The organism is Brevibacillus sp. WF146 (assembly GCF_001673705.2).
GTDB lineage: Bacteria > Bacillota > Bacilli > Brevibacillales > Brevibacillaceae > Brevibacillus > Brevibacillus thermoruber.
Genome location: NZ_CP109943.1, coordinates 2782028 through 2838822, shown reverse-complemented (window position 1 = coordinate 2838822; position 56795 = coordinate 2782028). Strand labels below are relative to the sequence as shown.

The 56795-nt window shown below is 56.3% G+C and carries 58 protein-coding genes and 1 riboswitch (2 of these 59 running past the window's edge); of the genes, 43 read left to right on the top strand and 15 right to left on the bottom strand.

Translation table 11 applies throughout. The features are described from left to right. The 6 genes in view from A6764_RS14110 to ltaE are tightly spaced (each overlapping or abutting the next) and all read left to right on the top strand, a layout consistent with a single transcriptional unit that may run on beyond the window. A protein-coding gene (locus A6764_RS14110; RefSeq protein ID WP_176703205.1) for a non-ribosomal peptide synthetase crosses the window boundary here: on the top strand, positions 1-164 show its 3' portion. The gene continues 3814 nt to the left of window position 1, outside the view; only the last 164 of its 3978 coding nucleotides appear in the window; its start codon lies off the left edge, out of view; it ends in the stop codon at positions 162-164. Continuing rightward, entirely contained in the window at positions 149-1654 is a 1506-nt protein-coding gene (locus tag A6764_RS14105) for an argininosuccinate lyase (protein ID WP_065066190.1), read from the top strand. The genes A6764_RS14110 and A6764_RS14105 overlap by 16 nt, the downstream gene beginning before the upstream one ends. Beyond that, positions 1651-2541: a GHMP family kinase ATP-binding protein gene (locus A6764_RS14100; protein ID WP_029099393.1), complete on the top strand. Its 891-nt coding sequence runs from the start codon at positions 1651-1653 to the stop codon at positions 2539-2541. The genes A6764_RS14105 and A6764_RS14100 overlap by 4 nt, the downstream gene beginning before the upstream one ends. After that, positions 2541-3596: a cysteine synthase family protein gene (locus tag A6764_RS14095; RefSeq protein ID WP_044900219.1), complete on the top strand. Its 1056-nt coding sequence runs from the start codon at positions 2541-2543 to the stop codon at positions 3594-3596. Before A6764_RS14100 ends, A6764_RS14095 begins: the two co-directional genes overlap by 1 nt. Beyond that, positions 3571-4827 carry an ATP-grasp domain-containing protein gene (locus A6764_RS14090; RefSeq protein ID WP_029099395.1) on the top strand — a complete coding sequence of 419 codons (1257 nt, stop codon included), beginning with the start codon at positions 3571-3573 and terminating at the stop codon, positions 4825-4827. Before A6764_RS14095 ends, A6764_RS14090 begins: the two co-directional genes overlap by 26 nt. Next, positions 4808-5854 carry a low-specificity L-threonine aldolase gene (gene ltaE / locus A6764_RS14085; RefSeq protein WP_029099752.1) on the top strand — a complete coding sequence of 349 codons (1047 nt, stop codon included), beginning with the start codon at positions 4808-4810 and terminating at the stop codon, positions 5852-5854. The genes A6764_RS14090 and ltaE overlap by 20 nt, the downstream gene beginning before the upstream one ends. Here ltaE and A6764_RS14080 read toward each other — a convergent pair. Further along, entirely contained in the window at positions 5802-6848 is a 1047-nt protein-coding gene (locus tag A6764_RS14080; RefSeq protein WP_065066191.1) for a helix-turn-helix transcriptional regulator, read from the bottom strand. The genes ltaE and A6764_RS14080 overlap by 53 nt on opposite strands. A 256-nt stretch (positions 6849-7104) precedes the next feature. Here A6764_RS14080 and A6764_RS14075 point away from each other — a divergent pair, with 256 nt between their 5' ends. The 12 genes from A6764_RS14075 (at position 7105) to fosX (ending at position 18202) form a co-directional block, all read left to right on the top strand. Further along, positions 7105-7752: a response regulator transcription factor gene (locus tag A6764_RS14075; RefSeq protein WP_029099397.1), complete on the top strand. Its 648-nt coding sequence runs from the start codon at positions 7105-7107 to the stop codon at positions 7750-7752. Positions 7753-7894: 142 nt separating this feature from the next. After that, positions 7895-8536, top strand: a complete 642-nt coding sequence (locus tag A6764_RS14070; protein WP_065066192.1) for a GNAT family N-acetyltransferase — start codon at positions 7895-7897, stop codon at positions 8534-8536. Next, complete coding sequence (locus A6764_RS14065) at positions 8526-9278, top strand: SDR family NAD(P)-dependent oxidoreductase (protein ID WP_029099399.1); 753 nt, start codon at positions 8526-8528, stop codon at positions 9276-9278. The genes A6764_RS14070 and A6764_RS14065 overlap by 11 nt, the downstream gene beginning before the upstream one ends. Positions 9279-9297: 19 nt before the next feature. Continuing rightward, entirely contained in the window at positions 9298-10233 is a 936-nt protein-coding gene (locus tag A6764_RS14060) for an ACP S-malonyltransferase (RefSeq protein WP_029099400.1), read from the top strand. Positions 10234-10245: 12 nt separating this feature from the next. After that, complete coding sequence (locus tag A6764_RS14055) at positions 10246-11157, top strand: hypothetical protein (protein ID WP_029099401.1); 912 nt, start codon at positions 10246-10248, stop codon at positions 11155-11157. A gap of 10 nt (positions 11158-11167) precedes the next feature. Then, positions 11168-12622, top strand: a complete 1455-nt coding sequence (locus A6764_RS14050) for a class I adenylate-forming enzyme family protein (RefSeq protein WP_029099402.1) — start codon at positions 11168-11170, stop codon at positions 12620-12622. After that, on the top strand, positions 12604-13830 hold the full coding sequence (locus A6764_RS14045) for an aldehyde dehydrogenase family protein (protein WP_051188211.1): 1227 nt from the start codon (positions 12604-12606) through the stop codon (positions 13828-13830). Before A6764_RS14050 ends, A6764_RS14045 begins: the two co-directional genes overlap by 19 nt. Then, the gene (locus tag A6764_RS14040) at positions 13827-15509 is read left to right on the top strand and encodes a thiamine pyrophosphate-binding protein (protein ID WP_065066193.1); all 1683 of its coding nucleotides are present in this window, start codon (positions 13827-13829) and stop codon (positions 15507-15509) included. The genes A6764_RS14045 and A6764_RS14040 overlap by 4 nt, the downstream gene beginning before the upstream one ends. After that, the gene (locus A6764_RS14035; RefSeq protein WP_029099405.1) at positions 15510-16547 is read left to right on the top strand and encodes a 3-oxoacyl-ACP synthase III family protein; all 1038 of its coding nucleotides are present in this window, start codon (positions 15510-15512) and stop codon (positions 16545-16547) included. A 13-nt stretch (positions 16548-16560) separates the two neighbouring features. Continuing rightward, entirely contained in the window at positions 16561-16821 is a 261-nt protein-coding gene (locus A6764_RS14030; RefSeq protein ID WP_029099406.1) for an acyl carrier protein, read from the top strand. Between the two features lie 128 nt (positions 16822-16949). After that, positions 16950-17723 carry a 4'-phosphopantetheinyl transferase family protein gene (locus A6764_RS14025; RefSeq protein ID WP_065066194.1) on the top strand — a complete coding sequence of 258 codons (774 nt, stop codon included), beginning with the start codon at positions 16950-16952 and terminating at the stop codon, positions 17721-17723. Positions 17724-17785: 62 nt separating this feature from the next. After that, a complete protein-coding gene (gene fosX / locus A6764_RS14020; protein ID WP_065066197.1) occupies positions 17786-18202 on the top strand; it encodes a FosX/FosE/FosI family fosfomycin resistance hydrolase in 417 nt (138 codons plus the stop codon). Between the two features lie 89 nt (positions 18203-18291). On the opposite strand, the gene cax is transcribed toward fosX, so the two are convergent. Then, the gene (gene cax, locus A6764_RS14015) at positions 18292-19335 is read right to left on the bottom strand and encodes a calcium/proton exchanger (protein ID WP_065066195.1); all 1044 of its coding nucleotides are present in this window, start codon (positions 19333-19335) and stop codon (positions 18292-18294) included. Between the two features lie 170 nt (positions 19336-19505). On the opposite strand from cax, the gene A6764_RS14010 reads away from it, so the two are divergent. Then, positions 19506-19763: a hypothetical protein gene (locus A6764_RS14010; RefSeq protein ID WP_044900230.1), complete on the top strand. Its 258-nt coding sequence runs from the start codon at positions 19506-19508 to the stop codon at positions 19761-19763. A 60-nt stretch (positions 19764-19823) separates the two neighbouring features. On the opposite strand, the gene sleB is transcribed toward A6764_RS14010, so the two are convergent. After that, positions 19824-20579: a spore cortex-lytic enzyme gene (sleB, locus tag A6764_RS14005; protein ID WP_044900231.1), complete on the bottom strand. Its 756-nt coding sequence runs from the start codon at positions 20577-20579 to the stop codon at positions 19824-19826. 125 nt (positions 20580-20704) lie between these two features. Here sleB and A6764_RS14000 point away from each other — a divergent pair, with 125 nt between their 5' ends. Both A6764_RS14000 and A6764_RS13995 read left to right on the top strand, forming a co-directional pair. After that, complete coding sequence (locus A6764_RS14000; protein ID WP_264622261.1) at positions 20705-22360, top strand: thiamine pyrophosphate-binding protein; 1656 nt, start codon at positions 20705-20707, stop codon at positions 22358-22360. 52 nt (positions 22361-22412) lie between these two features. Continuing rightward, on the top strand, positions 22413-22745 hold the full coding sequence (locus tag A6764_RS13995; protein WP_029099413.1) for an Asp23/Gls24 family envelope stress response protein: 333 nt from the start codon (positions 22413-22415) through the stop codon (positions 22743-22745). A gap of 58 nt (positions 22746-22803) precedes the next feature. Here A6764_RS13995 and ftsW read toward each other — a convergent pair whose 3' ends face one another. Further along, the gene (ftsW, locus tag A6764_RS13990; protein ID WP_035297993.1) at positions 22804-23973 is read right to left on the bottom strand and encodes a putative lipid II flippase FtsW; all 1170 of its coding nucleotides are present in this window, start codon (positions 23971-23973) and stop codon (positions 22804-22806) included. Between the two features lie 84 nt (positions 23974-24057). Further along, entirely contained in the window at positions 24058-24402 is a 345-nt protein-coding gene (locus A6764_RS13985; RefSeq protein ID WP_029099415.1) for a YugN family protein, read from the bottom strand. A 191-nt stretch (positions 24403-24593) separates the two neighbouring features. Between A6764_RS13985 and A6764_RS22430 the strand changes: the two genes are divergently transcribed. The 5 genes from A6764_RS22430 (at position 24594) to A6764_RS13965 (ending at position 28334) form a co-directional block, all read left to right on the top strand. Then, the gene (locus A6764_RS22430; protein WP_171565708.1) at positions 24594-24674 is read left to right on the top strand and encodes a putative holin-like toxin; all 81 of its coding nucleotides are present in this window, start codon (positions 24594-24596) and stop codon (positions 24672-24674) included. Positions 24675-24992: 318 nt separating this feature from the next. Further along, positions 24993-25436: a CBS domain-containing protein gene (locus A6764_RS13980; RefSeq protein ID WP_029099416.1), complete on the top strand. Its 444-nt coding sequence runs from the start codon at positions 24993-24995 to the stop codon at positions 25434-25436. 290 nt (positions 25437-25726) lie between these two features. Beyond that, positions 25727-26776, top strand: a complete 1050-nt coding sequence (locus A6764_RS13975; RefSeq protein WP_044900235.1) for a methyltransferase domain-containing protein — start codon at positions 25727-25729, stop codon at positions 26774-26776. Positions 26777-27110: 334 nt separating this feature from the next. Then, positions 27111-27830: a thermonuclease family protein gene (locus A6764_RS13970; protein ID WP_065066198.1), complete on the top strand. Its 720-nt coding sequence runs from the start codon at positions 27111-27113 to the stop codon at positions 27828-27830. An 84-nt stretch (positions 27831-27914) separates the two neighbouring features. Then, positions 27915-28334 carry a hypothetical protein gene (locus tag A6764_RS13965; RefSeq protein ID WP_029099419.1) on the top strand — a complete coding sequence of 140 codons (420 nt, stop codon included), beginning with the start codon at positions 27915-27917 and terminating at the stop codon, positions 28332-28334. 164 nt (positions 28335-28498) lie between these two features. Here the strand turns inward: A6764_RS13965 and A6764_RS13960 are convergent, their stop codons facing one another. After that, a complete protein-coding gene (locus A6764_RS13960; RefSeq protein ID WP_065066199.1) occupies positions 28499-28927 on the bottom strand; it encodes a protease complex subunit PrcB family protein in 429 nt (142 codons plus the stop codon). Between the two features lie 72 nt (positions 28928-28999). Between A6764_RS13960 and A6764_RS13955 the strand changes: the two genes are divergently transcribed. Continuing rightward, positions 29000-30895: a hypothetical protein gene (locus A6764_RS13955; RefSeq protein ID WP_264622260.1), complete on the top strand. Its 1896-nt coding sequence runs from the start codon at positions 29000-29002 to the stop codon at positions 30893-30895. A 59-nt stretch (positions 30896-30954) separates the two neighbouring features. Beyond that, entirely contained in the window at positions 30955-31410 is a 456-nt protein-coding gene (locus tag A6764_RS13950; RefSeq protein ID WP_029099422.1) for a YlbF/YmcA family competence regulator, read from the top strand. Here A6764_RS13950 and A6764_RS13945 read toward each other — a convergent pair. After that, complete coding sequence (locus A6764_RS13945; RefSeq protein ID WP_029099423.1) at positions 31405-31728, bottom strand: hypothetical protein; 324 nt, start codon at positions 31726-31728, stop codon at positions 31405-31407. The genes A6764_RS13950 and A6764_RS13945 overlap by 6 nt on opposite strands. A 103-nt stretch (positions 31729-31831) precedes the next feature. On the opposite strand from A6764_RS13945, the gene A6764_RS13940 reads away from it, so the two are divergent. Further along, a complete protein-coding gene (locus A6764_RS13940) occupies positions 31832-32188 on the top strand; it encodes a YlbG family protein (RefSeq protein WP_029099424.1) in 357 nt (118 codons plus the stop codon). A 132-nt stretch (positions 32189-32320) separates the two neighbouring features. Then, a complete protein-coding gene (locus A6764_RS13935) occupies positions 32321-33085 on the top strand; it encodes a LamB/YcsF family protein (protein ID WP_029099425.1) in 765 nt (254 codons plus the stop codon). A 103-nt stretch (positions 33086-33188) separates the two neighbouring features. Here the strand turns inward: A6764_RS13935 and A6764_RS13930 are convergent, their stop codons facing one another. From A6764_RS13930 to modA, 3 genes are read right to left on the bottom strand one after another with little or no spacing between them, the layout of a single operon-like run. Next, positions 33189-33887 (bottom strand): ATP-binding cassette domain-containing protein, encoded by a 699-nt coding sequence (locus tag A6764_RS13930; RefSeq protein WP_065066205.1) that lies wholly within the window; start codon positions 33885-33887, stop codon positions 33189-33191. Positions 33888-33902: 15 nt separating this feature from the next. Continuing rightward, positions 33903-34589 (bottom strand): molybdate ABC transporter permease subunit, encoded by a 687-nt coding sequence (gene modB, locus A6764_RS13925; protein ID WP_065066200.1) that lies wholly within the window; start codon positions 34587-34589, stop codon positions 33903-33905. A 24-nt stretch (positions 34590-34613) separates the two neighbouring features. After that, entirely contained in the window at positions 34614-35423 is an 810-nt protein-coding gene (gene modA / locus A6764_RS13920) for a molybdate ABC transporter substrate-binding protein (protein ID WP_065066201.1), read from the bottom strand. 150 nt (positions 35424-35573) lie between these two features. On the opposite strand from modA, the gene A6764_RS13915 reads away from it, so the two are divergent. The 5 genes from A6764_RS13915 (at position 35574) to A6764_RS13895 (ending at position 39644) form a co-directional block, all read left to right on the top strand. Then, complete coding sequence (locus tag A6764_RS13915) at positions 35574-36539, top strand: substrate-binding domain-containing protein (RefSeq protein WP_065066202.1); 966 nt, start codon at positions 35574-35576, stop codon at positions 36537-36539. Between the two features lie 193 nt (positions 36540-36732). Continuing rightward, entirely contained in the window at positions 36733-38562 is a 1830-nt protein-coding gene (locus tag A6764_RS13910; RefSeq protein WP_065066203.1) for a stalk domain-containing protein, read from the top strand. Between the two features lie 47 nt (positions 38563-38609). Next, positions 38610-39137 (top strand): shikimate kinase, encoded by a 528-nt coding sequence (locus A6764_RS13905; RefSeq protein ID WP_065066204.1) that lies wholly within the window; start codon positions 38610-38612, stop codon positions 39135-39137. 67 nt (positions 39138-39204) lie between these two features. Beyond that, positions 39205-39366, top strand: a complete 162-nt coding sequence (locus A6764_RS13900; protein WP_081904226.1) for a YqzE family protein — start codon at positions 39205-39207, stop codon at positions 39364-39366. 23 nt (positions 39367-39389) lie between these two features. Then, positions 39390-39644, top strand: a complete 255-nt coding sequence (locus A6764_RS13895) for a YkuS family protein (RefSeq protein ID WP_029099432.1) — start codon at positions 39390-39392, stop codon at positions 39642-39644. Positions 39645-39733: 89 nt separating this feature from the next. Here A6764_RS13895 and A6764_RS13890 read toward each other — a convergent pair whose 3' ends face one another. The 3 genes from A6764_RS13890 to A6764_RS13880 all read right to left on the bottom strand — a co-directional run bounded on the left by A6764_RS13890 (position 39734) and on the right by A6764_RS13880 (position 43641). Then, on the bottom strand, positions 39734-40606 hold the full coding sequence (locus A6764_RS13890; protein ID WP_264622259.1) for a hypothetical protein: 873 nt from the start codon (positions 40604-40606) through the stop codon (positions 39734-39736). 110 nt (positions 40607-40716) lie between these two features. After that, entirely contained in the window at positions 40717-41859 is a 1143-nt protein-coding gene (locus A6764_RS13885) for a YqhG family protein (protein WP_065066206.1), read from the bottom strand. 78 nt (positions 41860-41937) lie between these two features. Beyond that, positions 41938-43641 (bottom strand): DEAD/DEAH box helicase, encoded by a 1704-nt coding sequence (locus A6764_RS13880; protein WP_264622258.1) that lies wholly within the window; start codon positions 43639-43641, stop codon positions 41938-41940. 217 nt (positions 43642-43858) lie between these two features. Next, positions 43859-43952: riboswitch (glycine riboswitch) on the top strand. A 348-nt stretch (positions 43953-44300) separates the two neighbouring features. Between A6764_RS13880 and gcvT the strand changes: the two genes are divergently transcribed. The 6 genes from gcvT (at position 44301) to A6764_RS13850 (ending at position 51671) form a co-directional block, all read left to right on the top strand. Then, positions 44301-45404, top strand: coding sequence for a glycine cleavage system aminomethyltransferase GcvT (gcvT, locus tag A6764_RS13875; protein WP_065066208.1), 1104 nt, complete (start codon positions 44301-44303; stop codon positions 45402-45404). Between the two features lie 40 nt (positions 45405-45444). Then, positions 45445-46797, top strand: coding sequence for an aminomethyl-transferring glycine dehydrogenase subunit GcvPA (gene gcvPA / locus A6764_RS13870; RefSeq protein WP_065066209.1), 1353 nt, complete (start codon positions 45445-45447; stop codon positions 46795-46797). Then, positions 46790-48262, top strand: coding sequence for an aminomethyl-transferring glycine dehydrogenase subunit GcvPB (gcvPB, locus tag A6764_RS13865; RefSeq protein ID WP_065066210.1), 1473 nt, complete (start codon positions 46790-46792; stop codon positions 48260-48262). Before gcvPA ends, gcvPB begins: the two co-directional genes overlap by 8 nt. A gap of 331 nt (positions 48263-48593) precedes the next feature. Further along, positions 48594-49493, top strand: a complete 900-nt coding sequence (locus A6764_RS13860) for a class I SAM-dependent methyltransferase (RefSeq protein ID WP_065066211.1) — start codon at positions 48594-48596, stop codon at positions 49491-49493. Positions 49494-49688: 195 nt separating this feature from the next. After that, a complete protein-coding gene (locus tag A6764_RS13855) occupies positions 49689-50759 on the top strand; it encodes an undecaprenyldiphospho-muramoylpentapeptide beta-N-acetylglucosaminyltransferase (RefSeq protein ID WP_065066212.1) in 1071 nt (356 codons plus the stop codon). 81 nt (positions 50760-50840) lie between these two features. Then, positions 50841-51671 carry a lipoate--protein ligase family protein gene (locus tag A6764_RS13850; RefSeq protein WP_065066213.1) on the top strand — a complete coding sequence of 277 codons (831 nt, stop codon included), beginning with the start codon at positions 50841-50843 and terminating at the stop codon, positions 51669-51671. 200 nt (positions 51672-51871) lie between these two features. Here the strand turns inward: A6764_RS13850 and A6764_RS13845 are convergent, their stop codons facing one another. Together A6764_RS13845 and dat are read right to left on the bottom strand one after the other, a co-directional pair. Beyond that, positions 51872-52102 (bottom strand): hypothetical protein, encoded by a 231-nt coding sequence (locus A6764_RS13845; protein ID WP_029099441.1) that lies wholly within the window; start codon positions 52100-52102, stop codon positions 51872-51874. 424 nt (positions 52103-52526) lie between these two features. Further along, positions 52527-53378 carry a D-amino-acid transaminase gene (gene dat, locus A6764_RS13840; RefSeq protein WP_065066214.1) on the bottom strand — a complete coding sequence of 284 codons (852 nt, stop codon included), beginning with the start codon at positions 53376-53378 and terminating at the stop codon, positions 52527-52529. A 297-nt stretch (positions 53379-53675) separates the two neighbouring features. Here dat and A6764_RS13835 point away from each other — a divergent pair, with 297 nt between their 5' ends. Together A6764_RS13835 and A6764_RS13830 are read left to right on the top strand one after the other, a co-directional pair. Next, a complete protein-coding gene (locus A6764_RS13835) occupies positions 53676-54998 on the top strand; it encodes a M28 family peptidase (RefSeq protein WP_264622257.1) in 1323 nt (440 codons plus the stop codon). Positions 54999-55369: 371 nt separating this feature from the next. Next, positions 55370-56795, top strand: the 5' portion of a protein-coding gene (locus A6764_RS13830) for a PAS domain-containing sensor histidine kinase (RefSeq protein ID WP_065066216.1). The gene runs 575 nt beyond the window's last position; 1426 of the gene's 2001 nt are visible here — the first part of the coding sequence; it begins with the start codon at positions 55370-55372; the stop codon falls past the right edge of the window.

Below are 56795 nucleotides of genomic sequence, written 5' to 3'. Positions count from 1 at the left end.
TGGTTGACATCGAGAAGTGGAAAAAAAGAACGACGGGAAGGGTCTACACCTATTCCTTGAGAGGACACCACAACAATTTGATGGCATCTCCGCAGGTGGAACATGTAGGGAAAACAATCTCGGAAATTTTGAAATTGGAGCTGAGCTTATGCAAGCACGGTTGACCGGACGTGTGAAAAATTCGCCGCATGACACCTATACTACGGCAGTGCTTAATCCCCAGTTTGAATATGAATTGCACCACTATTTCGACCATTACATTCAGATTGAAGCGGCTCTTTTGCGCTCGTACGAAACGGCAATGATTTTGACGAAAGAAGAGGTGCGTTCGCTTTTGAAAGCCATCCAGGGCATTACGAAAGAAACGCTGCTTCAATCATCAAAAGAAAATATGACGGACATGGCTTTCACGCTGGAGCGGTCGATTGAAAATCGGTTGGAACAACCTGTTGTCAAATGGCATATCGACCGGAGCCGCAACGATTTTCAAGCATGCGCGCAGCTCATGTATGCAAGGGAGCAGTGGGTCGCGCTGATCGAAAAAGTTCAGATGCTGCGGGATGTCATTTTGGATCGAGCAAACATGTACCATACGGTCATCATGCCGGGGTACACGCATTTTCAATCCGCGCAAATCATCAGTGTTTCCTTCTATCTGACAGCGATCAGCAAACACCTTCTGGAGACAGAAAAAAGGATGATTGCCGCATTGGAAGCGATGAACACATATTGTCCGCTTGGCTCCGGGGCGATGTCCGGACAGGAATATCCCGTGGACAACCTGCAATTGGCAAGGTCTTTGGGATTTACATCGTACATTGGCCATGCCCTGAGCGGGGTTGCTTCGCGGGACTGGCTGTTGGACATCGGGAGCTGCCTGGCTTTTTTTGCGAACAACATGAGCCGCTTCCTGACCGACCTGATGAACTGGGGGAGCAGCGAGTACCAATTTATTGACTTTCCCGACGAGCTGGCCGGCATTTCATCCTCGATGCCCCAAAAGAGAAATTTTCCGATTTTGGAAAGGGCCAGGGGAAAAACCGCCCATCTGCTCACATACTATGTCGATTTTTTGCTCGGCCAAAGAAACACGGCCTACAGCAATCTGGTGGAGGTTTCCAAGGAGTCGAGCAAAAACCTTCTCTCCCTGTTCCAGGAAATGCAAGTGCTGCTTGATTTACTCATGCTCGTATTTGAAAACATCCAGTTTCAAAGCGAAAAGATGAAGCAATGCTGCACAAAGGATTACTATGGGGGGTTTTCGCTGGCAAACCGGATCACGGAAAAAAGCGGAATACCGTATCGGCAGGCGCAGGTGATAGCCGGACAGTTTATCACCCAGTCGATCCAAGCCGGACAATCTCCACAGCATGTTTCTGTGGAAGTCTTGCAGGAGATTTGCCGTGAGCACGGCTTTGTCAATCGAATCACGCAGCAAGAGCTGCAATCGCTCTTTGGCTTACATGCTGCCTTAACCATGAAGCGATCGGCAGGATCTACAAACCCGGACGCAGTGAAGGACATGATTGTCTTGCAAACGCAAGAGGCCGCCCAATGCAAACAGGTATTCAGCAGAATTGCCACTGATCTGAAGCAGCAGCGGGAAGAGTTGGCCAGATGGATGACGTCTGAAGGTAAGGAGTATGACCGATGAGACTGAAAGTGGGGAAAGGGGAAGCTCATGGCACCTTTGGAGAGCTGCTGCAAGGTGTTTTGCCGAGCGGCCAGGACTTTTTGGTAACGTTTCCTGTCGAGAAGTACTCGACGTGCAAATATGTATGCTCAGCTCAGGATCAAGAGTTAAGCGTATATCCTGCGTGGAAGCGGAAGTCGCTTCATTTTGCCAAGAGAATCCTTGAGTATTACGGCTTGCCCGTCAAAGGCACATTGTATTTGGAAAGTCAGCTTCAGCAAGGAAAGGGGCTGGCGAGTTCGACGGCAGATATGATGGCGACTGTAAAAGCCATTGAATCCTGCCATGACATTGACATTCCTACCCAGGTGATCGAGGACATCCTTCGCGATATTGAGCCATCCGACGGGATTATGTACCCTGGCATCGTCTCTTATTACCACAAAGAAGTGAGATTGAGAGAACGGATAGGGGAGTGCCCTCCGTTTACCGTGATCGCCCTGGATGAGGGCGGCGAAGTAAATACGGTCGATTTCAATTGCCTGCCCAAGCCTTTCACAGAAGAAGACAGGCAAGAATATGCCGTGCTGCTTGAGAGGATAACCGCTGCCATACGTGCCCAGGATGCGGGGGGAATAGGAGCGGTCGCTACGAGAAGCGCGGAATTGAACCAGAAGCTGCATCCAAAGAAGACGTTTGCTCAGGTAAACAGAATTTGTCGGTCAATTGAAGGGGCGGGGATAGTTACGGCTCATAGCGGGACATTTATTGGCATCCTCCTTTCTGAAAATGACAGTGCCTATTATGAAAAAGTAAAAGAAGGGCTGTCTTTGTTGAAACAGTTGGGCTGCCCGACAGAAATATTCCAATCAATGTCCACTATGGAAAGAAAGAAGGTTTTGGTGTGATGGAGAAAAGCCTGATCGACCTGATTGGAAAGACGCCGCTAATCCGGCTGCGGCTGGATGGCAATAGTAAAGCTCCTGTATACGCAAAGCTGGAACTGTTGAATCCCTATGGCATGAAAGACAGGGTAGCCAAGGAAATGATTATGGCTGCCAAGAGAACCGGCGAGCTCCAGGATCATGCGCCGATCGTGGAAAGCTCGTCGGGAACGCTGGCCTTGGGCATTGCCATGATTGGCACATACCTGGGGCATGAAGTCCACATTGTCACCGACCCGCGCATTGATGAATTAACGCTAGGAAAACTCAGGGCGTTGGGGGCGCAGGTGCATATTGTGGAGAAAATGGAAGCGGATGGGGGCTGGCAAAAAGCAAGGCTGAATTATTTGCATGGTTTGCTGGACAAATATCCCCATGCATATTGGCCAAAGCAGTACGAGAATCCACAAAATCCGCTGGCCTATCGGCAGTTGGCGGATGACTTGGTACAAGAGCTGGGGCGCGTCGATTATCTCGTCGGTTCAGTAGGGAGTGGAGGCTCTCTATGCGGAACAGCCAAAGCATTGCGGGAAAGAAATCCCGATTTGACCGTCATCGCTGTCGATGCCGTAGGCAGCGTTATCTTCTACCAAACAGACAATCCCAAACGATTGCAAAGCGGCCTGGGCAACAGCTTGCGCTCGCCCAATGTTGATTTCTCTGTCATCGATGAAGTTCACTGGTTGAATGACGAAGAAGCTTTCACATGGACGCGGGAGCTCGCCGTTCAGGAAAAAATCTTTGCGGGGAACAGTTCAGGCAGCGTGTACGCCGTATCAAGGTGGCTGAGCAGCCAGGTATCGGAACAGTCCGTGATTGCCTGCATCTTCCCGGACAGAGGGGATCGCTATCTTCACTCGATTTACAGCGATGATTTTTTCAACGCCCACCAATTGAAAAAGGAGAGCTTGCGTGTTTCGCCTGCTCGCATTGAAGAATTAAAGGATGTCTCCGAATGGACGTACTTTCACTTTAACAAGGGGAAATTTGGACATGAAGCGAAAACTGCTGTTTATTGAGTCAAATACAACCGGAACAGGCATGCTTGCCTTGAAGCGAACAAAGGAACTGGGATATGATCCGGTGCTGTTGACCAGTGAACCGAACCGCTATGAGGGCTTGCGCGACCAAAGCTGCGAGATCGTCGTGTGCGATACAAACGATCCGGAAAAACTGGCAGAAACGATTCCGCTTCATTTTAAACGGGAGGACATCGCGGGCATAACGACGACCAGCGAATATTACATTTATACAGTCGCGCTTCTAGCCAAGCGATTTGGATGGCGCGGCAACCCGCCCATTGCGATGAAAACGTGCAGGAACAAGGCGGCTGTCCGCGCCTTGCTGCGGGACCTTCCTGAGCTTTACCAGCCCTGGTTTTTTACTGTCGACCATGTACAGCAGTTGGAGGAAATCAAGCAGCATATCAAATTCCCGTGCATAGTCAAGCCAGTCGATGACAGTGGGTCCAACCAGGTCGTAAAATGCCTTTCCTTTACGGAGCTGCACGGGCAGGTGAAGGAGATATTGGCGGTGAAACGAAATGTCCGCCAACAACCGACCGCTCAAATCGCTTTGATCGAAGAGTACGTGGAGGGACCGGAGTACAGTGTCGAGGTTTTTTCATATGAGGGGCGACACTCCATCATCGGCATAACGGATAAGAGCATCGGGGGAGAGCCCTATTGTATCGAAACTGGCCATGTTTTCCCGTCCCTGGCTTCAAATCGAATCAAAACGGTCGTGGAAACGGGAGTGCTGTCCATGCTGAAAAAGCTGGATTGGCGCTTCGGGCCGTGCCATCTGGAAATCAAAATCGTAGACGAAAAGCTATTCCTTGTAGAGTGCAATGGACGATTGGCCGGGGGGATGATTCCCGAACTGATTCGGCATGCGACCGGTATGGATGTGTTAAAGGAACAACTCAAAGCTGCGGTTGGCTTGTCCCCTGAGCTTGGCAGCCAGCCTCTACAATATGCAGGGATTCGCTTTCTGATCCCAAAAGAAGCGGGAGAAATTCAGGAGGTGACCGGCATCGAACAGCTTCGGCAACTGCCGGGTGTGAAGGAAGTCGTATGCAGGGCAGAGCCGGGAAAGCTGGTGCAAAGAGTCGTAAATGCGTACGGACGACTGGGCTACATCATTGCGGCTGCAGCAGATGGAAAAGAGCTGCATCAGCTGTTGAGTCAAATGGACAATGTGGAAGTAAAGATGAAGGAGCGTGTGTCTGTTGCTGAATTTTCTGAGTGACACGGTTACCCTGCCGACGCAGGAAATGATGGATGCCATTCAACATGCCATGCTGGGAGACGACGTGTATGGGCAGGATCAAACTGTGAATGAACTGGAGCGATTGGCCGCCAACATGCTGGGGATGGAAGCGGCCTGCTTTATGCCGAGCGGTACAATGGCAAACTTGGCTTCCATAATGGCCCATTGTCCTCGCGGCTCCAAGGTGCTGGTTGGCAATGAATCAGACATCTATATTTACGAAGCCGGCGGCGCCTCCGTTTGCGGCGGGATTGTATACGAGCCGATACCTACTCAGGCGGATGGACGACTATTGCTGCACGATCTTGCAAAGGCGTTTCCGTTTGATGAAGAGGATCCTCAGTTTGCTTTGCCCTCTTTAATTTGTCTGGAAAATACCCACAATCGTTGCGGCGGAAAAGTTTTGCCGATCGCTTATTTGCAAGAGGTAAAGGAATTTGCGGCGGAACGCAATGTTCCTGTCCACATGGATGGTGCCCGTATTTTTAATGCGGCAGTTGCCCTCGATCTGGACGTAAGAGAAATCGCTCGATATGCCGATTCGGTTCAATTTTGTTTGTCAAAAGGATTGTCTGCCCCAATTGGTTCGATTGCAGCAGGAACTCAGTCTCATATAAACAAAGTGAGAAAAATAAGAAAGATGTTGGGCGGAGGAATGAGGCAAGCAGGGATTGCTGCGGCGCCTGGTATTATAGCGTTACATACAATGGTTGCAAGGTTGGATCAGGATCACAGGCATGCAAAACAATTGGCCGATGGATTGGCAAGGATCAACGGAATCGAATTGGATGTCCAGCAGGTGCAAACAAACATCGTCATCTTTCGAGTAACTGATCCTCGTTATTCTTGGGATTCATTTTTGCAAACGGCAAAGTCTCGTGGCGTGATTTTTTCAGAGATGGGCTATGGAAGGATTAGAGCGGTTGTTCATAGACATATAACGACTGATGATATTAATAGAGCGGTTCAAGTAGTGGAAGAGATGATGAAGAAAGGCCCATTTTAGCATACTGACTTTCGGTATGCTCTATTTTTTGTCCCTGTTTCTTTACTGAGTGCAGGTCCGAAATGCGTTTGCACAAATCTTGGGTCTTTTGCAAAATGATGTGGCCTTGTTCGGTTTCTCCAAGCTTGAAATGGATTTCGGCAAGGGTTTTTGCCGCTTGGACGTACAATTGCTCGCGAAGTTCAAATTTGAAGATGGAAACGGCATGCTCCAGATACTCTCTGGCATACTCCAGATTGCCCGCATTGCTATACACAATGCCCAGCATATGGTAGATCTCTCCTGCCGAGTAGTGCAAGTGATGCGAATATAAGTAGAGAAGCAATCGATAGCCCAGCTCCAGGCAGAGATCATATCGTTTTTGGTGGTAGTGCATGTACGCCAGGTTGTAGCCTAATCTGGGGAAAAGGGTCTTGTCTTCTACGAAGGGTAGACTTTCCAATGCACTCATGCTATCTGTCAACAGGCGGTATGCCTCAACCTTTTGATCCATCTCGATCAGAAGCAGCGCAAGTGAATTGGCAACATTGATGTCCAGTTCATTGACAATTTTGCCGCTTGAAATCAGCTTGCGAAACGTTTGCTCTGCTTTTCGCGGATGGCGGTCAATCCGGTAATACAGGATGCCTTTTTGCCATTCAATAAATTTCAAGAAGCTGCTGTCCCGAAAGCTTTTGTTCCTTTTAACAAATGTGATTGCTTCTTCGATGAGGTATTGCAGCGTGGTATAATCGTGGAAATAAAGACTTTCTCTACATAATCTATGAATTTTCGCAACAAAATGGATGAGCGTTTCGTTTTCATAGGTAAGCAAGTAATCGACCGGAATCTTCAATTTCAGACAGATGCTTTGCAAAATGTCCAAACGCGGTATATGGTTCCCCTTCTCAATCCGAAACAATGTGGATTCGTCACAAATGTCTTCGGCAACATACTTTCTGGAATAGCCCCGTTTCTCTCGAAAATACTGGATTTTATCCCCTATCGTTTTCATAGGTTGACTCCCTTTTTAATGCTTACATGTAAAAAAATGCATGTTTGCATATACATTTTAACAGAATTCTTCCGTATATTTGAAGTAGAAATTTGAAAAGGTGGGATAAAAAATATGAAAAGTAAAAAGATGGCATACATGTTTCTTCAAAAATCGCAGCGGTTTCCTCGCGTCCCGGTTGCCGAAATGGACAGCAAATTAAAGGATTTTTCTTCCGTCCCGTTCATGCGTACATGCAAGTAGAGGTGAACATAGAATGGGTGTACGCAACATCTTAATCGTTGACGAGAGAGAAGGGAAGCAATCATTTTATTCGAATTTGCTGTCTGTAAAAAGGTACGCCTGTCATTTTTTGAACAACCAGGATTTACTCTCGGATCCCGTTTTTATGAAAAAGTTCGATCTTGTCATATTAAGTCTCACGAAGGATACTCTCTCGCTCCACATACAAAACAAGCATCCTCGAACGATCATCCTGCTGAGCACTAAATATAAGCATTACGCAAAATTTGTCCAAGGTGCCCAGGCCATCCTTATGAAGGAATGCCCCACCGAACTCAAAATCGCCATCAATGTTGTGGAAAGAGGAAGCTGCTACTTCTCCAGCGAGTTCATGGATACGCTTTTTTCTGGCTGGAGGGCAGAGAAGACCGCAGACGATTTCGACATGGAGTTCCATTTGCCGGAAACATTGACAGAAATGGAGCTTCGCGTGGCTGAGGAACTGGCGAATGACAGAACCAATCAACAAATAGCGGATACCCTCTACCTCAGCAAGCGAACAGTGGAGTACCATATCGCCGCGTGCATGCAAAAATTGGGGGTAAAAAGCAGGGTTGGACTGGCTGTGAAGATGACAAAAGTAAATATGTTCAGGCAGATGCTGAACAAGCGAATACTTTGACAGGTCTTGCAAGTGGCAGACCGACGATGAACAGCTCTATCAGGAAAAATGGTAGAGCTGTATATACTTTGCGGGAAATACGGGGGCATCGCTGTCGCAGCTTGCTTATGATGAAGATACATCTCTTATGCGGAGGGAAACAATGAGAGGTAATTTTGTCAGATTGCAGGCGCTCGAAGAAGAAGATTACAAGCTCTTCTCCCAATGGGTATGTCCATCCAAAGTAAGTGCTTTGGCAAGAGGGAGACAAGACTTTGCGACCGAGGATGAAATCAGAAAAGATATTGTAAACGGAAGCACCCGCTATGCCACAGTGGTAACTCATGACGGGAAAAAAATCGGATTTGTATCGTGGGAAACATTGAAATACGAAGGCAGCTACATGCTTGGCGGCGTGATTGGAGATCCCGAATTGTGGGATATGGGCTATGGCGCCGAAGCTTCTCTATTGCTCATGGACTACCTGTTCCATTTTAAAAATGCCCATAAAATTCAATTTATTAACGGTTTGCACAATATGCGGTCGGTTCGCTTTCTTATCAAGAATAAAGTGACGATCGAAGGAATCCTTCGCGATCATTTCTTCCTGGATGGCGAGTATCATGACGCAGTCATTTCTTCCATTTTGCGGGATGAATACTACGGCTACAGCGAACCGGAAGATATGATCCCGAAAAGCGAGAAGCAGAAGATTCAGGAGGAATTGTACGAGTATCTCCAAGGTTATTGGAAAGAAGAGTGTTTTCCAAAACTGTTGAAACAAGGTGAGAAAATTGGAAGATAAGCAAAAGGTAGTACTGGTAACAGGCGCTTCCAAGAGTCTTGGCAAAGCGATCGCAAGTCATTTCGCCGGTTCCGGAGACCGGGTCATTCTGGGATACAGAAGCTCGTTGGAAGAAGTCACACATGCGGTTGAGGAGATTAAAGCGAAAACCGGCAACGAGGCGGTTTCATTCGTGAAACTCGACGTGATCGACAGGCAGCAGGTGCAGGATGCCGTTTCAGAGATCATTGGACAATTCGGAAAAATAGACGTTCTCGTAAACAACGCGGGAGTCAGCTACGGAGGAGCGCTGATTCCGAGCAATCCTCTCGAAAAATGGGAGGAAATCGTCCAGATCAATGTCATGGGTACCATCAACTGCATCCACGCCGTTTCTTTTCACATGCTGCTGGAACAAAAGGGGGCAATCGTCAATATCGCTTCGGTAGCCGGCTTGATAGGGGTGGATCGTTTAAGCGCGTATAGTGCGAGTAAAGCAGGGGTTGTCGGGCTGACTCGTTCATTGGGGAAAGAATACGCCCCGTACAACGTGAGAGTGAATGCGGTTGCTCCCGGTTATACGGAAGATACTGGCATGGTTGAGCGCATTCCTGAGGAACAGATGAACGAATTCAAGAAGCGAATCGCCATGGGAAGGTTGGGAACAACCAGGGAAATAGCAGAGGCGGTTTCCTTTCTTGCATCGGACAAGGCCAGCTATATAACGGGGCAAACGCTTGTCGTCGATGGAGGTTATATGTAGAAAAGGAGCGTGAGAATCAATGAAAACGGCACTGATCTTTCCGCCTTTGGTGACATTGAAGCAGGGGAGCTTTTTGGACCTTTACGAGAGCTTTCCCAGTGTGCAGGCCAAGTTTGCAGAGGCCAGCGAAATTTTGGGCGTGGATCTTGCTGGCAAATTCTTTTTTGAAAGTGAAGCCATGACGAATACCGGTGTAATTGCCAGGCCCAGTATCGTCACAATCAGCACGGCACTGTTTGAATTGCTGAGGGAGGAGATCGGGCAGCCGGCGTTTTTCCTCGGTCCAAGCCTGGGACAAGTAACGGCTATTCATTGCGCAGGGGGATTATCCTTCCCGGAAACGCTTCGCTTGCTGAAAAAGTTGTGTGAAATGGAGGAAGAGGAGTTTCCTGACAAGCGATACGGCGTCTACTTCTTCTACAACATTGATATCGCTGTTCTTGAGCGTTTCATCCAGGAGCTTGCAGCGGAGGGCAGAGTTGTCGAGCCCTGTGTGACGGTAAACGCCACGCAAATGATCGTGAACGGTGATCGGGAGAGTCTGGAGCTGCTTACCAAAATGGTAAGTGCTTACGGCGGTCTGGGTGTCACGATCCCCTATGGCCCTCCTGGACATTGCTCGCTGCTTCACAACGTCAGGAGGCGTTTGGAACAAGAGGTGCTTCCATCTTTCACCTTCCGTTCTCCCAACGTGCCCTTGCTCAGCAACGTGAACGCTGAGGAAATTACCGACGCGGCTGGCTTGAAAACCGAACTGATCGAGCAATATACCAACAGCGTATGCTGGTATAAATGCCTGCAGCAATTGTGGAGGAAAGGTGTGGAAAAAGTAATCATGCTCGGTCCCGGAAACTTTATTCACAAGTCTTTGGGATTCACGGATATACCTTTTGCCGTGCAGAAGCTGCTGGACAGTCATGATATAGAAGCAGTTCTGGCAGCGAAGCAGAAGTAAGGAGGCCCGTACATGATTGGATTGGTATTGCCTGGTTTAGCTCCTTCAAGCTATGAAGAAGTAAAGGATTTTATCGAAACAAATCCCTATGCGAAAAAGCGTTTTCAAGAAGCAAGCGACATCATTGGGTACTCCTTGGCCGAGGCGTTTCGAGAGGCGAAAGAAGAACAGCACGAAGTGTTTGAATCCGCCTTTTTGGCGAACTCAATTGCATTGCTCGATTATTTTTACGACCGGTACGGTTTGCAGCCACACTATTCGATCGGAGCAAGCTTTGGCGGAATGTCCGTTGCTGTTCAGTCAGCCGGCTTAACCTTTGCGGAGTCCATGTGGCTGACGCACGAAAGTGCGAAACACGCAAGAGGCTACTTCCAGCGAATGGATGGAGAATACCACACTCATTTTATTTTCAATTTGTCCCTTGAGGAGACGGAGGAATTAATCAAAAGCTTCAACAGCAAGGGAATGGAGCTGGAGTTGGTGGGGCATCTGGAAAAAGTCGTTTGCCTATGTGCCGAGAAAAGCGTTGTTCAATCCTTAAAGGAAGTCATCAATCAAAGAAGCAAATGCTTTTCGTTACATACGATGAAACAGCCTATTCACAGCCGTTTGCTGACGGACTTAAAGCATCAGCTTCGGGACAAATACTATAGCCAGGTTGTCTTTAAGCCACTTCAATCCCCGATTATTTCCGATGTTGACGGTCACATTTACAAAGATCCCGAGGAGCTGAAACAAATGCTTCTGGATGGCTACGACCATCCCGTCAGATGGGATCTTGTAAGCAAATCCATGAAGCAAAAGCAGATCGAAACCGCATATGTGGTTGGTCCGCGGAATTTATTTACGCAACTGTTGAAATACGAATTTAAAACTGTTGGAATATCGCCTGACACAGTCATGCATCAGGTGGGTATTTCATGAGGTGTATTCCATGGCTCACGTAGTAAAGTCGGATGAAACAAGCTACTCGAAGGAAAGGTTTCTGGGGGATATTCAAAGCTGTGTCGCCCAATTGAAGGGCAGTCAAATCACTGAAGAGGACAGGGTTATCGTCACAGTCGAGAACTCCTATGAATTTTTGATCGCCTTTTTCGCCCTGGTTGAAATAGGCTGTTCCATTGCTTTGGTTGATTGTATGGCGGATGCGCGGGAAATCAATGAAATTGCCCTGGATTCTGAGAGTCGATTATGCATTTCTGACCGTCCTTTGCTGCTGTCCGATCCGATCAGGACGTTACTGGTTTCGGAAATCGTGAGAGACGGGGGGAGGAATTCAGCCAGGGAACTGTCATTTTCAGCGTGGTCATCTAGAGAAGATGCCCTCATTCTTTATACGTCGGGTTCGACCGGTAAGCCTAAGGGGATTGTGAAGTCCGGCCATTCTTTTCTCTCCAACCTGGAGGAAAGCATGGAAATCATGCAATACAAAAGCGAGGATGTGCTGTTGCCCCTCATCCCGTTTACACATTTTTACGGATTGTCGATCGTTTTCATCTGGTGGCTTACGGGGTGCGACATGGTTTTATGCAATTACAAGAACATCCGCACCATTCTGAAAGCAGTTACGGAAAAAGGGGCCACCGTTGTAGACGGCATTCCTTCTACCTATTATATGTTGACCCAAATGTGCAAAAAGCGGGAAAAGGTGTGCGTAAAAGTAAGGGACTCCGCGGTCCGCATGTGGTGTGTGGGCGGAGCACCGTTATCCAAGGAATTGGCCGAAAGCTTTTACGACTTGATAAAACAGCCGTTGTTGGACGGGTATGGCTTGTCCGAAGTCGGCAATGTCGCTCTAAACACGGGGGATTTTCGGGAAGGCTGCGGAAAACCGCTTCCCAGTGTGAAGCTCAAAGTGGTGGACAATCAGGGTAATGAGCTTCCAGCCGGAGAAACAGGCGAAATCTATGTCAGCAGTCCGGGTGTCATGAAAGGGTACCTTCATTTGACTGAAAAGACTGAAGAAGTGCTGGCCGATGGGTGGTTCAAAACCAATGACTTGGGGTATCTGGATGAACACGGAAATCTGCATGTTCTGGGGAGAAAGGGAAACGAAATTGTCCGCAAAGGCTATGTCATCTACCCGGCGCATATCGAGAACAGGCTGGAGAATGAATTGAAGCTCCGGGTGAGAGTCGTATCTCTTCAGGATGAGAAAAAGGGCGCATATATGATCCTTTTCGTTGAAACCAGGCAAACATTTACGCAGCCGATCGAGCAAGCGATCAATGAGGCGCTTGGGTCTATTTTAAAGCCGGACAAAATATTGTTTTTGCCCACTTTTCCTTATCGTCCTAATGGAAAGGTTGATTTTGTGGCATTGCAAAATCAGGCGGTTCACTGGAAGAACGCGAGAGAGGAGGAAGGGAAGTGCATGGTACAACAGTAGACCTGGAGCTGTCTATCCCGTTAAGCCAGCGCAGAGAAGCGATAACCCGCTGCATTCACTTCATCGAGACAAATCCGGAAATGCTCAGAGAGATCTTGACGGAAATCTCGACATACCAGACGGCGGAACTGGAGATTCAAGCATCATTGCGGGCTTTGAAAAATGCCTTCAACGAGGTGCACAACAATCGGCCTCCCCTCGTCAATCGAATGTCCGTGTTTATGCCTTCAAATGTCATTCTGTATTCGTACGTCTTGTATCTGCTGATTCCCTCGCTGTATATCAATCATATTGAATTTCGCAGTTCTACTTCGGTGCTTCCTCAAGTAAGGAAACTTCACCATTTGCTGCAAAGCATACACCAGCTGCCGCTGAGCTTATTGGAACTCTCCCATAAAGAATTCATGAAAGCGTCCGTCTTGCGTGCAGATGTTGTCGTTTTTACCGGTACGTATCAAAATGCGGAAAGCATCAAGTTCCAATTGGCAAAAACACAATTGTTTATCTTTTTTGGACAGGGAATCAATCCGTTTATCATATCCGAAACGGCTGATTTGGAAAAAGCGGTTCACGATCTCATCCAGGCCCGTTTATACAACACGGGACAAGACTGCATGGGACCGGATGTCGTTTATGTTTCAGAAACCATGAAGGATTCGTTTCTGTCTTTGTTGACAGCAAAGCTGGATGCGCTTAAATACGGCAGCAATGCAGACAAGGATTCCGCATACGGTCCCATACACTATACCGGAACGCTGGAAATGGTAGGCCAGCATCTCACCCAATACAGCGAGAAGATTGTGTACGGCGGGAGGATTGATTACCGGGATAAAGTCATTCAGCCGACAGTTCTCTTGAGCACCCTTGCAGATAAGGTAAAAATTGTCGAGTTTTTTTCACCTGTGTTTAATGTAGTCATCTACAGCAAAGAAGAAGATTTAAAACGGATCGTAACTCAGGAGTATTTTGTGGAAAGAGCACTGGGAGCGACCTTCTACGGCAGGTCAGACAGTCCGATCATTGAGATTCTCCGAAAAAAACATACCGTTTCCGTCAATGAAACACTGTTTGATATTGAAAATGGCAACTCTCCCTTCGGCGGCTATGGTCCCATGGCCAACTATGTGTCCTATCGCGGGGAATTGATCATCAAACCCATTTTGATTTCGCAAATCTTACATGAGTATTGGCAACGAGGTGACCAATGAACCAAATCAGTGTATACGAAGCAATCGCGCAGGGACTGCGAGCGTATGGAGTGGAGTTGGTGTTTGGGCTTCCCAATGACGAGCTTCATATTATGAATGCCATCGAGGATTGCGGAATTGAATTTTTGGTTGCCAAGGATCAGCGGAATGCCGTGTTTATGGCGACAGGCTACGCATTAGCCTCGCAAAAAACGGGCGTTTGCATCGTGGGAAAAGGCCCTGCCGTTTCCAACGTGATCACAGGCTTGTTGGAGGCAAACTCCCAAAGCTGCCCGCTGTTGATCATCTCATCAGGCACTTCAACGCGCTCATATGGAAATCAAAAAGCTTTTCAAGAAGCGGACCAAATGGCGTTCGTTTCCCCGCTGGTGAAATGGAGTCATCGCTTGGAGAACAAAGAGGCGATTGGATGGGTTTTGCGAAAAGCGGTATTTATGGCTGCACAAGGAACACCCGGTCCGGTTTACGTCGAAATTCCCGAAGATATTGGCAGCGAGCTGCTTGATGAGGCAAAGCTGAATTTTTTTCCTCTCTCTGTCTCCAGACCGTTGCCAGAACCGTCTGGTATTAGGCTTGCATGTGAAAAGATCATGCTTGCCAAAAAGCCGGTGTTATTGTTGGGCGGAGGATGCAAACGGATCAAAACACGCGGCGTCCTGGAAGCACTCGCCGAACGATTGGGAGCTCTTGTTCTTGTCACGGCTTCAGGCAGAGGCAGTTTTGATGAAGAACATCCACTGTTTTGCGGGCTGGCGGGGCTGTATCTGCACCGGCGTGTCAAAACGCTGTTACACGAGGCGGACCTTGTGATTGCCATGGGCAGCAAGCTGGAGGAAACAGCTGTGTTTGGATGGGAAGAGCAGCTCCAAGCGATGGACATCATTCAAGTGAATCTAAACGAAGAGCATTTTCATCTGGACTATAGCAGCATATACATGGTTGGCGATGTGGAAGCGGTCGCAAATGAGCTCCTCGCACATGTTCGGAAGCAGTCTGCAAACCGTGAATGGCAAATGGGGATAGAGCGCTGCAGGCGAGAGATGTTTTCGGAAAAAGCGGAAAGGCAGCGCGATTCCTCCCGGTTGAGAGTCGCGGATATTCTCGATGAACTGCAAGCACGCCTTCCTCCGAACAGCATCTACGTGCATGAAAACGGCTTGCAGGACATGTGGTCGTATTTCTTTCCGTACCTCGGGCTTGGCAAAGAGCAGAATGCCTTTGTCCCTAGCGAACAGACAAGCCTGGGCTTTGGGGCATGTGCCGCCATCGGGGTAGCCAAAGCCAAGCCGCGGCAGCCTGTCGTTGCATTCGTTGGAGATGGCGCATTTAATCTGTTCCGCAGCGATCTGCCAACAGCGTTAACCTATCGGATTCCGATCATCTATGTGGTATTGAAAAACGGCGGGTACGGCTGGCTTGAATTCCAACATATCAATACGGGACGACAGGGGAAACCCCGATTTTTAAACCAGACCGTGCAGACGATGGACAGCCTTCATCCGAATTTGACGGTAATGCGGCTGCAAAAACGTGAAGAGATCACACATGTTGTCGAGCAAGCTCTGAACGAGTATGAGAAAAAGCAAATCGTCGTGATAGAAGCGGTTGTGTCGATTGATGACGTACCGGATCCCATAAAAAGACTACAGGGGGATTTTCCCGCAAAGGAGCTGGTGTAAATGAAAACAGGAACGTTAACGAAGCCATCCACGGTCAACCAAAGTGGGCTGTCCACTTCGTTTAGCATTCAAGGTTCAGGCTTTTACGTACCAGAAGACATTGTGACAAACGAGATGCTCACCCGAACCTTGGACACGACTGACGAATGGATTCAGGAAAAAACCGGGATTCGCGAGCGCAGGTATTTGCAAAACGATATGGCCACATCTGATATGTGCGTACACGCCAGCTTGGATGCCATATGTGATGCAGGCATTGCGATGGAGGATCTCGATGCGATTGTCCTGTGTACCACGACCCCGGATCAACAGGTTCCTTCTACCGCTCTGATCGTCAAAGAGAAATTAGGTGCGAAAAACGCGATTCCCTTCGATTTAACGCAGGCAGCTTGTGCAGGAGGCATTTACTCCATCCTCTTTGCGTCTCATCTTTTGCAGAATCAGTTCATCAACAATGTGCTGGTTATCGGGGCAGAAGTCCTGTCGCGATACATCGATCCGGCAGACCGGATTACCAAGACGTTTTTTGGGGATGCTGCCGGAGCGATCCTCCTTCAAAAAACAGGCGAAGGCAGCGGATTGCTGGCATGGGATCTGGACTCTTCTTTAAACATGGCAGTCACCTTGCACGGCGGAGGTACTGCACGGATGCCAGAGGGAGCAGACTTGTTTACCAGCCATTTTATCAGGATGAACGGAAGAGAGGTCTGGAAGACGGCCACCCGAAACTTGCCCATCTCTATTCAAAATGCCGTGCAAAAGGCTGGATTGCAAGTATCGGATATCGATCACTTTATCCTGCATCAAGCCAATCTGAATATCATTAAGAAAACGATGCGGGCATTGGACGTGCCGATGGAGAAAACGACCGTAACCATTCAGGAGTATGGAAATACAGGGGCTGCTTCCCTTTTTTCCGCTCTGCATAAATCTTTGGAAGAAAAAGCGATTAAACCGGGGGATTATCTGGTGATATCCGCCATTGGCGCCGGATTTTTATGGGGTTCACTATGTGTAAAATATACAAAAAACCAGTAAAGGAGAATGACTTATGATCAAACAAAAGGTAAGAGAGAAGTTTCTGGAAGCGTATAAATTGAACGTTTCTTGGGAAGATGTGAACGATGATCAGGTATTGTTTGGTCCCGACTCGCCGTATGGCCTTGATTCCATGGACGTTTTGATGTTCATCAATCTGATCAAAAAGGAGTTTGATCTGGACATCGGTGCTGTCAATACAGACACGTTTAAAACGATAAACAGCATTGTGGCGTTTATTGAAAAGCAAAAGGGCATGCAGTTGTCGAAATGATGGCAGAAAGAAGGGGGACCTCCCCCTTTTTTTCATGAATGGTAATAGCTGCCCGGTCAAGCAGGCAAAGCCGTTTCAGATGGAGAACGTTTCTACATGCAAACTATCGTGGAGGAAGTAGGGAATCAATGGGAAAGAAGGTTGAAATCTATTGGCTTCATGTCGATGAAGAGGTACAGCCTGCGGAGCTGAATAGCTGTTTGGAAGTACTGGATCAAGAAGAAAAAGCGGTGTATGAGAGATATCGTGTCGATTTCAAAAAAGTGGAGTTTTTGCTGGGACGGATGTTGCTCAAGCGGATGATCGGACAAAAACTGGGAGTCCTCCCGCAAGAAGTCAGGTTTATCAAGAATGAGTACGGAAAGCTGTTCGTAGACAGCCGCAATGTGGCGGGTAGTATAAAGCGACCGTTGTTTTTTAATTTATCCCATTCCGATCGGATGTTGGTATGCGCCATTTCCGAGATCGAGAAGACGGGAATCGACGTTGAAGCGGCCAAGAAGGATTGCTGTTTTGAAGTAATGCGGAGTGTTTTCCTGCCAAAGGAAATAGCCTATGTGGAGCAGCAAGGTACACCTTCCATGAAGCGAGAAGCATTTTATCAGCTTTGGACGAGAAAGGAAGCAGTGATGAAGGCGCTTGGGAAAGGCTTCTCGCTGCCGCCTCTGTCTTTTTCAGTGCCGCTTGCCCGGGGCAGAGTCGACGAACAGTCGTTTTCCTATTATACATTTGCACCCATGGAAGGGTATATGGTTTCAGCAGTGGTAGAAAGAGAGGAAGAATCGGAAATCCTCTATGCAGTCGAAAGGGTCGCGTTTACAGAATTAAAAGCAAGCATTTTGATGCATATACGACAAACCCCCTCTGAGCTGCGGCAGCGAGGGATAGAGCGTGTCAAATAAAAAATGATTTGTGAAGAAAGGAAAAACTTCGTCAATTTTCGTGTTAAAAAAGAATGATGAACATGATTGAAAATGTAAGCCATATTACATTTGTGGTAAAAGATGTAGAGAAAACAACAGCATTGTATAAAGAATTGTTTGATGCTCAAGAAGTCTATTACAGCGGAGACAAGACACACTCGTTATCACGAGAACGATTTTTCATTATCGGTGGACAGTGGATCGCTGTCATGGAAAATAAAGAAATCGTTAACCGAACCTATCATCATGTGGCGTTCAAAATCAAAGAAGAAGACATTGACTACTATGTCGATAAAATCAAAGCGTTACACCTGGAAATGAAACCTCCTCGCCCAAGGATCAAGGGAGAAGGATCCTCCATCTATTTCTATGATTACGATAACAACCTGTTTGAATTGCACACCGGTACATTGGAGGAACGATTATCCGCTTACAGGGAAGTCGATCACCATGAATAAAAAAAGCTCGGCAAAAAACCGAGCTTTTTCTTTTACATGCCCTCTAGTTTGTCTGCAATCTGAGACTGCCGAATCGGGCAGTCTTTTTCTCAGACGAAGAAGAAGGCGGTGCCGAGGATCACGTAGACGGTCAGGAGGAGAACGCCTTCGTACCAGTTGGTGGCGCCGTCTTTGGTGATCGAAATGGTGATAAAGGTGGCGACGCCGATCGCGGCCAGCTCAAACGGCGTAAACACGATGTCCATGGGCTGCCCCAACAGCAGGCTGATAAGCACCAGCGTCGGCGCCACAAAGAGGGCGATCTGCAGGCTGGAGCCGATGGCGATCTCCACTGCCGCGCCGATCCGCCCCTTTATGGCCAGAAGCAGGGCAGCACTGTGCTCGGCGGCGTTTCCGATGATGGCGATGACGAACGCACCGACAAACAGCTCCGACCACCCCAGCGAATGGGAGACCTGTTCGACGCTGTGGACCAGCCATTCGGAGACGATGGCGACGAAGACCGTGGACAGGGCGAGCATCAGGATGGAGACGCCTTTGGACCACACCGCTTCGCTCTCGTGCGGCTCGATGTCGGACAGGAATTCCCGGTGGGTCACCATGGAGAAGATCAGCCACAGCACATAGGCAAGGATCAGGACCACGGCGATCACAATGCTGAGCTTGCCGATCTCTGCAGGCGGGAGCTGCTGCATGAACACGGCGGGAATGAACAGGGCGACGATCGCCAGCATCATCAGCGAGCCGTTGTGGCCGGCCAGCTTGCTGTTGAACGTCTGTTCCTTGAATTTCAATCCGCCCAACAGCACGCTCAGCCCCAGCACCAGCAGCATGTTCCCGATAATGGCGCCGGTGATGGAGGCCTTGACCATGTCAAACAGCCCTTCCTTGACCAGGAAAAAGGCGATGATCAGCTCGGCTGCGTTGCCGAACGTGGCGTTGAGAAAACCGCCGATGCGGTCGCCGGCGTAATGGGCGACGCTCTCCGTCGATTTCCCCAGCCAGGCGGCAAGAAAAATGATGGCCAACGAGGCGGTCGCAAAGCGTAAAATCTCGTTGTCCGTAAAGTAGTGGGCGTACGCTGCCAACAGGAAGCTGCCCCCGACGAGGGAAAAGAACAGTCGCAGATTCATACGTTCACCTCAAAACAGATTTTACATTATGTACCACCATGATGTCGCGTACTCTAGTTTACCCGAATCGGATGCTCCAGTCACGAGAAAATCGAACCAGACGGGACGGGTATAGCCTGGCCTCATTGGCGGAAACTAACGGGTGAATCATCGTCTGAGGAGGTATCAGCATGGCAAAACCGTATCTGTGTCCCACATGCAAGTCGAACCGGATGAGGTTCACAGTCATTGAACAAACGCCCCGCTACTTTCGGCTCGACCCGCAGTCCGGCGACGTTGTGGCGGAGCTGTCGCCCGACGAACTGGACGTGTTTCACCAGCCGTACAAGGGGGAGCGCTTCCTGGTCCAATGCGGCGTGTGCGGCACGACGGAACAGGAGGAACGCTTTGTCAAAATGGCGGAGCACATGCAGGGACAGCGGCCGTAATGGACGGCGGGCAGACAGACAAACAGGCACGGAATATGACCGTGCCTGTTTTGCTTCCGGTTACCGGCAGAAAATATGTTTGCCGATTTTCTTGATCTGCGGCCGACTCCAGATCCAGGCGGACGTGGCCGTGTCCGGGTTGAAGTAATAGATGGCGCCCCCGGAAGGGTCCCAGCCTTTCAACGCATCCTGAACAGCCTTTCTCGCCGTTTCGTTCGGCGTCAGCCAGATCTGGCCGTCCGCCACAGCCGTAAAGGCGCGCGGTTCAAAAATGACGCCGGCCGGCGTGTTGGGAAAGGACGGGTGACGCGTGCGATTCAGGATGACGGCCGCCACCGCCACCTGTCCGACGTACGGTTCGCCGCGGGCCTCGCCGTAGACGGCGTTGGCCATCAGACGGATGTCGTTCTCCGAGATGCCGTGGGCGTGGTAGGTGGGCGCTTTCGGCTTGGACGGTGCCTTGGCCGTCTGGGGCACACCCAGTTCTTCCGCGGTGGGACGCCAGTTTTTCGTCGCGTTGTACAATTTCAGCTTTGTCTTGGGCCCCAGCACCCCGTCTACTTTCAGGCCAAATTCGTACTGGAAGTTGCGCAGGGCCCAATACGTACGCCAACTGAACACCCCGTCCACTTTGCCGGTGTAAAACCCCAGGAATTTCAGCCGTCCCTGCATCTCACGAACGTCCTTGCCCTGAGTCCCTACTTTGACGATCTGATTGCTAAACGCGTCGGAGCGCTTCGGAGAGACGAGCGCTGCCGAGGTGATGAGCAGCGCGATTGCCAGCACGGCCACCAGCCATTTGACAGGCTGTTTCATGATTCATCCTCCTTTTGATTCGCCTGATCCTGCCTACTAGGCTCTCCAATTTGGGACAGGTTTGGATAGTAAAATGATGGAAAAAGCGGCATACTACGTTCAGACGCGAAAGGGGAGGATACAGGATGCAAGTCGCTCAATACATCACCGAACAACTGGCCGCGTGGGGCGTCACCCGGATTTACGGCGTCGCCGGCGACGCGATTCTGCCCTGGCTGGACGCGCTGGGCAAGCAGCGGCAGATCCGCTATGTGGCCTGCCGCCACGAATCGGCCGCCGCCTTGATGGCGTCCGCGGAAGCAAAACTGACGGGGAAACCGGCTGTCTGCACGGCCACCAGCGGGCCGGGCACCATTCAGCTCTTGAACGGTTTGGCGGATGCCCAGACGGATCGGGCTCCGGTCGTGGCCATTACCGGACAGGTGGAGACGTACCGGCTGGGGGGAGAGTACAAGCAGTACGTGCCCCAGGAAGACGTGATCCGCCCAATCAGCCGGTACACGACGACGGTCGCCCATCCCGAAGCGATCGGCGCGGTGCTGCAGCGAGCGTTCGTCACGGCCGCGTCGCAGCAGGGCGTCGCCCATCTGGCGGTGTGCAAGGATGTCTTTTCCCGCACGACCGGCTGCCCGCTGATCCCCGCGCTGCCGCGGCAGGCGTCCGGCCTGCGGGCGGACAGAGGAGATGTGGAGCAGGCGGCCGAGTGGATGGGCCGCGCGAAAAAGCCGCTCATGCTGCTGGGGGTTGGCGCGCGCGGCGTCGCGGACGCGTGCCGGCGGCTGGCGGAGCAGGCGGGAGCGGGCGTGCTGGTCTCGCTGGGGGCCAAAGGCGTCGTAGAGGAATCCCATCCGCTGATGCTGGGCGGTCTGGGCGAAGGAGGGAGCAGAGCCGGACTGGACGCGCTGGCCGCAGCCGACCTGCTGGTGATTCTCGGTGCGAGCTGGTTCCCGCAGGCGTTTATCCCGGCCGGCGTGCCGGTCGTGCAGGTAGACCGGCTGCCGGAGGCGATCCACTTCCATCCCGACCTGTTTTCGGTGACGGCCAATCTGGAAGAGGTCCTGCCGCTCTGGATGCGCCGGCTGGAGAACAAGCGTCCCGACCCCGACTGGCTGGCCCGGGTGGAGCGGTGGCACGCCGCCTTTTGGCAGGAGACCGAACAGGCCGTCGCCGCCGGGCCCGACCAGCCGGTCACGCCGGAGGCGCTCATGCATGCGCTGTCCCGGGCCGTGGACGACGATGCCGTCATCACCCTGGACACCGGCGAACACACCATCTGGTTCAACCGCGCGTTTCGCGCCGTCCGTCAGCGTCCGCTTTTTTCCGGCAAGTGGCGGACAATGGGGTACGGCCTTCCCGCGGCGATTGCGGCCAAACTGAACCAGCCGGAGCGGCAGGTGGTCTGCGTGACGGGAGACGGCGGCCTGCAGATGTGCCTGTCCGAACTGATGACGGCCGTGGAGCAGAAGACAGCGTTTCCGCTGATTGTCGTCAACAACGGAACGCTGGGGCTGGAGGAATGGAAGATGACGCAAGCCGGCCTCGTCCCGTTCGGCACCCGCCTGCAAAACCCCGACTTCGTCCAGTGGGCCAGGGCCTGCGGCGTACCGGCACGATCCGTTCGGAGCAGGGGCGAACTGGCGTCCGCGCTGACCGAGGCGTGCGCGTCCGACCGTCTGACGCTTCTCGACGTGCACTGCACGCTTCCGACACTGACCGAGCGAAAACGAGAAATCCCCTTTCAAGCCCAAGCTTCCTCTGTTTATAATGAAAGAAAAATCTGAAAACCGAGCGCGGCCGCAGCCCTGGTGACGGAGAGAGGAAGGAGGGGGCGCCATGGAAGAAAGGCGCGGCGAAATCCGCGTGGCGGATCAAGTGGTGGCGGTGATTGCCGGAACGGCGGCTGGGGAGGTATCCGGCATCTCCGTGCACTCCGGCGGGCTGTACCAGGACCTGGCGAAACGAATCAGCGGCGGCACAAAAGGCATTACCGTGTCGCTTGCGGACGGAAGCATCCGGATCGAGATACGGGTGTCGGTCAAATACGGACTGCCGATCCATCACGTCTGCCGCCAGCTCCAGGAAAAAGTGAAGGAGATCGTCGAATCGCTGACCGGTTTGTTCGTGGAGGCCGTCCATGTCCACGTCGACGCGATCGATCTCACGTAAAAAACGACCTGTCGGCACACAGGTCGTTTTTCCATTGGTTCGCCGTTTCCCTGAAGCATCAGGCTGAGTACGGCTGCTTTTGCAGTTGTTCGGCAATTTTTTGCCGGCTTACCTCCCGCGAGACGCTGAGCAGGATGCCCGTCGACACCAGGCTGACCAGGAGCGACGAGCCGCCGTAGCTGATGAACGGCAGGGTGACACCGGTCAGCGGAATCAGCCCGATGACGCCGCCGATGTTGATCAACGCCTGCAGCCCGATCATGCTGACGATGCCAATCCCGACCAGGCTGGCAAAGGTGTCTTTGACCCGCAGGCAGATGTGAAGACCGCGCAGGAGGAACAGCAGGTAGACCAAGAGAAAGAGGGTGGCGCCGATAAAGCCCAGCTCTTCGGTGATGATCGCGAAGATAAAATCGGTATGGGCTTCCGGCAGGTACAGGTATTTCTGGATGCTTTTCCCAAATCCGGTACCGGAGAACCCGCCGTGCGCGATGGCAATCCATGACTGGATGACTTGCAGGCCGCTGCCGCGAGGATCCTGCCACGGGTCCAAAAAGGAGGTGATCCGCTCCCAGGCGTGTTCCTTCGCGAGGATGTAGCTGATCAGGGCCAGCGACGTCACCGGAAATCCGATCAAAAACAGTTGGCCGATCCGTGCTCCGCCGCTGATCATGATGATGACGGCCGTCCCCAGCACGATCGCGGCCGACCCCAGGTCCGGCTGGGCCATGATCAGGACGAAAAACACCCCGGTCACCACGAGAGGCGGCATCAAGCCCGTTTTCAACCGGCGAATGCCCTCTCCCTTTTTGGTGACGATCGCCGCCAGGTAGAGGATCAGACCCAGCTTGGCAAACTCCACCGGCTGAATCGTGGAGGAACCGATTCTGAACCAGGAACGGGCCCCGTTGTTGTAGTAGCCGATCCCGGGGATCAATACCAGCAGGAGGGCGAACAGGCTGACCAGCGCAATCAAGAGAAAGTTGCGCTTGTAAAAGGAAAAGGGGATGTTCATGGCGATGAGCATGCCAATGGTACCCACCACCAGCCACAGTGCCTGCCTTTTGACAAAGTACAGCTCGTCTCCATTGCAATACGTGCAGCCTTTTCCCATGAAGCTGGTCAGGGCGAAGATGGAGCTGGCGCTCAAGACCATCGTGATGCCGAATCCAACCAGCAGGGCGGTCAAAAGCAGCAGCAGGAAATCGGGGACGCCCCGTGTCTTCATAACGAAAACCCCCCTTGACGTGAAACAGAGAGGGGGTGCCTCTCTGTAGTCGTGTGCGCTCTTTTCAATTGGGCAGGAGCCGCATCAATAGGCGGACAGCTTCTCGTTCAGGACCTGCAGTTTCCGTTTGGCCGTCTGCACGACGGAATCCGGAATCGGGGAATCGTAATCCAGGCCGTGCGGGAACAGGTGCTTGCCCATGTACGGTTCTTCCAGCTTCAGCACGGCATGAGGATCTTCCAGTTTGCCTTCGGTCACGTTGGCTTCGATGCGCAGGTAATACACGTTGCCTTTATCGAGGATTTTGTAATCGTATGTAGCGTGGCGGTAATCCCAGGCGCCGCGGTTAAATCCGAGATCTTTCATGTAATGATCCAGATCGGTGAGCATGACTTCCTTGCCGCCGATTCCCGTATCCTTGATAACCATCGATTTTCCTCCTACAATTGGTAAGTTGTTCACTCCCTTATGATAGTCTGTTTTTGGATACAGCGCAATGGATAAGTCGTGCCTCAAGAATGATGACCCTGTTCCCATTATATGGTATAATCGGGTAACACAATAGGTGGGCTCCTCAAGGGTGGTCGGTTCATCCCCGATATCGGAAAGGGGGTGATACCATGACAGTATTCGAAGCACTAAGTCTAATGTTGGCGTTTGGGACTTTAGTCTTAATGCTGTCGTCTAGTAAAAAGAAGTAGACCTCCCTTGAGCTGAACAGCCAGGGGGTCTACACCCAGGAATGCAGAGCCGCCCCCCTTTTGGGGAACGTCTATTGTACTTTCGACCGTAGGGTGTTGCCCCACCCGGCGGTCTTTTTTTGCGCCCGTCCACGGCAAAAAGCCTGGGGGGCCGAACGTGAGATTGATGCCGTCTTTTGACAGCATCATGTTTCCATCTTATCACAATTCACTGGGTCATCTCCAGATGGAAATCACTCCGCTTGTCCCATTTTGTGCATGAAACGGAAGAGGGCCGGACACACTACAAACGTTACCAGCGACAAGGAGGAGAAGAAGATGGCAAAAGTGGAAAACCGCACGCTGCGCGAAATCATGACGAAAGACGTGGCGACTGTTACGCTTAAAGATAACGTCTACGAAGTGGCATGCAAAATGCGCGACTGGAATGTCGGCGTCATCCCCGTAGTGGATGAAAAGCAGGATGTGATCGGCGTCATCACCGACCGCGACATCGTCATTCGCGGGTTGGCCGAGAAGCGGGAAGGATCGGCTGCCGTGGAACAGGTGATGACCCGCGACATCATCCTGGGCCGGCCGGATATGACGGTGGACGAAGCGGCCAAAATCATGGCCCAGCATCAGATTCGCCGTCTGCCGGTGGTGGAGAACGGCAAGCTGGTGGGGATTGTTGCGCTGGGTGACATGGCGGTCCGCCAGGCGCACCACGATGAAGCCAGCGAAGCGCTGTACGAAATCTCCGAACAGGCGCCCCGCCACTGAGCGGCTGCCGGCGGATCGCGCAGCACGTCGCAGGGCACATGATACACCGCCATGTAACGGCGGCAGGAGGACGTTTGTCCTGGGAACGGAAAGGCTGTCGGCGAGCGACCGGCAGCCTTTCCTTTTTATATGGATAGGCGGGAGCAGCCGTCCCGCTCGCCCGGCACGGTCCAATAACACTGCGGTCCTTTCCGCGGTCCTTTACCCGTCGCGGGACAGGGGCTGTACATTCACGCAGCGTCAAGGTTTACAATGGGGAGAGAATCGGAAAAAGGGGAGAACAGCGGCACATGCATATCAAGGAGATGGCCCGCCGCCTGCAAATCACGCCGCGGGCGATCCGTTTTTACGAAGAAAAGGGACTGGTCACGCCGAAAAAGGCGGACGGTTCCGGATACCGGCAGTTTACGGAGGAGGACGTGTGGCGCCTGCAAACCGTCATCACCCTGCGCGAGGTGGGCATGTCCATCGAAGACATCCGCCAACTGCTGCGGCAGTTGGACGAAGGGGAGGGCGGCCTCCTGCACTACCTGGAGCTGCAGCTTTCCTTCGTGTACGACCGCTGGGTGGAGCTGAGCAAGGTGATCCACACCACGGAGGCGATGATTGAGCGGGTGAAGCGGGATGGAGAAAGCGATCCCGCCTCCCTGTTTGAACTGGCGGAAGCCAGCAAACGGCTCCGCCTGGCGCGAAGCAACTGGGTGGACCGGTGGAATTTCAACCAGTTGGCGGCCGACTACGACCAAATGGTCACGGAATCGCGGGAAGGGTTTAACCCACACGAACGATATGAACAAGTGCTCGACGCCTTGGTCGAGAAGGTCGCCCCCCAGCCGGGCGAAACCGGTCTTGACGCTGGAACGGGCACGGGGAATCTGGCCCGGCGGTTGAGGGAACGGGGAGCGACGATTTGCGCGTTCGACCAGTCGCCTGAGATGTTGAAGCGATGCAGGCAAAAAAATCCAGGGGTGGAGGCCAAGCTCGGCACGTTTTTCGCGTTCCCGTTTTTGGACAGCCGCTTTGACTTCGTCGCCACCAGCTATGCGCTGCACCATTTGACCGACGAGCAGAAGGTGCTGGCGCTGGCGGAGTGCCGGCGCGTACTGAAACCGGCGGGGCGGTTGGCGATTGCCGATCTCATGTTCACGGACGCCGACCATCGCGCGCAGCACCTGGAGGCACTGCGGCAGTCCGGCCAGACGGATGCCATCGAACGGATCGAGTACGAGTACTACGCCGACCGCTCGCGGCTGCTGGCCGCGCTGGAGGAACTGGGATTTCAGCCGGAAGCGGAACAGTTGACGACCTATGTTCACCTCGTTTTCGCCCGATTGGCGTAAGCGGCCCCCTGTCCCTGCCACTTTTGGGCTCATCCAGCCACTGACACCCGTCTAGTCAGTTGCATAGGCTGTAGCGAGAAGGAAAGGGGGACTCCACCATGGGTTTTCTGGATGGTTTTTTTGACCGGGAGAACGATGATTTCTTGTGGATTATCATCGTCGTGGTGATCTTGCTGTTTTTGTTCAGCGACCGGGATTGAACATCCTCGACAAAACGACCTGCCTGCTGGGTCGTTTTTGTGTTTTCCCTCCCGGCCGCCTTCATCCCGGTTGACCTCTTCGGGCCGATCGGCTACGCTGGTAAACAGCGCAGCGAGAAAAGGAGAGAACACCGATGAAGAACATCATCCATTGGCTGATCGCCCTGTCCCTCCTGCTGACCGCCTGTGCGGCCGAGGATCAGCCGCGTCCCAACGGCGAGATGACAGCGGTCGTCAAGCGCGTGGTGGACGGGGACACGTTTGAGATTGCGAGCGGGGAAAAAGTGCGGATGATCGGCGTCGACACGCCCGAGACGGTCAAGCCCAACCACCCCGTGGAACCATACGGAAAGGAAGCGAGCAACTTCAGCAAGAAGCTGCTGACGGGGCAGACGGTCACGCTCAAGTTTGACGTCGAACCCCGCGACCGATACGGCCGGCTACTGGCGTATGTGTACATGGCGGACGGCACGTTCGTCAACGAGAAACTGGTCCGGGACGGATACGCGCGAATCATGACCATCCCGCCCAACGTGGCGTACGCCGATCTGTTTCTGGAAGCGGAGCGGGACGCGCGGGAACACAACCGAGGACTGTGGGGACTGTCCGATGCCCGGAACCCATCGAAATCAAAAGAAGGCGATAACGCCAAGGAAAACAATGAAGCGAAACAGGCGGAGAGCGCGAAGGAGACCCCGCCGCCGGGCAAGCCGATCAAGGGCAACATCAATGCCAAAGGGGAGAAAATCTATCACGTGCCCGGATCGCCCAACTATGAACGGACGAAAGCGGAGGTCTGGTTCGCCACGGAAGAAGAGGCCAAGGCAGCGGGATTCCGCCCGCCCAAGCGGTAGCTGCCGATCAGCAGGCGCAAACGAATGAAGCGGCCCCGGTTCGGGAACACTGGTGGGTGACTGGATGTGGAAAGGAGTGTCCCGATGAAGGCCCAACGACTGATTTCCCGCCTGCTTTTGCTGATCGGGGCGGCCGCGTGCATCGAACTGTTTGTCTATGCAAGCCGCGATGCGGAAACCAAGGCGCCGGTCGAAGCCGTTCACGACCATCACCATCCCCCCACGCTGGACGTGTCCCATACGCTCAAACAGGACGACCTGCATTTGAAGCTGAACGTGACCGGCTTCACCTTTTCCGTGGAGAACATGGGGAAGGACAACCGGTACGGTGAAGGGCACGTCCATCTCTACCTGGACGGGAACAAGGTGGCCAAAATCTTTGAACCGCAGTACGTGTTGAAAGACATTCCCCCGGGCCGGCACGAAGTCGTGGTGGAACTGGCGCACAACAACCACGAATCGTACGGCGTGCAGCAGAAGCTGCAGATCGACGTCAAGCCGTAGCCCGGCCGGCGTCAAACCGGGAGTGGCAGTCCGGAAAAGCGGAGCGCATCCGAGGCGGACTGCATACAAAAAGCCGACCCCCATCCCGTATCGGCGGGACAAGCATGGGCCGGCTTTCCTGTGTCGCAAAGAGGGGCAGGCTGGTTGCCGGCCCCTCTGTCGCGTCAAGAGATCGTTACCTGCACCTGGGCCTGCGCGTCGGGAAGCACGACAACCAGGGTCGGATAGGAAATTACCTGTGTCTTCATCGCGCCGGCGGACGGTTTTTGTTCACGGATGTGGATAACAAATCCGTGCGCGCCGGTGCGCTGCACCCGCTCGGCCACCAGATGGTAGCCGCCGGTCGGGCGCTGCCCGACACCGATGACGACATAGGTCTTGCCGTCGGCGCGGACGACAGTGTGACCGCCGCTTTTCCGCACTTGGTTCAAGGCGTCCCGGACGGTCGGCGGGTAGGGGGCAGAGACGGTTTCAAACGCGTCCGCCCTTTCCACGGAGACGGCAGATGGGGTAGGATGATCTATAGAAAACGGCTGTCCCGCCGGAATCGACAGGGCGGCAGCCAAAAGCAAACTGTACAATGCGTGCAACACGGCAATATCCCTCCATGATGATTGTAGGTTGCCGACCATGTGGCAAATAACGGCGAAAGCGGGGTGACAAGCGTGCGTGTGCAGCAATGCGTCGAATACCTTTCCCACTCGACCCGGCAAGCGATGCGGGACGAGCACGAAAAGCGACTGGGCATCCGCGACGAACGGGACGTGCACGTCCGCCTGGCCGATCCGGCCTTTGCCGCGGAAGTGTGGAAGCAGGCCAGCGAACCCGAGCGGCAGGCGATCCGGCTGTTCGTCACCTCTTCCGCCAGAGGGTTTTTCCGGAAGAGAGAGTGGGATCGGCTCAGCGCCAAAAACCACCGGCATCTGGCCGTCGGATTGAACAGACTGCGCAGGCTCGGCCTGGTGCTTACCGTTCGCAAGATGTGGAGCGAGATCGGTTATCTGATGCCCCGTGAAGTGCGGGAGCATCTGACCTGCTGCCTGCTGCCGGAGGCGGAATTCCCTTCTCCTGCGCCAAAAACGCTCCCTTATTATATAACAGCGGGACGGGGGTTACATCTGGATCTTTTTGCCGTCCTGCTGTTCATTCGCGACAACGACGTGCCGCTGACGCAAAAAGGCGGCCTTCACCGCCGGGTCCGGCAAAAGATGGCAGCGCTGCTGTCGCTGGACAGAAGCCATGTAGACGGATGGAAACTGCCGCCGCTTGCCGATGAGGAACCGGACGGGCTGCCGTTGGACGTGGTGCTGGACGTGGCGCTGCGCCTCGGGCTTGTCCGTCCGCAGGAGAAACGTCTTGTCCTGGCGGAGCGCCGCGTGCTCCAATGGCTGGACATGACACCGGAACAGAGCTGGGAACAACTGTACGAGCTGGCAGCCGAGCAGTACCTGCCTCACGAAAGCTGGTGGGACGCGCTGGCCTTGTGGATGAAGCGTTCCCCGCTGGAGCAGTGGCACTCGCTCGACAGCATGCTGCGGAGCTTGGCGGAGGCCGGATTTGCCCTGCCAGACGAGGCGAAGCGGCGGGTGGTCGACGAGTGGCTCCATCTGCTGCTGGGCTTCGGCTGGATTCAGCTCGGCACCGCGGCCGACGGAGCGCTATACTGGCGATGGAACAGCCTGCCCCGCCTCCCCCGGGAAGAAGGGTGGTTTGTCGATCCCGCCGGGGGCATTACCATACCGCCGCTCGTTCCGCTGCAGGCGGTGTGGGCGTTGAGCCGGTTCTGCCCGCTGGCGTTTGACGGGGACCTGCTGCGCGGCGAACTGCAGGCCAAACCGCTGCAGGCGTTTCTGGCCGCAGGCGGAACGGAGCGGCAGGCGGTGGAGACGCTGCGCCAGTCCTGTGCCCACCCGCTGCCGGAAGCGGTCGGGCAGTTGATCGCGATGTGGGGGAAAAACGCGCGGCAAATCCAACTGGAACCGCTGGTCCGGGTGCGGACCGCCCACCCCGGCCTGCTGGAGGAGCTGCGGCAGATTGAAGCATTCCAGCCGTACCTGCAGATGGTCATTTCCCCGACCGATTTCCTCGTGACGCCGGCGCAGGAGGCGAACCTCCTGGCCCTGTTTCGGGCGTACGGCTACGAGCCGCAGGCGGGTGCGCCGATTCGCGGGGAGAGGGAAGCGGATGATTCGACAGAGGATGTGCCGGCTGCCGGTCTCTTTACCGTGGACCGACCCTGGGACGGGTACGCGGTGGAAAACACCTTTCCCGACCAGTGGGAAGGCATGCCCCAGGCGGCTGCTCTGCCCAAGATGTGGACGCAGCATTTCCAGTCCTACCATCCGCAAACCCTGCGCGATCTGCTGCAGCGGGCCCGCGAGCTGGAACTGGAGGTTCAGCTTCGTCTCAGCGGAGGCCAGATGTGGGAAGGCATTCCCCGGCAGGTGGCCGTAGAGATGGGGTACTGGCATCTGACCTTAGAGGAGCGCAGCGGAAAAAGGCGCTGCCGGCTGGACGAGATCGACCGCGTGCGCATTCTCCTGCCGGATTATCTGTACTAGCCGGATTGTTTCGTGGTACAATGCAAGATAAGGGCTTTCAAGAAAGGGGGTCTCGCTGTATGGAAGCATTGGAAACGGTGGACATGGCCCAGCTCATCCTGCATTCACACGAGCTGTCCACGATGATCAACCATTCGCGCGAGGTCTCGGAGTACATCCACGCCAAGCAGCGGATGGAAGCGGACGAGGAGGCGCAGCGGCTGCTCGCGCTGTTCGAACGCAAAAAGGCCCAGTACGAAGATGTTCAGCGGTTCGGGAAATACCATCCCGACTACGATCAGATATCCAAGGAGGTCCGCGAGTTAAAGCGGTCCATCGAGATGCTGGATTCTGTCCAGGCGTTCAAGCGGGCGGAGGACAACCTGGACCGTCTGCTGTACCAGGTTGGGCGAACCATCGCCGACGCGGTCTCGGAGACGATCAAGGTCCCCAGCAACAACCCGTTCTTGGAGGCGAAAAGCAGCGGCTGCGGCAGCGGAGGAAGCTGCGGGTGCAGCGTGAAAAAACGCTCATGACCGCGGCTGCCTGAGAAGAAAGCAGTCTTCGCACAGGTTCCCGCAGCAGAACTGCTTCTCCTGCGGCACGAGGAAGCGAAAGCGAAAGACGTGCTGCAGACCGGCGGAGCGCACGTAGACGCACTCCGGTTTCAGCTTCGTGTCCGCCGTGATCCGTTCACCCGTCGCCAACAGCCGCTCGGCCAGTTGGGAGGCGGGGAGCGGACTCGCTACATAGAAAAAGCGTTGGCCGGCAAACTCGCGCCAGCACGCTTGATCGGCGAAGTCCTGCTGCAGGATCGCGGCCGTAAGCTGTTGGTAGTACGTGTCCAGGAGCATGTGCCATCCCTCGCTTCCAGGAGTCTTTTAAGAGGGACAAAACCGCGCAACGCGTCTGTTACGAATGATTATATCACGTTCGGGAAGGAGATCGACGACCAGCATGAGAGAACGACGTCTTGGGGTCGCCGTGTGGGTGAAAAACACGCGTGCCGCCAAAAATTTACGCAAATTTGGCACCATTCACTACATCTCCAAGCGGCTGAACTACGTGTCGATGTACGTCGATGCCAATCAGATCGACGAAACGATCCGCATGATGGAAAAGCTGCATTTCGTCACGAAAATCGAGCGGTCCCACCGACACGAGATTCCGATCGAGTACAACAACGCCAAGCCGGACAAGGCGAAAGAATACGATTACAAACAGGAGAAGAGCCAGCTCATGGCCCTGGCGGAAACCTTGCAAAGCGAAGATGGACTGGTGCCGACAGGCGCTTCGACAGAAAACGTCCGCTAAGCTGCCACATTTCGGCAGCTTTTTTGCTTTTGCTGGTCGGAGCGGCATGATATGCTGTAAGAAATGGAAAATGAAATGGAAATGGAAAGCGAAACTGACAATGACAGCGTTTACAGAAGGGCGGGTGCGTACATGATTCACCTGGATATCAACTGCGACATGGCGGAAGGGTTCGGCCGCGGACGGCAATCGGAGGACCTGGGCATCATGAAGTGGATTACGTCCGTTAACGTCGCCTGCGGCCTGCATGCGGGCGATCCCCACATCATCTGCAGAACGGTAGAAGCGGCGCTCCGGCACGGGGTAAAAATCGGCGCGCATCCGGGCTATCCCGACGTGCAGGGGTTCGGCCGCCGTTCCATGAACCTCTCGGCGCGGGAGGTGTACGAACTGGTGCTGTATCAGGTGGCCGCCCTGTCCGGTGTGACGAAGGCGCTGGGAGGGAGCCTGCATCACGTGAAACTGCACGGGGCGCTGTACAACGAGGCGGCCGAGCAGCCGGAGCTGGCCGAGGCGGTGGTGCAGGCGATCGGTGATATCGACGGTGACCTCATCCTCTACGCCTTGTCGGGCAGCAAACTGGTGGAGATCGGGCTGGAATACGGCCTGCAGGTGGCGGAAGAGGTGTTTGCCGACCGCGCGTATCTGCCAAACGGCAGGTTGGCTCCGCGCGAACTGGAGGGCAGCGTGCTGATCAGCAAGGAAGAGCAGATGCAGCAGACGAGGCAGCTCGTTCTGGAACAGACGGTGCAAACCGTCGACGGGAGCGTCATCGCGCTGGCTGCGGACACGCTCTGCGTACACGCCGAAAGCCCCGACCTGCTGCCGTTTCTCACCGAACTCCACCGCTGGGCCAAACAGCATGACGTGAAAATCGAACCGTTCAGTGCCAAATAACGAAGGGAACGAAAGAAAAAGCCGTGCCGTCCCGGCCGCCATCGAAAAGGCGGCGGGGATGCGGCACGGCTTTTGTCGTGTCCGTCCAGCCCCACATGGCGGATCAGCTCCTCCCTCCCGAGGATTCGCGCTCGATCCCGGCGTGGAGGGACGTCCTGTTTGACGGCTGCGGATGCTGGGGGTGAACCTGGCCGTTTTCCGTCACGAGGATCACGTCGCCCAGCCTTTCCGCCTCTTCGCGGTCGTGCGTGACCAGGAGAAACGGAATGCGCCACATCTCGTGCAGCCGGAGCAGTTCATCCTGGCACTGGCGGCGTGTGTCTGCGTCCAGGGCGGACAGCGGCTCGTCCAGGAGCAGGATGTCCGGTTCCGTGGCCAGCGCCCGCACCAGCGCGACTCGCTGTTTTTGCCCGCCGGATAGTTGGTGCGGGTATTTGTCCAGCAGCCGGTCGATCCCGACGGAGGCGAGCAGTTCGTCAAGCCGCAGGTTGGTTCCCTTTTTCATCCCGTAGCGGATGTTTTGTTCCACTGTCATATGCGGAAACAGGGCGTAGTCCTGGAAGAGATAGCCCACGTTGCGCCGCTGCGGCGGCAGGGCCTTTTTCGGATGGCCGTCGAAAAAGACGGTGTCGGACAGCCGGATCAGGCCGGCGTCGGGATGGGTCAATCCCGCCACACAGTTCAAAATGGTGGTCTTGCCCGAACCGGAAGGGCCGAACAGGACGACAATCTCGTCTTTCGCCGTAAACCGCGCGTGCAGGACGTAGTCGGGCAGCCGTTTTTGAATGTCGACATACAGCATGGTCATTCTCCCGCCTCATTTCGTGTTGGCAAACCGGCGGACGCTGCGTCGGCTCCACCAGTTCAGCCACATCGTCGTCCCCATGCCCAGCGAGACGATCACGATGACCCAAAAGAGCGCCTTGTCCATCTGGCCGGCTTCCACGGCGAAATAGATGGCGACGGGGATCGTGTCGGTCTTGCCGGGAATGTATCCCGCCAGCATCAGCGTCGCGCCGAACTCCCCCAGTCCCCGGGCGAACGAGAGCACGAATCCGGCCAACAGCCCCGGCCAGGCAAGCGGAAAGGAAATCGTCCAGAAGACGCGCCACTCCGAGGACCCCATCGTCCGGGCGGCGTCTTCGTACCGCCGGTCGATCCCGCTGAAGGCGGCGGCGGCACTCTGATACATCAACGGAAACGACACGACCACGGAAGCGATCACGGCGCCGGTCAGCGAAAAGACGACCTGGACCCCGAACCACTCCGCCAGCCACTTGCCCAACATCCCGTTCTTTCCGAATAAAAGCAGGAGGCCAAACCCGACGACGGTGGGCGGCAGCACCAGCGGCAGCAGCAGAAACGACTCCAGTACGTGCTTGCCCCAGAAGTGCTTTCGCGTCAGGAAGCGGGCGATCAGCAGACCGGCGACGAATACGATGGAGGTGGAGACGGCGGCCACTTTCAGCGACAGCAGCAGGGGTGTCAGATCGGGATGATTCATGCGTCCGCCTCCTGTTCTTTTCCCTTATTCACGAAATCCGTACGTTTGCAGAATCGCCTTGCCTTTTTCGCTGGTCAGGTATTCGAGAAATACCTTGGCGGTGTCCGCCTGACGGGAGGCGGCGACGACGGCGCCCGGATAGACGATCGGTTTGTGCCATTCCGGTTTGGCTGTGGCGATCACCTTCACCTTGGGCGAAATGGCGGCATCGCTCGCGTAGACGATGCCGGCGTCGGCGTTGCCCGACTCGACGTAGGTCAGGACCTGGCGCACGTCGCTGGCAAAGACCAGCTTGCCCGACAGGCTGTCCCACAGCTTCAGGTGTTCGAGCGTTTCTTTGGCGTAGCGGCCGGCCGGGACGCTCTCCGGTTCGCCGACGGCGAGATGCTTGACGGCGTCTCCGCCCAGTTCTTCAAAGGACGCAAGCGCCAGTGGGCTGGAACCGGCCGTGATCAGAACGAGCTCGTTTTTGGCAAAGTCAAGGCGCGTGTCCTTGGCAATCAACTGTTTTGCTTCCAGTCTGTCCATATCCTGTTTGCTGGCGGACAAAAAGACGTCGGCGGGAGCGCCCTGCTCGATTTGCGAGGCCAGCTTGCCGGAACTGCCGAAGTTGTAGGTGACCGTCACTCCGGGGTGTTCGCGCTCAAACGCGGGCTTCAGGTCATTCAGCGCGTCGGTCAGGCTGGCGGCGGCCGAGACCATCAGCGTCGTTTCCGCCGGCTTGGCCGGCTGCTGCTGCGGGGCGGTTTGCTGGTCGGATGGCGCCTGTGCACCACAACCGGCGGCACACAGCATGCTGAGCGCCGCGAAGATGGCAGTCAATTGTTTTCGCATGATAAGTCCTCCTGAGTTCTGTTTTGTTATATGTAGTAATAATTAGTTATAATTAGATTATCTGAATTCGTTCGTTTCATCAATTGCAAAAGTGCGAATGGTGAACGAAAATGGAGAAAGACAAGTCAGCAATTGATCCGGGAGGCGGCGATGAACGACGACATTTCTTACACGACCGAAGAAATTGCCAAGATGCTGCGGATTTCCAAATTGACCGTGTACGATTTGATCAAAAAAGGCGAACTGCCCGCGTACCGCGTCGGCCGGCAGATGCGGGTGGACGCGTCCGATCTGGAAGCGTACAAGGCGAGAGCGAAGGGTGAGTACGGCTTGGCTGCGGCGGCCCCGATCCCTTCGGCGGCTGTGACGCCCATGCGGCGCAGCGCCGCGCCACAGGGAGCGCCGCAGTCTCGTCCGGTCATCATCAGCGGCCAGGACGTCAGTCTCGACATGCTGGCCAATCATCTCGAACGGCGGGGCAAAACGATGCGGCCGCTTCGCTCCTATGCGGGCAGCATCAACAGCCTGCTGGCGATGTACGCGGGCGAGGCGGATGTCGTCAGCACGCACCTGTTCGACGGCGACACCGGGGAATACAACACGCCGTATGTGCGGCGGATCTTGTCCGGATACCGCTTCGTGATCGTCAATCTGGTTTCCCGCTGGGCCGGTTTTTACGTCCAGGAGGGCAACCCGAAGCGGATCGCCGGTTGGGCCGATTTCGTCAAACCCGGGGTGCGCATGGTGAACCGGGAAAAAGGCTCCGGAGCCCGCACTCTGATCGAGGAACAGTTTCGGCTGCACGGCATCGCCGGACGGGACGTGGCGGGATACGACTGGGAAGAGGCCAATCACCTCGCCGTGGCCGGAGCGGTAGCCAGGGGCGAGGCGGACGTCGGCGTGGGGATTGAAAAGGCCGCCCGAATCGTGGGGGTGGAGTTTCTGCCTGCGATCCGGGAGCGGTACGATCTGGTCATCCTCAAAACGGCGGAAAACGAGGAGCTGATCCGGCTTGTGTGCGACATCCTGCGGTCGGCATCGTTTCGCAACGAACTGGCCGCGATCGGGGGATACGATTTGACCTACACCGGCGAGATCATGTACGAGACGTGGTAATGACAAAAAACAGCCGCAGCCTGTATCGGGTTCGGCTGTTTTTCCGTTGGCTGCCGTCGCGTGCGGGCCGCCGCCATGGGGGCGTGGGGTGGCAAGAATTTCTATTCAGCCTTGTCGGGATTTGCTACAATAAATTGGATAAGCTTTGCGGCGAAAAAGCATCGTGCTTGTCGCTTATGAGTCGGGGGCTGACATGAAACCATTGCACAAAACGAGCTTGTTGATCTGTTTGACGATTTTTGTCGTCTTCGCATCGGCGGGTGTGATTGCCAAGTGGCCCGCGCTGGCGCCGTTTCTCATGAAAAACGCGCCGGTGACGGCGGGAACGGGAGCCGATCCGTTCGCCTACAATCCGCCGCTTCCCTCCTATGTGAAAGACCTGCATCCGACCTATACGATTCGCGCCGAACTGCATACCGCACAGGCGACCATCACGGGAAGTGTCACGGTGGAGTTCGATAATCCGCGCACACCCGATCTTCGCCTGTTTATCTACGACTACCCGTGGAATCCGATGGCGATCAAGGGGATTCGCTTTGGGGACAAGCCGCTGCCGTTCGAACGGCGCCAGTCGGTCATCCATCTGACCAATCCGTTCGGCTCGGCGAAGCGGGGGAGCTTGACGGTCACCTTCGAGAATCCCGTTCCCCGCCGCGGCACCCGTTTTGGGGTGAAGGACGACATCTGGACATTGACCACCTGGTATCCGATGCTGGGTGCGATGGACCAGCGGGGCAACTGGTACAACCCGCCGCAGCGGATCGATTTCGGCGATCCGTTTGTTTACCATTACGCCGATTACGACGTGTCGTTTGTATCGCCAAAGGGCTTCCAATGGGTGAGTTCCTGGGGGCGTGGAGAGGCCAAGCCGCTGGCCGGCAGCCGGCAGGAAGTGCGGTTCCGCGGCAGCCGACTGCTCAATTTTGCCCTGGTGGGCAGCCCGCATTATCATGTGGAGACGATCACCTTTGCGCCCAACTTGACGGTGGACATCGCGTCCGTGGACAAGGACAACATCGAGCGGATCAAAGCGATCGCCCGGTCCGTGTTTCCGGTCTATACGGAATGGTACGGCCCGCTGCCGTATCCCCGGGTGGCGATTGCGGAGACCGGCCCCGGCACGACGTATGCGATGGAGTACGCCAACATGGCGGTGTTTAAGCGGGACATGTACCGCAACAACCTGATCGAGCACTGGCTGCCGCACGAGGTGGCCCACATGTGGTGGTACAACAGCGTTGCCACGCTGGAAGCGGTGCACGGCTGGCTGGACGAGGGGCTGGTGGAGATGAGCGTCTATCACTACCTGCAGAATCGCTACGGTTCCCAGGCGTCCGCCGCCCTGCTTGCCTCGTACAGCCGCGACGCGGACAAGCTGAAGCAGCGCTATCCGTCCGGCAGGCTGGGCAAGCGGCTCAACCAGTTTGCCGGCGAAGAGGAGTTTCACTGGACCTGGTACTCCAAAGGGGCGCTGTTGTACGACCACCTGCGCCGGCAGATCGGCGACGACACCTACAAGCGCTTCTTGCAGCGCTTGCAGCGCACCTACCACGGCAGCGTCATCGGTCCGGAGCACCTCGACCAGGCGCTGGGCCAGGTGCTGCAAGGAGAAGCCCGCTACTTCGTCCCCAATGTCCAGGCCGAAAACAAGGCGCCGCTGCGGCCGGTGGAGCTGGAACCGTACGTGACGACGCTCGTGAACGGGACGAGCTATTACCCGTCCGTTCCGGCCCGGGTGAAAAACGGGACGGTCTACCTCCCGCTGCGCGAATTGGCGGAACGGATGGGGTACCGCGTCACTTGGTCGCCGGAAAAGCAGGCGACGGTGGTGCAGGGCAGGGGGCGGCAGGTCGTGCTCAAAAAGGGCCAACGCGTTGTCGAGCGGGACGGCCAGCGCGTCGATCTGGGGCAGCCGCTGCTGGAAATCGAGGGGAGGACGATGGCGCCGCTCTCCTTGTTCAGCCAGGTGCTCGGCGTGCAGGCTGCCTATGACAAAGAGGCGAAGACCGTGACCCTGAAGTAAACATTATGAGACAGACATCCACGACTACGAAAGGCAGGAGACAGCCGATGACATACGGCAATGTGATTCTCGTCGGATTCATGGGAACGGGGAAAACCACGGTGGGTTCCGCACTGGCCCAGGCGCTGGGCATTCCGCACCGCGATTTGGACGAGGCGATCGCAGAGCGGGAGGGATGTTCGATCCCCGAGCTGTTCGCGACAAAGGGAGAGCGGTACTTCCGGGATGCGGAAAGTGCTGCGCTGCGGGAGTTGCTGCGGGAAAAACCGCAGGTGCTGACCACCGGAGGCGGAGCGGTGCTTCGTCCGGAAAACGTACGGCTCATGCTCCAAAAGGGAACGGTGATCGCCTTGTCCGCGACGGAGCAGGAACTGATCCGCCGCCTGGAGGGCGACACCGGCCGTCCGCTCCTCGCCGGCGGCGTGGCGGACCGGGTGCGGAGGCTGTTGGAAGAGCGGAAAGGGGCGTATGATTTCGCCCCCATCCAGATCGACACGACCGGCAAGGACGTGTCCGAAATCGTGGCGGAAATCCGCGGCAGGATGGTTGAAAGCGGCCTGATCGGGAGAGACTAGGGGAAGAAAGCGCTCCGCCTTCACGGCAAAACGGCGCGGAACCGTGCGTACGAAGGAGGCACGTGTGATGTCGTTTCAGGAGTATTTGAAGTACCTGACCCGTTTGTTTGTGCAGTACGTGGAGACCCCGAAGGAAGAGCGCCGCCGGCGGAAACACCCTCGCGAGGCCTGGTCGACGCGCTGGTTCGGGGCCATTCCGATGTCGATCAAGCTGTTTTGGCGCAAATAATCCCATCCGGACGGAGGTAGCATATGGCGAGAGTGGCAGTGGAACGTTCCCTTACCCAGATCCGCAAAATGCTGCGCGACAACGGGTATGACGTGGTGGACCTGGGCAACTGGCAAAACATGGTGGACGCCATTGTGATCACCGGCCAGGATGTCAACGTGCTGAACGACCAGAGCAAGACCATTTCCGGAGCCCCGGTCATCAACGCCGCAGGCATGACCCCCCAGGAAGTGTTTCATGCGGTGCACATCCGTCTGTCGCCCACGGAACATCGCTGACGGGCGCAATTATCGCACCGGCGCAAAAACGAAAGAGGCGGGCTGACGAAATACAGCACACAGCCACCAGACAAAAGCTCTCTGTCGGTTCAATCCGGCAGAGAGCTTGTTTTGTGTGAGGTGGTATCCTCGGCATGAAACTGCCCCACTTTCATCGCGTAGGCGTACGGCACGAAGCGCAGTCCCTCGTCCCACACGCCGACGTATGCCGCGTGGCTGTTCCACAGATGAAGCGACTGGACCGCGAACGGAGCCAGCACATCGGATTGGAAGAGCGGCACGGTAAGCGTTACCGGCCCGGACGACGTTTTTTGCCAGAGGTCTGTCCAGGTCACCTGACGCCTGTGGGACGTGTCGTTCAGCCAGCCGATCCGGTCAAACGGGTCCTGCCCCGCCCCGGACAGCATGCGGGCATCCGTCAGGCGCTCTTCCGGGCGGGCCAGTTCGCTGTCCGGCAGCGTGGTAATCACCGGCGGGCCGGATGCGACGGAAGCGGGGTATGCTTCGCCCGTCTTGGCGTCCACCAGCTCCCGATGCTCTTGACGCGCGACCAGCCAGTGGGAGGCGAATCCGTCATAGACCGGTTCCGCAGCCACTGCGCGCGGGGCAAACGCGTCGTCAAACAAAATGTATTCGCCGACCCCGTATTCGAGCAGCACAAACGTCGGCTGTTTTCCGGGGGCGGGCGATTCGCCAACCACCAGGTAGCCCACCTGTCTGCCGTCCCGCGTGACGCTGACCAGCCACTGATGCTGGTTGGCGCCGAGCGATTGGGCATCGATCCGGGCGTTCGTCCAGTCGCGGAACTGCGGGTCCCGCTCGACGATAGTCTTCATCCACTGTTGAACTTGTGTGTGAAAACGCTTGTCCCAATCCGGTTCTTCGGCGCGCGTGACGGCAGGCCACGCGACAGCGAGAGCACAGAGCAGTGCACATACGGATCGGGTCATTCGTCTGGCCACAAGCATGCACCACCTTCTGCAAAAGGCTTCTTGGTACCTATTGTAACCAGGTTGACGAAAAAGATTTGTTGCTTGCTGTCTCTTTGCGATCGTTTTTTCTCGCTCTTCTTTTACAGATTTCGCCGGTTTTTGGCGGGAGGCGTGGACTGCAGGTAAAACAGCCCGCCGTTCAGGAACTGCACCTCGATGCGAGGCTCGTACTGCCAGCGCAGTTCCTCCATGCGCCGCCGCTTTTCCTCTTCCGGCGTGCTGCTGCGCCACTCTTCCTGGACGATCTCTTCGCGCGGCGTTTCGGGAATGCCGTTGGCCCGCAAAAAGTCCAGGATGCGTCCGCCGCCTCTCCGGTGCTCCTCCCCGGCTGCGGACGGCTCGGGCGCAGGCTGGGCGGAGCGGGGAGCAATCGGGACAGGCGAAGCCGGGACGGATTCGCTCGTCCGCGCGGCGTCTTCCTGCGTCTTCGCCAGGCCGCACGGAGGGGAAATAGCGTCCGGTTCACTGCCGCCGCTCTCCCCGCCGCCTGCGCCGGGCTCGTCACCATCCGCCTCGCCGCTGTCGAGTTCACGGGCGGCCAGCTCGGCATAGTATCCCTCCAGAATCTGAAGCTCCTCGTCCAGCCGCTGCCGCGCCTCCTCCGCCCAGCGTCCATCCTCTGCGGCCAGCAGGCGGCGGGTCTCCTGTTCGGCGATTGCGGCGGCCTCCGCCAGGGAGAGGCGCCTTTCCAGCGTGTAGCAGTAGTCCGGGATGGACGGGGTGAGCGAAAGCTGCAGCAGGAACGGGTAAAAGTTGGAAACGATCTCGGGCTGGTGCAGGTTGATCCCGAAATGGAGCAGCATGTCCCGCTTTTTGTCGCAAATGAAGGAGACTTTCCAGTTCAGCCCCAGCCAGGGGACGAGCGGTGTGGTGCGCCGGGCGCCCGGACGGGGGGACGCCGCTTGTTCGTACATGCAGACGAAGCTGCCGTGCTTGCGAGCGGATTGAAAGATCTGCTGCAGCCGCCCCGCACCGAGATGGAGGTGCTCCGCGCGCAGTCCCTCCGGCATCCGTTCGCGGTCAAAGCAAAAGGTGAGCACCAGCGGCTGGTAGGGCAGGTTCATTTTCTCCACCCAACTCCAGTAAAACGGCCGGTTGCCGATGTCTTTGTCCACCTCGACCGGCAGCTTCACCGTCAGGTAGTCGGGATGCGTCTCCACGATATGAGCGGAAAAGGCGGCCAGGTAGCGCTCCGTGAATTGGCGTATCTGCTCTTGCTGCATGCGTCGTTCACCTCCCGTAGTCGGCTTGTCTGAAAGAAACACTGGCGTGCCGGTTCCCCGGCCGCCAACCAGGATCGGTTAGTGCTTCGCCGCTTCCGGCAGCGCGTCACGCGGCCGGCCCGCCTCCCGGATGGCGCGGATCGCCTGGCCCATGTTGTCCAGCTTGACGGCCATTTCCCGCTCGGAGCGGGAGTCCATGATGATGCGGATGAGGTTTTCCTCCAGCGACTGATTCAGGTTGAGCCGCTCCACGATATCGTCCAGCTCGCCGATCACCATTTCGAACAGGTCGATCTTTTCGTAGAGCAGGTTGAGGATGTGCTGTTCGATCGTGCCCACGGTGGACAGGTTGTAGATGTGGACGTCCCGCTGCTGCCCCAGCCGGTGGACGCGGCCGATCCGCTGTTCCACGCGCATCGGGTTCCAGGGCAGGTCGTAGTTGATCACCTGGTTGCAGAACTGCAGATTGATCCCTTCGCCGCCCGCCTCGGTGGCGATCAGCACCTGCGCCCGGTTTTGGAACAGGTCGGTCATCCAGTCTTTTTTGCTCCGCTTGAATCCGCCGCGAAACGGCACGGAGGTGATCCCGTGTTCATGCAGGTACTTTTGCAGGTAGTTTTGCGTCGCGCGGTACTCGGTGAAGATGATCACCTTGTCATTGATCTCCCGGATCAGTTCCACGGTTTTCGCCGCCTTGGAGTGGGTCTCGATCCGCTTGATCAGCTCCACCAGCTCCAAAATCTCGTCTCTCGCCGGGGAGTCCTCGGGGGTGCGCTGGTGCATGCTGTACAGCGTCATGAACGCGGCTTCCCGGCTGGAGCAGACCTCCCGCTGCAGGGTGATCAAGGCGAGCGAGTTGAAGCCGCCCGTCCCGGAGTGGTACTGCTCTTTGACAAAGCGGGTGACCCCGTCGTACAGGGCCTTTTCCTCCGGTGACAGCTCGATGGGGATGGACCGCACCTGGCGGTTGGTAAACTGGATGCCGCCGTCGCTCCGCTTGTTGCGGATCATCACCTTGTCCAGCTCGTGCTTGAGCTGCTCGTTGTTTTTCGCCTGCCGCCTGCCTTCCACGTAGTTGGTGGCAAAGGTGCTGGTGTGGCCGAGATGGCCCGGTTTCAGCAGGTTGATCAGGTTGTACAGCTCGTCCATCTCGTTCTGGATCGGCGTGGCGGTCAGGAGCAGGCAGTATTTTTTGCGGATTTCCTTGACGAACTGGTAGTTGCGCGTCCGCTTGTTCTTCAGTTTGTGCGCTTCATCGATGATCAGCATGTCGTAGTCGATGCCCAGCACGTGGCGTCGGTGCGGGTCGCGCTTGGCCGTGTCGATGGAGGCCACCACCACGTCGTACTGGCGCCACATGTACTCTTTTTTCTGGGCGATGGCGGGGATGCCGAACTTCTGGTTCAACTCCTTGGTCCACTGAATCACCAGGGAGGCGGGAACCAGCACCAGAATCTTCTTCGCCAGGCCGCGGACCATGTATTCCTTCATGATCAGCCCGGCCTCGATCGTTTTGCCCAGCCCCACTTCGTCGGCCAGGATGGCCCGGCCGCGCAGCTCGTTCAGCACGCGTTCCGCCGTTTTGAGCTGGTGCGGATAGGGCTTGAGCGAAGGCAGATACTTGAGGCATTGGAGCTGGTCAAACTCGCGCACGGCCAAGGCTTCTTCCGCTTCCAGGGCAAGCTGGAACAGCTCCCATTTGTCCCAGGGGCCGTCCTGCCGCATGCGCTCCGTTAGCAAATCCATCCATTTCGTGTCGAACGAAACAGGAATATTCGTCATTTTTGCACCTCTTTACTAAAGGATGCCAATTATTATGAAGATGATGAGCTGATTGTTAACAATATTTGTCTTGGAGAAAAAATTGTTAACGAAATCATGAGTTGAATGTCAATTTGCATATTTTCAAAAAGCACGCTCGTGGTAGGATAAACATGTAGGTTCCTTGTTAGTATGGAATCAATTGAAAAAGTTATGTATGGCCCAACATCCAACGCGAATGATAGTAGAAGGGAGAGACTGTCTTTCGGACAGCGCCGAAGGAGCAAGCCGGCAGCGGTGAATCTCTCAGGCAAAAGTACCTCTACTTGACGCATCTCTGGAGAGAGCTCGGCAGGAGCCACCAACGGGGAAACTTGCCAGCGGCGCCGGATGGCCCGCCTGCGCAAGGCAACTCTCAGGTACCAAGGACAGAGGGGGAGACATGGGGGGCGCCGTCTTTTTTGGCGTTTTCCGTTCTCCCACCCTGTCCTTTTTTGCGTGTGTGAACGCGTCCCTCTTCACTTTGGTCACGTTCCGGGCGCGAGGCGAAGCACTCCGGCGCAATGCCGGGCTGCGTCGGCCCACACTTCCGCCACAAAGGACCCGGCTTGATCGTCGGAGGACTTTGCCGGCTGTGTTCATCTTTCAACAAACAGTTCAATCGGTTCAGGAGGTGCCGCATGTCCACTTTGAAACGCACGCCGCTTTTCCCGATTTACGAGAAGTACGGGGCGAAAACCATCGACTTCGGCGGATGGGAGCTGCCGGTCCAGTTTTCCAGCATCACCCAGGAGCACGAAGCGGTGCGGACGAAGGCAGGATTGTTCGACGTATCCCACATGGGGGAAGTGGAGGTAAAAGGCGAGCGGGCGCTGGAATACCTGCAGCGCATGACCACCAACGACGTCTCCAAACTGGTGCCCGGCCAGGCGCAGTACAGCGTGATGTGCTATCCGGACGGAGGAACGGTGGATGATCTGCTCGTGTACAAGTTTGCCGACGACCACTACCTGCTGGTGATCAACGCAGCCAACATCGACAAGGACTATGACTGGCTTTCCCAGCATCTGATCGACGGCGTCTCGATCGAAAACATCTCCCCGCAGACGGCCCAGCTCGCCCTGCAGGGACCGCTGGCGGAGTCCATCCTGCAGCGGCTGACGCCCACCGACCTGTCGCAGATCGGCTTCTTTCGCTTTGAACGGGACGTGCTGATCGACGGTGTGCCCGCGCTCGTCTCCCGCACCGGGTACACGGGCGAAGACGGCTTCGAGATTTACCTGGACGCCGGACACGCCATCCATGTGTGGGAGAAGCTCCTGGAGACAGGCAAAGAGGACGGTCTGGTGCCGTGCGGCCTGGGGGCGCGCGACACGCTCCGCTTCGAGGCCAGGCTGCCGCTCTACGGTCAGGAACTGCGCCAGGACATCACGCCGATTGAGGCCGGCGTCGGATTTGCCGTCAAGGTGGACAAGGACGTGCCGTTTATCGGCCAGGAAGTATTGAAGGCGCAAAAGGAACACGGAGCGCCCCGCAAACTGGTCGGGATCGAAATGATCGACCGCGGCATCCCCCGCACGCATTATCCGGTGTTCGTCGACGACCAACAGGTGGGGGAAGTGACGACCGGGACCCAGTCCCCGACACTGAAAAAGAACGTGGGGCTGGCCTTGGTCAAAGCGGAATTCGCCGCCATTGGCACGAAGCTGGACGTGGAGATCCGCGGCAAGCGCCTCAAGGCGGAAGTCGTGGCCACTCCGTTCTACAAACGGCCGAAAAACTGACGACTCAGAATCGCAAGGGTGGAAAAGGAGGACCTCGCACGTGAAATACCGTTACCTGCCGCAGACCGATCAGGACAAGCGCGAAATGATGGAAGCGCTGGGCATTTCCAGCGTGGATGAACTGTTTGCCGACATCCCGGAAGAGGTGCGCTTCAAAGGGAGCCTGAACATCCCGGAAGCCCTCTCCGAGCCGGAACTGGTCCGCTACTTTCAGGGGCTGTCCAGCAAGAACGCCAACTTCAGCACCCACGTCAACTTCCTGGGCGCCGGCGTGTACCAGCATTACATCCCCAGCGTCGTCAACCACATGCTTTTGCGCGGCGAGTTTTTCACCGCCTACACGCCGTACCAGCCGGAGATCAGCCAGGGGGAGCTGCAGGCCATTTTTGAATTCCAGACGATGGTGTGCGAGCTGACCGGGATGGAGGTGGCCAACTCCTCCATGTACGACGGTGCCACCTCGCTCGCCGAAGCGGCGATGATGGCGGCCGGCCACACCGGCAAAAAAAAGGTGGTCGTCTCCCGGGCCGTGCATCCGGAGGCGCGCAGCGTGCTGAAAACGTACGCCTACGGACAAGGCGTCGAACTGATCGAAGCGGGCTTCACCGGCGACGGCGTGACCGATCTCGCGAAACTGGAGGCGCTGGTTGACGAACAGACCGCTGCGGTCATCGTCCAGTACCCCAACTTCTTCGGCGGCGTGGAAGACCTGGCGGCCATCGAGCCGATCGCGCACGGCAAGGGAGCGCTTCTGGTCGTCTCCGCCAACCCGCTCGCCCTCGGCGTGCTGGAAGCGCCGGGCAAGCTGGGAGCCGACATCGTCACCGGTGACATGCAGCCGTTCGGCATCCCGGCTTCGTTCGGCGGACCGCACTGCGGCTATTTCGCCACCACGGCCAAGCTGATGCGAAAAATGCCGGGACGAATCGTCGGCCAGACGAAGGATGAAAACGGCAAGCGCGGGTTTGTCCTGACCCTGCAGGCGCGGGAACAGCACATCCGCCGCGAAAAGGCCACCTCCAACATCTGCTCCAACCAGGCGCTTCTGGCGCTGGCCGCGTCGATCACGCTGACGGCGCTGGGCAAGCAGGGCGTGCAGGAGATGGCGATGATGAATCTGCAAAAAGCCCACTACGCCAAACAGGCGCTGCAGGCGAAAGGATTCCGGATTACCTTCGGAGCGCCGATGTTCAACGAATTTGCGGTGGAGCTGTCCAAACCGGTCGCAGAGGTGAACAAAGCGCTGCTCGCGAAGGGCATTCTCGGCGGGTACGACCTCGGCCTCGCCTACCCGGAACTGGCCGGCCACATGCTGCTCGCCGTCACGGAGCTGAGGACGAAAGACGAAATCGACACGCTGGCGCAGGAACTGGAGGCGATCACACGTGCGTAACGACAAGGACAAAGCACTCATTTTTGAATGGAGCAAACCGGGCCGCGTGAGCTACAACCTGCCGGCGCTCGACGTGCCGGAAGCCGACGTGGCCGCGCTGCTGCCCAAGCATCTGATCCGCGAGACGCCGGCCGAACTGCCGGAGGTGTCCGAGCTGCAGCTCGTGCGTCACTACACCGAGCTGTCCCGCCGCAACCACGGGGTGGACAACGGGTTTTACCCGCTCGGTTCGTGCACGATGAAATACAATCCGAAAATCAACGAAGACGTGGCCCGCTATCCGGGCTTCGCCCAAACCCATCCCTATCAGCCGGAAGAAAGCGTCCAGGGCGCCCTGGAGCTGATGTACAACCTGCAGAATGACCTGGCGGAAATCACCGGGATGGACGCGGTAACCCTGCAGCCTGCGGCGGGGGCGGCCGGCGAGTGGACCGGGCTGATGATGATCCGCGCGTACCACGAGAGCCGCGGCGACCATCAGCGCACGAAGGTGATCGTTCCCAACTCCGCCCATGGCACCAACCCGGCTTCCGCCGCGGTCGCCGGCCTGCAAACGGTGACGATTCCGTCCGACGAGCGCGGCCTGGTGGACATCGAAGCGCTGCGCCAGGCAGTCGGCCCGGAGACGGCGGCGCTGATGCTGACCAACCCGAACACGCTCGGCCTGTTTGAGGAAGACATCGTGGAAATGGCCCGGATCGTCCACGAAGCGGGCGGCCTGCTGTACTACGACGGGGCCAATGCCAACGCGATTCTGGGCATTGCCCGGCCGGGCGACATGGGCTTTGACGTCGTCCACCTCAACCTGCACAAAACCTTTACCGGCCCGCACGGCGGCGGCGGTCCCGGCGCCGGTCCGGTCGGGGTGAAAAAGATTCTGGAGCCGTTTTTGCCGGCCCCGATCGTGGGCAAAAAAGCGGACGGCACGTACTACTGGGACAACGACCGTCCCCAGTCCATCGGCCGCGTAAAAGGCTACCATGGCAACTTCGGCATCCTGGTCCGCGCCTACGCCTACATCCGCACGATGGGGCCGGAAGGGCTGCTGCAGGTATCGCAAAACGCCGTGCTGAACGCCAACTACATGATGAGAAAGCTGGCACAGGCCTACGAGCTGCCGTACGACCGCGTCTGCAAGCACGAGTTTGTCCTCTCCGGCGTCCGCCAGAAAAAGCTGGGCGTCCGTACGCTGGACATCGCCAAGCGTCTGCTTGACTTCGGCTACCACCCGCCGACGATCTACTTCCCGCTGATCGTCGACGAATGCCTGATGATCGAGCCGACCGAGACGGAGACAAAGGAAACGCTCGACGAGTTTATCGAGGTCATGCTGCAGATCGCCCGCGAGTGCGAAGAAAACCCGGAAATCGTCCAGGAAGCACCGCACACCACCGTGGTGAAGCGCCTCGACGAAGCGACGGCAGCTCGCAAGCCGATCCTCCGCTACCAGCCGGAACAAGCGTAACCGATTGAAACCGCCCGCTTTTTTCGGGCGGTTTTCGCTTTGCCCCCATACGGTTCGCCATGAGGAGGTCTCCCGGCAGGTTGCGAAAATCACAGGCAGAGGACCTGGGCCGACGGTTAATCAGGGAGATCGTTCAATGAAAAGCATGCAGCCGGCTGTTCATGCGTATCATGAGAACGATCTTCTTCTGAGAGACATCCCTTGACAAAATTTTGATTTTGTGATATGATTAAAATTTAACGATTGAAATATACTGTGGGTTTGGTATACTTCTTTGTAAATGCCATCTTTCCATTCCCTGGGGGATCGGCTCTACAAGGAGGAGATGCCCATGAAAGAAGACCACGTCAGTCTGACCGCGATCATGACCGCCTACTTGCGCGCCTACCATGCCATGAATGACACCCCTAAAATTTTTGATGATTTTCTCGCCTTCCAGTTGATACCAGAGGAAAGACGTGCCCTCATTGAACAGGGATTGGCCAAGGCTCTCCAGATTCCCGTTCCGGAAAACGGCCTGGCACGCTCCGGCCAGGCGGCAGCCCCCTTGCGGTCGTTATTGCAGGCCATGGGGCTGCCTCATGTTCTCAGCCGCTCACGATATGCGGAAGACAACCTTGAGCTGGCGGTACAACAAGGGGTGGGGCAGTATGTAATACTCGGGGCCGGGTTGGATACGTTTGCGTTTCGCCGTCCCGATCTCCTGCGCCAGGTGCAGGTATTTGAAGTAGACCACCCCGCCACGCAAGCCTTCAAACGCAATCGGCTGGCTGAATTGAAATGGGACATCCCGTCACATCTCCACTTTGTGCCTGTGGATTTCACAAAGGAGAGTCTGGCTGATGCACTCAGGGGAACGTCGTACGACATGCAGACGAAAAGCTTTTTTAGCTGGCTGGGTGTCACCATGTACTTGACGCGAGACGAAGTGTTCGCAACGCTTCGTTCCATTGCCGACATGGCCCCCGCGGGCAGTGCGGTGATTTTCGATTACTTTGTGCCGGAAGAAGATACGCCGCACATGAAAGAGATGCGGGAGGGGCTGCGAAAGATCGGCGAGCCGATGAAAACGACCCTCGACCCGTTAACGCTGGCTGTTGAATTGGAACGTGTGGGGCTTCGTCTTCATGAAAACGCAAGCCCGTCCGACATCCAGGAACGCTATTTCCAGAGCCGAACGGACGGTTATCAGGCGAGCCATCACGTGCGGTTTGCGTGGGCTGTCGCGTAAAAAATGGCCGCCCCGATTCATGGGATCATGTGCGCCGGGTGGAGTACCCGGCTTTTTTTGTATACTTGGTTCACCAAGAGGCAGCGGGCCTGTTCATCCCGCCGGTTTCACGGACGGCGACGACGGCAGGCCGCTGCATCATGTGGTAAGATGGGAGGAGAACTTACGGTGACGTGGGGAAAGGAACGATGAGGCATGCGCAAACGGATCGTCTTTACGGGTGGAGGATCTGCCGGGCATGTGACCGTCAATCTCGCGCTGATGCCGCATTTTTTGCGGGAAGGCTGGAAGGTCGCCTACATCGGGTCGGAGGCGGGGATTGAGCGGGAACTGGTCACCCGTATCGAAGGCGTGCGCTATTTCGGGATTGCCACCGGCAAGTGGCGCCGTTACTTCGATTGGAAAAACGCAACCGATCCTCTCCGGGTGCTCAAAGGGGTGTGGCAGGCGCATCGGCTGCTGCGATTCATCCGTCCGGACGTCGTCTTTTCCAAAGGCGGGTTCGTATCTGTGCCCGTAGTGCTCGCAAGCCGGCTGCACAACGTGCCGGTCGTGCTTCACGAGTCCGACCTGACTCCCGGTCTCGCCAACCGGATCGCCATTCCCTTTGCGCGGACAGTGTGCACCACCTTTCCTGACACGCTTTCCCACATCCCTGGCGGCAAGGGGGAGCATGTCGGAGCGGTGGTGCGGGAGGAACTGAAGCGGGGAACAAGAGAGCGAGGCTATGCGCTGACCGGATTTGTTCCGGGCAGGCCGGTGCTGTTGGTCATGGGCGGCAGTCTGGGCTCGCAGCGGATAAACCGGGCGATTCGCGACAATGCAGAAGCGCTGCTGGAGCGGTTTCAGATCGTCCACATCTGCGGCAAGGGGCAGGTGGACGCTGCCCTGCACCTGCCCGGCTACCGCCAATACGAGTACGTGCAGGAGGAACTGGCCGATCTCTTGGCGATCGCGGACCTTGTCGTTTCCCGTGCCGGCTCCAATGCGATTTTCGAGTTTCTCGCCCTGCGCAAGCCGATGCTGCTGATCCCGCTCTCCCAGGCGGCCAGCAGGGGTGATCAGGTCCAAAACGCCCGGTCGTTTGAGCGGCAGGGGTTTTGCGAAGTGATGGAAGAGGAAGGCTGGAGCGATTCGACCTTTCTGGCTGCCGTCCAGCGTGTGGCCGACAGGCGGGGGGAGTTCGCGCGGCGGATGGAACAGGCGGAACTGGGCGATCCCCTGTCCCGGCTGCTTGCGGTGATCAAAGCAGCGGCCGGTCGCTAGCCAGCCGCGGCCAGCCCATCCGTCCCTTGCCGTCCCGGCTGCCGGCGGCGTACAATGGATGGGGCAAGAGGAGGTCGAATGATGGAACAATGGCGTTTTATCGTCACGGAAGCCATGCCGCCGGCCATGAACATGGCTGTCGACGAGGCGATTCTGCAACTGCACAGCGAAGGAAAGGTACCGCCGACCGTCCGGTTTTACACGTGGAATCCGGCGACCCTGTCGATCGGCTACTTTCAAAAGGCGGCCAAGGAGATCAACCTGGAGGCGCTGCGTGAGCGCGGGCTGGGCTTTGTCCGCCGTCCGACCGGGGGACGGGCCGTCCTGCACGATCAGGAGCTGACCTACAGCGTCGTCGTATCGGAAAGCCATCCGAAGATGCCGTCCAGCGTGACGGAAGCGTACAAGGTGATCAGCATGGGCCTCCTGCACGGGTTTCAGCGGCTCGGCCTGCACGCGGAGATGGTCTCGCTGGCCACCGAGGAGGAAAAGGAAAAGTACAGCTCGCCCGGCTCGTCGGCCTGCTTTGATTCCCCCTCCTGGTACGAACTGGTGGTGGAGGGCAAAAAGGTGGCGGGCAGCGCCCAGACGCGGCAAAAAGGCGTGATCCTGCAGCACGGTTCGATTCTCCTGGAGATGGACGTCGAGCTGCTCTTTTCGCTGCTCAACTTCCCGTCCGAGCGGGTGAAGCAGCGCATGATGGAGAGCTTCCGGCAAAAGGCGGTGACGATCAACGAGGTAAGCCCCCGGCCCATCGGCCTGCAGGAGGCTGTGGAAGCCTTCCGCGACGGATTCGCATCCGGTCTGGAGGTGGAGCTGGTTCCGGGAGCGCTGACGCCCGAAGAAACGGCACTGGCCGAAGAACTGGTCCGTACCCGCTACGCCGCCGACGAGTGGAACTTCCGCCGCTGACGGACAGGTTTTTCGCCGGAGGAAAACAGGCAAACAAATGGACGAATGCGGATATACCTGTCTCTTTTGCCATAACCCATTCATATGTTTTGAGTGCGATGTTTACGGCTCCGGTGATGCACGGGATCTGTATAGGGGTCATAACCCCTATTGACACGAAAAAAGCTGGGGATTTCCCAGCTTTTTCACTTTGATTTTGACTAGTTTCGTTTTTTCATCCAAAAGAACACACAGGCCAGGACGATATGAATCAATGGAATCAATCCAATGAATCGGAAAGCATTTTCGGCTCCTCCGAAGTAATAGGCTATTGGAAGAAACAGCGCACCGCTGATTAAAGTCCAAAGCACTGACTGTGCAATGATTGCAAAAAATAGAACCCCTAAAGAGAGAATGCCTGACATCCACCACAAGAAAACGATCAGATTCATTCGGTATCATCATCCCATCCTTTTATCATTTTCCTGTTAAAAAACCCCAAATTATAGTAAAGTGGCTGATTACTTCAAATAAATGATGTCCTTTAAGGAGTATTCTTTATCGGCGATTTCCAGTCTTTGTGCAAGAGATCCATTTACTTTTCCCATCACCGCGTGTGGTGACCAATGGGCGTTCAAGAATAGACATTCTTCTTCAAATTTGTTGCCAAAAAGCATTCGCAGCGCTGCCATTTACCGCTAGGGTGATGTTTGACGGCAACGGGGACAATCTGCCGACGGATGTCTTCCGTTCCAAAGATACAAAGAAATAACGGCTATCCGATACAGATAGCCGTTTCACTTACGCAGATTCGAAATGTTCAGGGTCCCTTTCGCGATGATGCGGCGCAGGGGAAGCAAGGAATGCTTCTTGCGATTACACGAGCACCTCGGAATAGATGTGCTGCTCGAACAACTGCTGCAGTTTTTGCACCATCGGGCCTACCTGGCCGCTGCCAACCGGTTGGCCGTCCACGGCGACAATGGGCATGACTTCCGCCGTCGTGCTGGAGAGGAACAGCTCATCCGCCTGCTTGAGGAACTGGATGTCAAACGCCTCCTCTTGCACCGGAATACCGTTTGCCTTTGCCAGGTCGATGACGGTTTGCCGGGTGATGCCGTGCAGGATCAGATGGTCGGCGGGGTGGGTGTACAGGGCGTTGTCCTTGACCGCAAACAGGTTGGAGGCGCTGCACTCGGTAATGATGCCGTTGCGGTGCAAAATGGATTCCTGGGCGCCGGCGTCCTTGGCGTACTGCTTCACCAGCACGGCTCCGAGCAGGTTCAGCGTTTTGATGTCGCAGCGGAGCCAGCGGATGTCTTCCACCAGTTTGGCGGTCAGTCCCTTTTTCATATCGGCCAGCGGGCGTTCCTTGCGCCGGACGAATCCCATGATGACCGGCCGGATGCCGCTCGGGATATCGTGCAGGCGAGGAGCGACGCCGCGCGTCACCTGCAGGTAGAGGGTGGCGTCATCGTCCGTCGTCAGGTTGTTTTTGGCGATCAACTGCAGGGCGATGTCAGTCAGTTCCGCCGCGGTCCAGGGCAGGTCCAGCTTGATCTCCCGCGCGCTGCGGAACAGACGGGTCAAGTGGGCGTCCCACTGGTACATTTTCCCTTTGTAAATGCGGACTACTTCATATATCCCGTCTCCGAAGTTGTAGCCGCGGTCTTCCGGGTGTACGGCCAGCTCGTCAGCCTCGACCCATTTGCCATCCACATACAGCATGGCGAAATCCTCCTTCACTATTACACAAATATTATGTCTTTTTTGGTTTGCAGAAACCATCCGCAAACAAACAGCCACCGGCGGCGGACCGGAAAATCCGCGTCGAGTGGTTGATGGATTCTACTTCCACCTTACCAAACCGGGGGACAAGGGTCAATTTGATTTTGCGGATGGTCCACAAATGCTGTCGCCCGATGACGGCATGTGCCTGTATTTGACAAACTATTCTGACTAGACGCTGGCGCCTGCCCCTGCCCATAATAAAAAGAAACGAACGCGTTGCGAAGGGAGAATGCCATGAGAGCGTTTTGCAGATGGACGTTGGGCGCCATGCTGGCCATCAGCTTGAATCTGCCGCTGCCGGCGGGGGCGGCGGCCGGACTGCAGGATCAGATCGACGCCGACAGCCTGTACGGCCACGTGGAGCGTCTGTCCCGTCTGCCGCGGGCGGCGGCGACGGAATCGGAGTTTGCCGCCATCGTCTATGTGGAAGAGCAGCTTCGCCTGTACGGGTACGAGACCAGGCTGCAGCCGTTTGCCTATTACGTGTACCGCCAGCCGACGCAGCTCTCCTTGCGCACGGCCGACTGGCCCGAACGCAGGTGGAACGTGACCGCCTTGACGCACGGACCCAACGGCAGGGCGGCAGGCGAGATCGTTGACGCCGGGAGAGGCACGGCGGCGGAGTTGAGCCGCATACAGGCGGAGGGAAAGATCGTCCTGATCCGGCGGGGGGAGATCCCCTTGGGGGAAAAGGTGCGCAACGCGGCGGCGGCCAAGGCGGCGGGAGCCATTCTCGTCAACGACGCCGACGGAGCGTGGAGCGAACCCCTGGAGGAACCGCTCGACATGGCCGTACCCGTCGTGCTGCTCCCGCGAACGGAAGGGGAACTCCTGCGTCAGCGTCTGCTGGAAAAGGGAAAGGTGTCCGCCGAGCTGAACGTGTCCGGCGGCGTGACCAGCCGACGCACGTCGTACAATCTGATCGCCGCGCGAAAGCCGGACGGCGCAAACACGGGCCAAACGGTACTGGTGACCGCCCGCCACGATTCGCTGCCGGCGTCGCCGGGCGCCAACGAGGGAGCCTCCGGAGTGGCCGTGCTCCTGGAGACAGCCCGCCTTTTGGCAGACCAGGCGGTTGACACCGAAGTCCGTTTCGTCAGCCTGGGAGCGGCTTTCGACGGGGCGCAGGGGGCCGCTGCCTACGTGCGCTCCTTGTCCGAAGCGGAGAAGCAGCAGATCGTCGCCGCGTTCTGCCTCAACGGGGTCGGCAGCGCGGACGCGGGGGAATTGACGGCGGTTACAGCGGACGGACAGCGAAACCTTCCGGCCGACCTGGCTGTGCAGACGGGGGCCGTTTTTTCCGGCACCCGACTGAGCGAGGCGGGCGGAGAGGGAGAACCGATCGTGTTTGCCCGCGCCGGGATTCCCGCCGCCGCGCTCGTCGCTCCTGTTCCCGTCGACAAGCAGCGGGAGCATCCGCAGGACACCGTGGACAGGATCAGCCGGGAGCGGCTTAGCCGTGCGGCGCAAGTCGTCCTCGCCGCTGTCGGCGAGATTGCCGGCGGACAGACCCCGGCGTATCCGGCGGGCAGACCCGCAGCCAGATCCGGACGGTAAAGAGAAGCGAACCATCATGGAAAACGCACGCAGCGCCCGCGCAGGTTTATTCGACGCGGGCGCTTTTCGTTGGCCTTCCGGCGGCAGCTTGTCACAAACTGTCGAATGGTAAGGAATGGCCGATTTATCTTGAAAGAGGTATAATTTTCACGGATGTTAAAAAATTCACCCATTCTGTTTTGACAAAGCGTGGATCAGAGAGAGCCTCGGAGGAGAAAGAGACTCGATCCGGTGATGCAACGCGTTCGCGTGGACGCGTCCTCGGTACATCCGGGTCTGCAGCAGTCGTCGCTCCATTTATCGGAAATTTCCGAATACAGAAACGTTCCCTTTAGCGATACAGGAGATGTACATCGGTAACGGAGGTCGATATGAAGCAAACTGGTACCCTCGCGCTGTTTCCTTCTTTCTTGGCGGTAGTCGCCCTGGCGGTTCTCACCGCGTCAAACTGGCCCGTATTGTCTTCCCTTCTCAACGGGAGGCTGCTGTTCGGCGTACTGGCGGCGTTGGCGTTGGCGGCGTTCCTTTTCGTCTTGTATCTGCTGCGGCGCGTCCGGCAACTGGAACAGGAAGCGCGCTATCGGGAGCGCAGCTTCCGCACATATCTCGACGCCATCCCGGACCTCCTTTTCATCAAGAGCAAAACGGGCGAGCTTTTATACGTCAATCAAGCGGCCAGCGAATTCTTTGTTGGCGAGCGGCTTGCCGCTCCCAACCTGGTGGCCGGGACGGACCACTACCGGCAAAGTCTGTGCGGCTGCCGCGAAACCGACGAACTCGTCTTTCAAACGGGAGAACCGCTCCGCCGCGTCGAGGTGTTTGTGCAGCCGGACGGTTCGGCACGTTACGTTGACATGCTAAAGGTACCGGTCGTGGATGCGCTGACCCAATACGCCGCCCTCCTGGTGCTGGGGCGGGACATCACCGACCAGAAGCGGGCGGAATTGGACGGACTGGCCACGAAGGAACTGCTTGAGTCCTTTTTGCAGCAAACCCCGGACGCCATCTCGCTGATCGACGTCAACGGCCGCGTAAAGCGCGTCAACCAGGCGTCGGAAATCATCTTTGGCTACTGCGAGGAAGAGCTGATCGACCGTCCGCTGCCGGTCATCCCCCCGCATCTGCAGGAAGAAGCCGACTACTACCATCAACAGGTGCTGAACGGCAAGCGCATCATCGGCCTGGAGACCATCCGTTTTCACAAAAGCGGCCGGCCCCTGCACGTTTCGCTCTCGATGGCGCCGATCTACGACGTCGAGGGAAAGGTGATCGGCATTGCCGGTAGCGCGCGGGACATTACCGAACGAAAGCGGGTGGAGCACCGCCTGCGGGTGAGCGAAGCCAAGTACCGGTTGATAGCCGAGAACATGACCGACATGATCTGCGTGTACGAGGAGAACGGCGCCGTGACCTACATGTCTCCCTCGCATGAATCGATCCTGGGGTATCCGCTCGATCAGTACAAGCGGGTGTACGACTGCCTGAAACTGATTCATCCGGACGATCGGGAATCCGTCCGGCAGGCGATTGCGGACATCCGCCAAACCAGGGAAATGGCGGCGGTCGAATTCCGCTTCCTGCACAGCGGCGGCCACTGGGTCCACCTGGAATCCCGCTGCAAGCCGATCGTGGACGAGACGGGACGGGTGATCAGTTTTATGATCGTCACCCGCGACATCACGGAGAAAAAGCGGGCGGAAGAACTGCTCCGCCAGTCGGACATGCTGTCTGCCGTCGGGCAGTTGGCGGCGGGGATCGCCCACGAGATCCGCAATCCGTTGACGGCGCTGCGCGGCT

Coding starts and splice junctions, on each gene's coding strand:
- A6764_RS14105 (WP_065066190.1), top strand. CDS start 149: ATGCAAGCACGGTTGACCGGACGTGTGAAAAATTCGCCGCATGACACC.
- A6764_RS14100 (WP_029099393.1), top strand. CDS start 1,651: ATGAGACTGAAAGTGGGGAAAGGGGAAGCTCATGGCACCTTTGGAGAG.
- A6764_RS14095 (WP_044900219.1), top strand. CDS start 2,541: ATGGAGAAAAGCCTGATCGACCTGATTGGAAAGACGCCGCTAATCCGG.
- A6764_RS14090 (WP_029099395.1), top strand. CDS start 3,571: ATGAAGCGAAAACTGCTGTTTATTGAGTCAAATACAACCGGAACAGGC.
- A6764_RS14080 (WP_065066191.1), bottom strand. CDS start 6,848: ATGAAAACGATAGGGGATAAAATCCAGTATTTTCGAGAGAAACGGGGC.
- A6764_RS14075 (WP_029099397.1), top strand. CDS start 7,105: ATGGGTGTACGCAACATCTTAATCGTTGACGAGAGAGAAGGGAAGCAA.
- A6764_RS14070 (WP_065066192.1), top strand. CDS start 7,895: ATGAGAGGTAATTTTGTCAGATTGCAGGCGCTCGAAGAAGAAGATTAC.
- A6764_RS14060 (WP_029099400.1), top strand. CDS start 9,298: ATGAAAACGGCACTGATCTTTCCGCCTTTGGTGACATTGAAGCAGGGG.
- A6764_RS14055 (WP_029099401.1), top strand. CDS start 10,246: ATGATTGGATTGGTATTGCCTGGTTTAGCTCCTTCAAGCTATGAAGAA.
- A6764_RS14050 (WP_029099402.1), top strand. CDS start 11,168: ATGGCTCACGTAGTAAAGTCGGATGAAACAAGCTACTCGAAGGAAAGG.
- A6764_RS14040 (WP_065066193.1), top strand. CDS start 13,827: ATGAACCAAATCAGTGTATACGAAGCAATCGCGCAGGGACTGCGAGCG.
- A6764_RS14035 (WP_029099405.1), top strand. CDS start 15,510: ATGAAAACAGGAACGTTAACGAAGCCATCCACGGTCAACCAAAGTGGG.
- A6764_RS14030 (WP_029099406.1), top strand. CDS start 16,561: ATGATCAAACAAAAGGTAAGAGAGAAGTTTCTGGAAGCGTATAAATTG.
- A6764_RS14025 (WP_065066194.1), top strand. CDS start 16,950: ATGGGAAAGAAGGTTGAAATCTATTGGCTTCATGTCGATGAAGAGGTA.
- fosX (WP_065066197.1), top strand. CDS start 17,786: ATGATTGAAAATGTAAGCCATATTACATTTGTGGTAAAAGATGTAGAG.
- cax (WP_065066195.1), bottom strand. CDS start 19,335: ATGAATCTGCGACTGTTCTTTTCCCTCGTCGGGGGCAGCTTCCTGTTG.
- A6764_RS14010 (WP_044900230.1), top strand. CDS start 19,506: ATGGCAAAACCGTATCTGTGTCCCACATGCAAGTCGAACCGGATGAGG.
- sleB (WP_044900231.1), bottom strand. CDS start 20,579: ATGAAACAGCCTGTCAAATGGCTGGTGGCCGTGCTGGCAATCGCGCTG.
- A6764_RS14000 (WP_264622261.1), top strand. CDS start 20,705: ATGCAAGTCGCTCAATACATCACCGAACAACTGGCCGCGTGGGGCGTC.
- A6764_RS13995 (WP_029099413.1), top strand. CDS start 22,413: ATGGAAGAAAGGCGCGGCGAAATCCGCGTGGCGGATCAAGTGGTGGCG.
- ftsW (WP_035297993.1), bottom strand. CDS start 23,973: ATGAAGACACGGGGCGTCCCCGATTTCCTGCTGCTGCTTTTGACCGCC.
- A6764_RS13985 (WP_029099415.1), bottom strand. CDS start 24,402: ATGGTTATCAAGGATACGGGAATCGGCGGCAAGGAAGTCATGCTCACC.
- A6764_RS22430 (WP_171565708.1), top strand. CDS start 24,594: ATGACAGTATTCGAAGCACTAAGTCTAATGTTGGCGTTTGGGACTTTA.
- A6764_RS13980 (WP_029099416.1), top strand. CDS start 24,993: ATGGCAAAAGTGGAAAACCGCACGCTGCGCGAAATCATGACGAAAGAC.
- A6764_RS13975 (WP_044900235.1), top strand. CDS start 25,727: ATGCATATCAAGGAGATGGCCCGCCGCCTGCAAATCACGCCGCGGGCG.
- A6764_RS13970 (WP_065066198.1), top strand. CDS start 27,111: ATGAAGAACATCATCCATTGGCTGATCGCCCTGTCCCTCCTGCTGACC.
- A6764_RS13965 (WP_029099419.1), top strand. CDS start 27,915: ATGAAGGCCCAACGACTGATTTCCCGCCTGCTTTTGCTGATCGGGGCG.
- A6764_RS13950 (WP_029099422.1), top strand. CDS start 30,955: ATGGAAGCATTGGAAACGGTGGACATGGCCCAGCTCATCCTGCATTCA.
- A6764_RS13945 (WP_029099423.1), bottom strand. CDS start 31,728: ATGCTCCTGGACACGTACTACCAACAGCTTACGGCCGCGATCCTGCAG.
- A6764_RS13940 (WP_029099424.1), top strand. CDS start 31,832: ATGAGAGAACGACGTCTTGGGGTCGCCGTGTGGGTGAAAAACACGCGT.
- A6764_RS13935 (WP_029099425.1), top strand. CDS start 32,321: ATGATTCACCTGGATATCAACTGCGACATGGCGGAAGGGTTCGGCCGC.
- A6764_RS13930 (WP_065066205.1), bottom strand. CDS start 33,887: ATGCTGTATGTCGACATTCAAAAACGGCTGCCCGACTACGTCCTGCAC.
- modB (WP_065066200.1), bottom strand. CDS start 34,589: ATGAATCATCCCGATCTGACACCCCTGCTGCTGTCGCTGAAAGTGGCC.
- modA (WP_065066201.1), bottom strand. CDS start 35,423: ATGCGAAAACAATTGACTGCCATCTTCGCGGCGCTCAGCATGCTGTGT.
- A6764_RS13915 (WP_065066202.1), top strand. CDS start 35,574: ATGAACGACGACATTTCTTACACGACCGAAGAAATTGCCAAGATGCTG.
- A6764_RS13910 (WP_065066203.1), top strand. CDS start 36,733: ATGAAACCATTGCACAAAACGAGCTTGTTGATCTGTTTGACGATTTTT.
- A6764_RS13905 (WP_065066204.1), top strand. CDS start 38,610: ATGACATACGGCAATGTGATTCTCGTCGGATTCATGGGAACGGGGAAA.
- A6764_RS13900 (WP_081904226.1), top strand. CDS start 39,205: ATGTCGTTTCAGGAGTATTTGAAGTACCTGACCCGTTTGTTTGTGCAG.
- A6764_RS13895 (WP_029099432.1), top strand. CDS start 39,390: ATGGCGAGAGTGGCAGTGGAACGTTCCCTTACCCAGATCCGCAAAATG.
- A6764_RS13885 (WP_065066206.1), bottom strand. CDS start 41,859: ATGCAGCAAGAGCAGATACGCCAATTCACGGAGCGCTACCTGGCCGCC.
- A6764_RS13880 (WP_264622258.1), bottom strand. CDS start 43,641: ATGACGAATATTCCTGTTTCGTTCGACACGAAATGGATGGATTTGCTA.
- gcvT (WP_065066208.1), top strand. CDS start 44,301: ATGTCCACTTTGAAACGCACGCCGCTTTTCCCGATTTACGAGAAGTAC.
- A6764_RS13860 (WP_065066211.1), top strand. CDS start 48,594: ATGAAAGAAGACCACGTCAGTCTGACCGCGATCATGACCGCCTACTTG.
- A6764_RS13855 (WP_065066212.1), top strand. CDS start 49,689: ATGCGCAAACGGATCGTCTTTACGGGTGGAGGATCTGCCGGGCATGTG.
- A6764_RS13850 (WP_065066213.1), top strand. CDS start 50,841: ATGGAACAATGGCGTTTTATCGTCACGGAAGCCATGCCGCCGGCCATG.
- A6764_RS13845 (WP_029099441.1), bottom strand. CDS start 52,102: ATGAATCTGATCGTTTTCTTGTGGTGGATGTCAGGCATTCTCTCTTTA.
- dat (WP_065066214.1), bottom strand. CDS start 53,378: ATGCTGTATGTGGATGGCAAATGGGTCGAGGCTGACGAGCTGGCCGTA.
- A6764_RS13835 (WP_264622257.1), top strand. CDS start 53,676: ATGAGAGCGTTTTGCAGATGGACGTTGGGCGCCATGCTGGCCATCAGC.